Source organism: Arthrobacter sp. B055-34, assembly GCF_059090425.1.
On record NZ_JBNHFQ010000002.1, the window covers coordinates 504,618 to 562,076 of the forward strand.

General features: G+C 61.4%; 53 protein-coding genes (2 of these 53 running past the window's edge). 9 read left to right on the forward strand and 44 right to left on the reverse strand.

What is annotated here, in order from left to right:
• From AC5RWO_RS05525 to AC5RWO_RS05535, 3 genes are all read right to left on the reverse strand, one after another.
• Positions 1-86, reverse strand: the 5' portion of a protein-coding gene (locus AC5RWO_RS05525; protein WP_498729970.1) for a hypothetical protein. The gene continues 253 nt to the left of window position 1, outside the view; only the first 86 of its 339 coding nucleotides appear in the window; its start codon is at positions 84-86; its stop codon lies off the left edge, out of view.
• A 108-nt stretch (positions 87-194) separates the two neighbouring features.
• The gene (locus AC5RWO_RS05530) at positions 195-344 is read right to left on the reverse strand and encodes a hypothetical protein (protein WP_498729971.1); all 150 of its coding nucleotides are present in this window, start codon (positions 342-344) and stop codon (positions 195-197) included.
• 318 nt (positions 345-662) lie between these two features.
• Positions 663-884: a hypothetical protein gene (locus AC5RWO_RS05535; RefSeq protein ID WP_498729973.1), complete on the reverse strand. Its 222-nt coding sequence runs from the start codon at positions 882-884 to the stop codon at positions 663-665.
• 325 nt (positions 885-1,209) lie between these two features.
• On the opposite strand from AC5RWO_RS05535, the gene AC5RWO_RS05540 reads away from it, so the two are divergent.
• Positions 1,210-2,328 (forward strand): acyltransferase, encoded by a 1,119-nt coding sequence (locus tag AC5RWO_RS05540; RefSeq protein ID WP_498729975.1) that lies wholly within the window; start codon positions 1,210-1,212, stop codon positions 2,326-2,328.
• Position 2,329: 1 nt separating this feature from the next.
• Here the strand turns inward: AC5RWO_RS05540 and AC5RWO_RS05545 are convergent, their stop codons facing one another.
• The 9 genes from AC5RWO_RS05545 to AC5RWO_RS05585 all read right to left on the reverse strand — a co-directional run bounded on the left by AC5RWO_RS05545 (position 2,330) and on the right by AC5RWO_RS05585 (position 14,632).
• Positions 2,330-2,860 (reverse strand): GntR family transcriptional regulator, encoded by a 531-nt coding sequence (locus AC5RWO_RS05545; protein ID WP_498729977.1) that lies wholly within the window; start codon positions 2,858-2,860, stop codon positions 2,330-2,332.
• A gap of 654 nt (positions 2,861-3,514) precedes the next feature.
• A complete protein-coding gene (locus AC5RWO_RS05550; RefSeq protein WP_498730104.1) occupies positions 3,515-4,921 on the reverse strand; it encodes an NAD-dependent succinate-semialdehyde dehydrogenase in 1,407 nt (468 codons plus the stop codon).
• 260 nt (positions 4,922-5,181) lie between these two features.
• Positions 5,182-5,610, reverse strand: coding sequence for a hypothetical protein (locus AC5RWO_RS05555; RefSeq protein ID WP_498729978.1), 429 nt, complete (start codon positions 5,608-5,610; stop codon positions 5,182-5,184).
• Positions 5,607-7,268, reverse strand: a complete 1,662-nt coding sequence (locus tag AC5RWO_RS05560; protein WP_498729979.1) for a GMC family oxidoreductase — start codon at positions 7,266-7,268, stop codon at positions 5,607-5,609. Before AC5RWO_RS05560 ends, AC5RWO_RS05555 begins: the two co-directional genes overlap by 4 nt.
• 106 nt (positions 7,269-7,374) lie before the next feature.
• Complete coding sequence (locus AC5RWO_RS05565; RefSeq protein ID WP_498729980.1) at positions 7,375-8,949, reverse strand: purine-cytosine permease family protein; 1,575 nt, start codon at positions 8,947-8,949, stop codon at positions 7,375-7,377.
• Between the two features lie 688 nt (positions 8,950-9,637).
• Positions 9,638-10,327: a GntR family transcriptional regulator gene (locus AC5RWO_RS05570; RefSeq protein WP_498729981.1), complete on the reverse strand. Its 690-nt coding sequence runs from the start codon at positions 10,325-10,327 to the stop codon at positions 9,638-9,640.
• Positions 10,328-10,404: 77 nt separating this feature from the next.
• On the reverse strand, positions 10,405-12,141 hold the full coding sequence (locus AC5RWO_RS05575; RefSeq protein ID WP_498729982.1) for an acetyl/propionyl/methylcrotonyl-CoA carboxylase subunit alpha: 1,737 nt from the start codon (positions 12,139-12,141) through the stop codon (positions 10,405-10,407).
• Positions 12,138-13,877: a 5-oxoprolinase subunit B/C family protein gene (locus tag AC5RWO_RS05580; RefSeq protein WP_498729983.1), complete on the reverse strand. Its 1,740-nt coding sequence runs from the start codon at positions 13,875-13,877 to the stop codon at positions 12,138-12,140. The genes AC5RWO_RS05575 and AC5RWO_RS05580 overlap by 4 nt, the downstream gene beginning before the upstream one ends.
• On the reverse strand, positions 13,874-14,632 hold the full coding sequence (locus tag AC5RWO_RS05585) for a LamB/YcsF family protein (RefSeq protein ID WP_498729985.1): 759 nt from the start codon (positions 14,630-14,632) through the stop codon (positions 13,874-13,876). Before AC5RWO_RS05585 ends, AC5RWO_RS05580 begins: the two co-directional genes overlap by 4 nt.
• Before the next feature lie 292 nt (positions 14,633-14,924).
• Here AC5RWO_RS05585 and AC5RWO_RS05590 point away from each other — a divergent pair, with 292 nt between their 5' ends.
• Positions 14,925-15,749 (forward strand): putative hydro-lyase, encoded by an 825-nt coding sequence (locus AC5RWO_RS05590; protein WP_498729987.1) that lies wholly within the window; start codon positions 14,925-14,927, stop codon positions 15,747-15,749.
• On the opposite strand, the gene AC5RWO_RS05595 is transcribed toward AC5RWO_RS05590, so the two are convergent.
• Positions 15,746-16,438 (reverse strand): MerR family transcriptional regulator, encoded by a 693-nt coding sequence (locus AC5RWO_RS05595; RefSeq protein WP_498729988.1) that lies wholly within the window; start codon positions 16,436-16,438, stop codon positions 15,746-15,748. The two genes, AC5RWO_RS05590 and AC5RWO_RS05595, sit on opposite strands and share 4 nt — an antisense overlap.
• A 78-nt stretch (positions 16,439-16,516) precedes the next feature.
• Here AC5RWO_RS05595 and AC5RWO_RS05600 point away from each other — a divergent pair, with 78 nt between their 5' ends.
• Positions 16,517-17,002, forward strand: coding sequence for a DUF2306 domain-containing protein (locus tag AC5RWO_RS05600; protein ID WP_498729990.1), 486 nt, complete (start codon positions 16,517-16,519; stop codon positions 17,000-17,002).
• 106 nt (positions 17,003-17,108) lie between these two features.
• Here AC5RWO_RS05600 and AC5RWO_RS05605 read toward each other — a convergent pair whose 3' ends face one another.
• From AC5RWO_RS05605 to AC5RWO_RS05615, 3 genes are all read right to left on the reverse strand, one after another.
• Complete coding sequence (locus AC5RWO_RS05605; protein WP_498729992.1) at positions 17,109-17,675, reverse strand: hypothetical protein; 567 nt, start codon at positions 17,673-17,675, stop codon at positions 17,109-17,111.
• A 91-nt stretch (positions 17,676-17,766) separates the two neighbouring features.
• The gene (locus AC5RWO_RS05610) at positions 17,767-19,137 is read right to left on the reverse strand and encodes an aspartate aminotransferase family protein (RefSeq protein WP_498729993.1); all 1,371 of its coding nucleotides are present in this window, start codon (positions 19,135-19,137) and stop codon (positions 17,767-17,769) included.
• A 27-nt stretch (positions 19,138-19,164) separates the two neighbouring features.
• Complete coding sequence (locus tag AC5RWO_RS05615; protein ID WP_498729995.1) at positions 19,165-20,658, reverse strand: CoA-acylating methylmalonate-semialdehyde dehydrogenase; 1,494 nt, start codon at positions 20,656-20,658, stop codon at positions 19,165-19,167.
• A 129-nt stretch (positions 20,659-20,787) separates the two neighbouring features.
• On the opposite strand from AC5RWO_RS05615, the gene AC5RWO_RS05620 reads away from it, so the two are divergent.
• From AC5RWO_RS05620 to AC5RWO_RS05630, 3 genes are read left to right on the forward strand one after another with little or no spacing between them, the layout of a single operon-like run.
• Entirely contained in the window at positions 20,788-22,395 is a 1,608-nt protein-coding gene (locus AC5RWO_RS05620; protein WP_498729996.1) for a PucR family transcriptional regulator, read from the forward strand.
• A gap of 56 nt (positions 22,396-22,451) precedes the next feature.
• On the forward strand, positions 22,452-22,814 hold the full coding sequence (locus AC5RWO_RS05625; RefSeq protein ID WP_498729998.1) for a PadR family transcriptional regulator: 363 nt from the start codon (positions 22,452-22,454) through the stop codon (positions 22,812-22,814).
• Positions 22,811-24,163: a permease prefix domain 1-containing protein gene (locus tag AC5RWO_RS05630; RefSeq protein WP_498729999.1), complete on the forward strand. Its 1,353-nt coding sequence runs from the start codon at positions 22,811-22,813 to the stop codon at positions 24,161-24,163. The genes AC5RWO_RS05625 and AC5RWO_RS05630 overlap by 4 nt, the downstream gene beginning before the upstream one ends.
• Positions 24,164-24,185: 22 nt before the next feature.
• Here AC5RWO_RS05630 and AC5RWO_RS05635 read toward each other — a convergent pair whose 3' ends face one another.
• From AC5RWO_RS05635 to AC5RWO_RS05700, 14 genes are all read right to left on the reverse strand, one after another.
• Positions 24,186-25,874, reverse strand: a complete 1,689-nt coding sequence (locus AC5RWO_RS05635) for a formate--tetrahydrofolate ligase (protein WP_498730000.1) — start codon at positions 25,872-25,874, stop codon at positions 24,186-24,188.
• A gap of 725 nt (positions 25,875-26,599) precedes the next feature.
• Positions 26,600-27,085, reverse strand: coding sequence for a cupin domain-containing protein (locus AC5RWO_RS05640; RefSeq protein ID WP_498730003.1), 486 nt, complete (start codon positions 27,083-27,085; stop codon positions 26,600-26,602).
• 15 nt (positions 27,086-27,100) lie between these two features.
• Entirely contained in the window at positions 27,101-28,348 is a 1,248-nt protein-coding gene (locus tag AC5RWO_RS05645; RefSeq protein ID WP_498730005.1) for a pyridoxal phosphate-dependent aminotransferase, read from the reverse strand.
• 86 nt (positions 28,349-28,434) lie between these two features.
• Positions 28,435-29,559: an amidohydrolase family protein gene (locus AC5RWO_RS05650; protein ID WP_498730006.1), complete on the reverse strand. Its 1,125-nt coding sequence runs from the start codon at positions 29,557-29,559 to the stop codon at positions 28,435-28,437.
• A 71-nt stretch (positions 29,560-29,630) separates the two neighbouring features.
• A complete protein-coding gene (locus AC5RWO_RS05655; protein WP_498730008.1) occupies positions 29,631-30,353 on the reverse strand; it encodes a substrate-binding periplasmic protein in 723 nt (240 codons plus the stop codon).
• Positions 30,354-30,578: 225 nt separating this feature from the next.
• Positions 30,579-31,277, reverse strand: a complete 699-nt coding sequence (locus AC5RWO_RS05660; RefSeq protein WP_498730010.1) for an amino acid ABC transporter permease — start codon at positions 31,275-31,277, stop codon at positions 30,579-30,581.
• The gene (locus tag AC5RWO_RS05665) at positions 31,277-31,918 is read right to left on the reverse strand and encodes an amino acid ABC transporter permease (RefSeq protein WP_498730012.1); all 642 of its coding nucleotides are present in this window, start codon (positions 31,916-31,918) and stop codon (positions 31,277-31,279) included. The genes AC5RWO_RS05660 and AC5RWO_RS05665 overlap by 1 nt, the downstream gene beginning before the upstream one ends.
• Complete coding sequence (locus AC5RWO_RS05670; RefSeq protein WP_498730014.1) at positions 31,915-32,721, reverse strand: amino acid ABC transporter ATP-binding protein; 807 nt, start codon at positions 32,719-32,721, stop codon at positions 31,915-31,917. Before AC5RWO_RS05670 ends, AC5RWO_RS05665 begins: the two co-directional genes overlap by 4 nt.
• Positions 32,718-33,266 (reverse strand): SGNH/GDSL hydrolase family protein, encoded by a 549-nt coding sequence (locus AC5RWO_RS05675; RefSeq protein ID WP_498730015.1) that lies wholly within the window; start codon positions 33,264-33,266, stop codon positions 32,718-32,720. The genes AC5RWO_RS05670 and AC5RWO_RS05675 overlap by 4 nt, the downstream gene beginning before the upstream one ends.
• Before the next feature lie 178 nt (positions 33,267-33,444).
• Positions 33,445-34,401: an ABC transporter ATP-binding protein gene (locus tag AC5RWO_RS05680; RefSeq protein WP_498730016.1), complete on the reverse strand. Its 957-nt coding sequence runs from the start codon at positions 34,399-34,401 to the stop codon at positions 33,445-33,447.
• Positions 34,398-35,468, reverse strand: a complete 1,071-nt coding sequence (locus AC5RWO_RS05685) for an ABC transporter ATP-binding protein (RefSeq protein WP_498730017.1) — start codon at positions 35,466-35,468, stop codon at positions 34,398-34,400. Before AC5RWO_RS05685 ends, AC5RWO_RS05680 begins: the two co-directional genes overlap by 4 nt.
• A gap of 2 nt (positions 35,469-35,470) precedes the next feature.
• Positions 35,471-36,025 carry an ABC transporter permease gene (locus AC5RWO_RS05690; RefSeq protein ID WP_498730019.1) on the reverse strand — a complete coding sequence of 185 codons (555 nt, stop codon included), beginning with the start codon at positions 36,023-36,025 and terminating at the stop codon, positions 35,471-35,473.
• Positions 36,026-36,396: 371 nt separating this feature from the next.
• Positions 36,397-37,524 (reverse strand): ABC transporter permease, encoded by a 1,128-nt coding sequence (locus AC5RWO_RS05695; protein ID WP_498730020.1) that lies wholly within the window; start codon positions 37,522-37,524, stop codon positions 36,397-36,399.
• 3 nt (positions 37,525-37,527) lie between these two features.
• The gene (locus tag AC5RWO_RS05700) at positions 37,528-39,009 is read right to left on the reverse strand and encodes an ABC transporter substrate-binding protein (RefSeq protein WP_498730021.1); all 1,482 of its coding nucleotides are present in this window, start codon (positions 39,007-39,009) and stop codon (positions 37,528-37,530) included.
• 296 nt (positions 39,010-39,305) lie between these two features.
• Here AC5RWO_RS05700 and AC5RWO_RS05705 point away from each other — a divergent pair, with 296 nt between their 5' ends.
• On the forward strand, positions 39,306-39,842 hold the full coding sequence (locus tag AC5RWO_RS05705; RefSeq protein WP_498730022.1) for a helix-turn-helix domain-containing protein: 537 nt from the start codon (positions 39,306-39,308) through the stop codon (positions 39,840-39,842).
• 37 nt (positions 39,843-39,879) lie between these two features.
• Here the strand turns inward: AC5RWO_RS05705 and AC5RWO_RS05710 are convergent, their stop codons facing one another.
• The 5 genes from AC5RWO_RS05710 to AC5RWO_RS05730 all read right to left on the reverse strand — a co-directional run bounded on the left by AC5RWO_RS05710 (position 39,880) and on the right by AC5RWO_RS05730 (position 44,822).
• Positions 39,880-40,323: a nuclear transport factor 2 family protein gene (locus AC5RWO_RS05710; protein WP_498730023.1), complete on the reverse strand. Its 444-nt coding sequence runs from the start codon at positions 40,321-40,323 to the stop codon at positions 39,880-39,882.
• Positions 40,320-41,564 (reverse strand): amidohydrolase family protein, encoded by a 1,245-nt coding sequence (locus AC5RWO_RS05715; RefSeq protein ID WP_498730024.1) that lies wholly within the window; start codon positions 41,562-41,564, stop codon positions 40,320-40,322. Before AC5RWO_RS05715 ends, AC5RWO_RS05710 begins: the two co-directional genes overlap by 4 nt.
• A gap of 13 nt (positions 41,565-41,577) precedes the next feature.
• Positions 41,578-43,200 (reverse strand): amidohydrolase, encoded by a 1,623-nt coding sequence (locus AC5RWO_RS05720; RefSeq protein WP_498730026.1) that lies wholly within the window; start codon positions 43,198-43,200, stop codon positions 41,578-41,580.
• A gap of 256 nt (positions 43,201-43,456) precedes the next feature.
• On the reverse strand, positions 43,457-44,158 hold the full coding sequence (locus tag AC5RWO_RS05725; RefSeq protein ID WP_498730028.1) for an alpha/beta hydrolase family protein: 702 nt from the start codon (positions 44,156-44,158) through the stop codon (positions 43,457-43,459).
• A 175-nt stretch (positions 44,159-44,333) separates the two neighbouring features.
• The gene (locus tag AC5RWO_RS05730; protein ID WP_498730029.1) at positions 44,334-44,822 is read right to left on the reverse strand and encodes a cupin domain-containing protein; all 489 of its coding nucleotides are present in this window, start codon (positions 44,820-44,822) and stop codon (positions 44,334-44,336) included.
• 251 nt (positions 44,823-45,073) lie between these two features.
• On the opposite strand from AC5RWO_RS05730, the gene AC5RWO_RS05735 reads away from it, so the two are divergent.
• A complete protein-coding gene (locus AC5RWO_RS05735; protein WP_498730030.1) occupies positions 45,074-46,297 on the forward strand; it encodes a pyridoxal phosphate-dependent aminotransferase in 1,224 nt (407 codons plus the stop codon).
• 24 nt (positions 46,298-46,321) lie between these two features.
• Positions 46,322-46,732: a RidA family protein gene (locus AC5RWO_RS05740; RefSeq protein WP_498730031.1), complete on the forward strand. Its 411-nt coding sequence runs from the start codon at positions 46,322-46,324 to the stop codon at positions 46,730-46,732.
• Between the two features lie 9 nt (positions 46,733-46,741).
• On the opposite strand, the gene AC5RWO_RS05745 is transcribed toward AC5RWO_RS05740, so the two are convergent.
• The 9 genes from AC5RWO_RS05745 to AC5RWO_RS05785 all read right to left on the reverse strand — a co-directional run.
• Positions 46,742-47,047: a DUF4913 domain-containing protein gene (locus tag AC5RWO_RS05745; RefSeq protein ID WP_498730032.1), complete on the reverse strand. Its 306-nt coding sequence runs from the start codon at positions 47,045-47,047 to the stop codon at positions 46,742-46,744.
• 14 nt (positions 47,048-47,061) lie between these two features.
• Positions 47,062-47,403: a hypothetical protein gene (locus AC5RWO_RS05750; RefSeq protein ID WP_498730034.1), complete on the reverse strand. Its 342-nt coding sequence runs from the start codon at positions 47,401-47,403 to the stop codon at positions 47,062-47,064.
• A gap of 449 nt (positions 47,404-47,852) precedes the next feature.
• A complete protein-coding gene (locus tag AC5RWO_RS05755) occupies positions 47,853-48,173 on the reverse strand; it encodes a hypothetical protein (RefSeq protein ID WP_498730036.1) in 321 nt (106 codons plus the stop codon).
• 434 nt (positions 48,174-48,607) lie between these two features.
• A complete protein-coding gene (locus AC5RWO_RS05760) occupies positions 48,608-51,583 on the reverse strand; it encodes an FAD-binding and (Fe-S)-binding domain-containing protein (RefSeq protein WP_498730037.1) in 2,976 nt (991 codons plus the stop codon).
• A gap of 183 nt (positions 51,584-51,766) precedes the next feature.
• Positions 51,767-53,383, reverse strand: a complete 1,617-nt coding sequence (locus AC5RWO_RS05765; protein WP_498730038.1) for an AMP-binding protein — start codon at positions 53,381-53,383, stop codon at positions 51,767-51,769.
• A gap of 32 nt (positions 53,384-53,415) precedes the next feature.
• A complete protein-coding gene (locus AC5RWO_RS05770; protein ID WP_498730039.1) occupies positions 53,416-54,219 on the reverse strand; it encodes an enoyl-CoA hydratase/isomerase family protein in 804 nt (267 codons plus the stop codon).
• Positions 54,216-55,568 (reverse strand): MFS transporter, encoded by a 1,353-nt coding sequence (locus AC5RWO_RS05775; protein WP_498730041.1) that lies wholly within the window; start codon positions 55,566-55,568, stop codon positions 54,216-54,218. Before AC5RWO_RS05775 ends, AC5RWO_RS05770 begins: the two co-directional genes overlap by 4 nt.
• 7 nt (positions 55,569-55,575) lie before the next feature.
• Positions 55,576-56,661 (reverse strand): hypothetical protein, encoded by a 1,086-nt coding sequence (locus AC5RWO_RS05780; protein WP_498730042.1) that lies wholly within the window; start codon positions 56,659-56,661, stop codon positions 55,576-55,578.
• A 40-nt stretch (positions 56,662-56,701) separates the two neighbouring features.
• Positions 56,702-57,459, reverse strand: partial view of an acetate--CoA ligase gene (locus tag AC5RWO_RS05785; RefSeq protein WP_498730043.1) — the 3' end only. The gene runs 811 nt beyond the window's last position; only the last 758 of its 1,569 coding nucleotides appear in the window; its start codon lies off the right edge, out of view; it ends in the stop codon at positions 56,702-56,704.

Sequence of the window (57,459 nt, forward strand, 5' to 3'; positions counted from 1 at the left end):
GACTTGCCGGAGGAGATGGAGACGTTGGTGTAGCTGTAGTCGCCGATCAGGTCCGAGAGGGCGCGGAGGAAGCCTTCTTCGGCCACTCCCCCCGCCGTAGACCTTGAATATTCGCGGCGGACCAGATTTTCCGCATGTTCGCCTCGCCCCAGAGTTCGACGCCCGGGACCAGGACTGAAGGATGCCCATGACGATCAGGCCCTTGGAGCCGTAGTGGCTGAACTGGTCCGGCAGCCCGGCCCGGGGACCACGTAGGCCAGCTCATCCAGGGCGAACAGCGCAGGCTGGGGCAGGCGACCGCCGCTGCGCTCGCCCCGTTCCTCCATGGCCTCGGCGATAGCCACCGTCAACGCCGTGGTGAGCAGCGCGGCGGAGCCCGGCCCCTTCCTTGGACAGGATGTAGATCGCCTCCCGGGAGGCAGCGAATGCATGCCGGTTTGACCGGGGTCGGGTATCCGTGGTCACGGTTGCGCCGCCTGTCGGGGCGATCCAGTGCAGCTTGGTCCGACTTTTGAGGCACTGGATCATCCGAAGATGCCGTCGCGCTGCTTATCGGCCAGTTCTAGCACGGATTCCAGACCCTTGTACTGCCGCTCGTAATCATGCGTTCCGAGGTGTTGATGGGTTCGCGGTTAACCTGCTCCATCACCCACAGATAGACCTCAGGGATGGAGCAGCCCGGCCAGGGCGGCCGCGAGGAAGTGCGCGAAGAGAATGTCTTCGGCTATGGGGTCGAAGTAGGCATCCGGCTTGGACTCCGGGAGTCGTGAACCGGCCGAGAAATGCAGCGTGAGCCTGTAGGCCTTCACTTCCTCCGTGACGTAGGAGGGTGGGTTCCACCACCAGTCCGGGTCCACCTGGGCGATCTTCTGCGGGCCGAACATCCACACCGCGCCGTGGCCTCGCGGACGCCTAACAACGGGTACCGTCCACGACGTCGCGCTTGTTCGAGGTCGAACCACCGCCCCTGGTGCGCAGGATCGCGGGCATCACGCGGGATGTCGATTTACCTGTTCGTGGTCCCCAGCTATTGAAGCGGAATGGAGTGTCATGCAAGAAGACCGAACAGCATGCTGCTCATTCAAGCGCCTGTGAGAGTCTGAACCGGGGAGCGAACTGAATGTGAATGGCAACGATAATGCCCTGCGTTGGATTCCCCGTGCACATCTCACTGCCCAGCGCTCCAACCAGTCTTGGTAGATTGGGTCCATGGCCGCACCCGCCCAGCCTGTCGGCCAGCCGGAATCCACCAATCCGGCCCCGGCAGCGACGCCGCCGAGAGCGCGCAACTACGCACTGGATCTGCTGCGCATCGTCAGCATTGTCGGCGTAGTCGCCATCCACTCCTTCGGCGAGCTGGCAGGCGACGACAGCGCCCGCAACCAGCGCGACTGGATCCCGGCGGCGGTCATCGACATCGCTTTCATCTGGGTGGTCCCGGTCTTCGTGATCATCTCCGGCACACTCACCCTCGCCCCGCGCGCCCACACCACCGGCGCCGGCGACTTCTACCGCAAACGCGCCCTTCGGCTCGTGCCCGCGCTGATCTTCTGGCACCTGATCTACATCTTCGTGGGCAACTGGATAATCCTCGGACGCGAACCGGACCCGGCCGAAACCCTCGCCGACGTCTTCAACACCTCGGTCTACCCGCACCTGTATTTCCTCTGGCTGATCCTCGGCCTATACCTCGCGGCCCCTCTGCTGGCCCGCTACCTGCACAGCGTCAGCCTGCGGACCGCCAGAATAACGACGGCGATTGTGCTGGCTTTGATTCTGCTCCTCTTCATGGCCCAGGCCGTCAGCATCCAGGCCGGACTCGGGTGGCAGTACCCCTGGAACATGCTGACCCAGTGGTTCCCCTACCTGGGCTACTTCATGGCCGGCTGGGTCCTCGCCCAGATGAGCATCAGCAAACGCACCGCGGCGATGCTAGGAGGCGCCGCCGTCGTACTTTCGATCTTCAATATCTGGCACTGGATCAACCAGGATTCGACGCCGGTGTTGAACATCATCACGCCGTCCAGTTATATCGGGCTCGGCGTGACCCTGGCGGCGCTGTGCATCTTCACGTCCGTGTTCCACCTGCTCAGGGACTGGCGGCCTGCGCCGCGGCTGGTGCGGTTCATCCTGGCGTTGTCGAATGCGGCGTTCGGCGTCTTCCTGAGCCACTATCTGATCCTGACCTGGTTGACCTTCAAGGTTTTGGGCGAAGACGTGCAGCCGACACTGGCCACCATGACCTTCAAGTTCACGGTGGCCAGCGTCGGCGCCTTCATCCTCTCCTACACAGCCCTGAGAATCCCCTGGCTGCGTAGGGTGTTCTGAATCAGGCTTCGAGGTGCTCCAGCAGTTCTGCCTCCGCCTGATCGAGGTAGCCGCGCAGCGCCTCGGCGGCTTCCTCGCGGCGCCCCTCGGCCAGGAGATCCACCAGTCCGGCGTTCAGTTCCACGTAATGGCTGTAGAAGTCGGGCGCATGACGCATCGACTGGAAGACCAGGCGCATTCGGGCCAGCACCCGGGTCATCAAGTCCTGCAGGTCTGTGCTGCCGGTCGCGCGGACCAGTTCCGCGTGGAAGCGCTGGTTAGCATCGGCCATCTCTGGCACTGATCCCCGGGAAAGCGCCGCACGGGCATCCACAATGATCGCCTTCAGGGTGGCAACGTCGAGTTCAGGCCCCCAAAGCACGGCGGCAGGCTCCAGCATCCGGCGCACGCGGTAGATCTCGCGGACACCGTCGACTCCCGGCGAAGCGACCAGGACGCCGCGGATGGGGATGCGGGTGACGATCTGCTCGCCGGCCAGGACGGTGAAGGCTTCACGCAGCGTGTTCCGGGAAACAGAAAGCGGATTCCGCATGCGCGGTATGACCTGACGCTCTGAACAACTTCTGGAACGGATGCCTGGTGCGAACGACGCATTTGACAGGCGGGGCGTAGCAGCCGCGAGACTGTCCCAGATCCAAGTTTGCCGCGGATGCGTATTGCATATGGCGAGAACACAAAGGTTGCAGTTTAGTCGGTCTCTGGACTGCAGCAGTATGGACAGGGATGCTGCGGTGTCCCGGGGCAAGCGGTGTCGAACGGACCGATGCTTTGCAAAAACCGGTCATCTTCGGATGGCTTCATGCCCCGAGGCAGGACGCTAGAGTCCGACGTTTTCATCAGTGGCTCCTTCATTAGTAGCTGAGTGGGTCGCGGAAGTTTCTGCTATGGCAGAGCTGACGGTGGAGGTCAAGGGCTATCTCGGCCCCAGCCGGCAGCCCCATTCTCTAGCGGTGACGTCGTTCTATTTGTCTCGGAGCTTGTAAGCAATGCTCAGGTTCAGGGCCGGCAAAGCGCTACGAGGGTGAAGCCGTGGCCCAGATGGAATCACCAAACCCCACATCGGATGTATAGACCCCGAAGGGATAATCCGTTTCGGCCGGGGCAAAACCGACGGAGGTACTCCGACACGGCCATCGTCCGGTGGGCGGTGGTTAGGCTAACAACCGGTGAAAGTGTCCCTGGGGCGTCAGCGGCTGATGTAGAGCAAGCGTTTGTTGACGAATTCGTCCATCCCTTCAGGGCCGAGTTCCCGGCCGTATCCGGAACGCTTGATCCCGCCAAATGGGAGCTGAGCCCCGTAGGCGGCCGCAGTATTGACGTTAGTCATGCCCGTTTCCAACCGGCGGGCTACTTTGGTTGCCCTATCGACATCTGTGGAGAAGACGGACCCGCCCAGCCCATAAGGGCTGTCATTGGCCAGGCGTATTGCGTCGTCCTCGCTCGACACCTTGTAGACCACGGCCACCGGTCCGAACAGTTCTTCGTGATAGGCCCGCATCTCCTCAGTCACTCCCGTAAGCACGGTCGGGGCCATATAAGCCCCGTCCCCTTCAACAAGTGTTCCCCCGGCATGCAGGGTCGCACCCTTTTCGACGGCGTCCCGGACCTGTTCGGCGAGCTGTTCTGCCGCCGCCCGTGATGCCATGGGGTTGAAGGTGCCGCTCTCTTCAAGCATCGGGTCACCTGGCCGGAGGTCTTTGGCCAGACGGGTCAACTCGGAAACGAACTCGTCGAAGGTTTCGTCCATGACGATCATCCGCTTGTTGGAGTTGCACGACTGACCCATGTTAGACATTCGAGTTGTCCACGCGGCCCTTGCTGATTCACGCACATTGTCGGTGTCGAGGATTATGTATGGGTCGGACCCTCCGAGCTCCAGGACCGCCTTCTTCAGATTCCGGCCGGCAAGTTCACCGATTGCGGCTCCTGCGCGTTCGGAGCCGGTCAATGAGACTCCCTGGATGCGCGGATCAGCAACCATGTTTTCGACCTGCGAGTGGCTTGCGAAGATTGTGGTGTACGCTTCTCCGGGAAATCCGGCCTCATCCAGGATCTCTTGGATCACCAAGGCGGAACGGGGACACGACTCCGCCGGCTTGATGATAACCGTGTTGCCAATCACAAGGTTGGGTATTGCAAACCGTAGCAGCTGATAGCACGGAAAATTCCATGGCATGATGCCGAGCAGGGTACCGAGGGGTAGTTTCTCCACAACGGCCTCGCCACCCTGCGGCGCTTGTATTGCCTCGTCCGCTGCTAGGGAAGGCCCCATAGTGCCGTAGTAGTCGAAGATGCCTGCACAAAGGGCGATTTCTCCCTTGGCCTCGGACAGAGCCTTGCCCATTTCCTCGGTGACGATCGCGGCGAGTTCGTCCGCTTTCTCCCGGAATATCTCGCCCGCGCGCAAAACGGTGCGGGCCCGCGTCTCGATCGGCAGCTTCTGCCAGCTTTGGAAAGCCTGCTGCGCAGCTGCCAGCGTTTGCTCGATCTGATCGTCAGTCGAGTGCGGGAAAGTCTGCACCAACCTGCCAGTTGCCGGGTTCATAACCTGGAAGCTGGGACTGGATGTTCTGAATTCAACTGTGGTCACGATTTCCTCTATTTGTTCGAAGGACCGGATGCCGTCAGCAGCGGCCGTCTCTCGTCTTTCTTCAAGGTGCCGATGTCTATGGAGCCGTCAGCGATGTGCGCGTCGTTCCATGGTTCCGGGCTCCCGATGGGCCGCCGTTGTATCAGGAGCCCCTATCAGGCGGCTCGATGGCAGGTTCTTGCGGCGCATGGCCCGTATTCCGGCTGCGGGAGGGATGCGGGGCAAGGGCCATTTAGAAACCCTTCCCTAATACCCCGGCCGTCTCAGGCGGTAGTGCGCCAGATATTGCCTCTAGCGACGACCGGAGCCACGAGTTCCTGTAATTCCGCTGTGCGCGTGGATTCGGGGTCCAGGGGGATTGCAATGCGGTCCCGGTAGTTCAAGATTCGGGACACACGCTCGTCCAGGAAGTATGCGCCGGCGAGCATTTCTGAGACGGCTAGGAACAGCGATGGATAGCGGGATTCGATATCCTGCAACGACCACTGCTGAAATTGCTCCAGTTCCGCGATGAGTTCCTTCACGGGTGCCACCAGGTCGGGCCGGAGATTACAGACAGTGTCTGTACCCGACAGGTGTGCTTCAACGTCTGACGCTGCGGGCATGCCGGCTCCGGCTGGAATCAGCAGGTCGCTCAGCCGTTCCAGTACCTCCCGTTCGCGGTCAGTCCAGATTGTCATGTTCTCATTCATGCGGTGGCTCCTTCCAAGCCTTTGCTTGCGTCCGCTGCGTGCCCGGACGTGATGAGTTCGGCCGTGCGCAATGCCATGGCGACCACCGTTGCGGTTGGATTGACGCCTGCAGAAGTCGGCCACGTACTGCCGTCGACAATGTAGAGATTGGGGACTGTATGGGCTCGTCCAGTGTGGTCGACGACCGAGTCCTCAGGGCCGGTTCCCATTTTGGTGGTACCCAGCAGGTGCCAGCCGGTGTTGCGGATGTGCGGGGCTACGGTGATCTGTTTTGCCCCGGCCGCGATGAAGGACTCCTTCGCCCGTTCCACATGGAATGCAAGTAGTCGCCGGCTGTTTTCCGATGTCTCGTAGACGATCTTCGGAGCAGGAAGTCCGTGCTCGTCGACGAGAGTGGAACTGAGCTCCACTCGATTGTGTTCCTCCGGCAGGTCTTCGGCGATGATTCCCCACGTCGCGGAATGATTCAACCGCTCCCGGATGGTCTCATTGAATCCGGCACCCCAAAGATCACGGTTGTCGCCCCAGGGGAAGGAGCGGGTCATCTCCATTGGCCCCCCTGTTGGCATAAGCCCCCATTTGGCACCCCGGACGAATCCTCTGGATTCGTCCGTCTCGTAGAACTCCAGTGAGTAGAGGAGGTGGCCGTATGCACCTTGGGTAGTTCCGATTTCGTCATCAAAAGTCCCCACGACTGCGGAGTAGGGATGCATCATCAGTCGCTTGCCGACTAGCCCGCTGGAGTTTGCCAACCCATCCGGATGTTGGGAGCTGGTCGACATCAGCAGGAGTCTGGGGGTGCCCACACCGTTTGCCGCGAGGACCACCAGGTTCGCCTTTTGCCGTCGTTCCACTCCATCGGAGTCGAAGTAGACGACCCCAGTTGCTCGGCCGGTCTCATTCGTCTCGATTCTGGCAACCGTGGACCGTGTAAGAAGGTATGCATTGCGGTGGCGGCAGATGTCCGGCCAGTGCGTGACATCGACTGTGCTTTTCGCTTGGTCGCCGCACCCCAGGAAGCAGGCGCCGCGTTGAACGCTTGGCTTCAGGTGACCATATTCTCGCGTGGCAATCCCGTTTGCGCCCGGCCACCAATGCCACCCAAGTGAGTTATGGGCCTTGGCCATACGGCGTCCCGCCTCGCCAATCGGCGTCGGGGCCATCGGGTATTGGTCGGTTCCGGGAACTGCGGGATCGCCGTCGAGGCCCGCTATGGCGAAGTCCCGTTCGGCCTGGGCGTAGTAGGGCAATAGTTCTTCATAGGAGATTGGCCAGTCGTCGGCCACCCCGTCGTGACTGCGCACGCGGAAGTCCGAGGGCATGTTGCGCTGCCATTGGGCAGCGTAAAGCATTGCGCTCCCGCCCACCCCATTCCACATGAGGGCGCTGATGTCGGCGTCGTCTTCGTCGATCGGGTAGTCGCCGGGCCCTTTGCGCACGTTTGCAAGGGGGGACCACTCGTTGCCGCCAAGCAGTGCGCGTTCTGGACTTGCACTGCGGGAGGTCGAGTAGTCGGGCCATTCCCCCTGTTCCAAACAGACGACGGACATCCCGGCCTCGGCGAAGGCCTTCGTCATTACCGCGCCCGCCGGCCCGGCTCCGACAACTACGACGTCGGCAATTTCCGGAAGTCGGTGCTCTCCGATCTTCTCTGCCATTTCTATCTCCATTTCATGTGCGGCAGAAGGGAATTCAGTCCCTTCGTGGTCGTAAGTTCCTGAGGTTGCCGGATTGTCCGGCCCAGGGAGCGTCGTACAGCCCCCGTTACTGGGGCAGCGAGGCGTCCCCGAGGTTTGATCCTGTCTTGCTTTCTTGGCAGGCGAGGCAATGTACCCCGTGGCTGTGTTCCGGGACATCCATTTCCTGGGCCACGTAGGACCGTTCGCAAGAGTCACACTCGACCCTGACGTTCCAGAGGTCTTCTATGGTTTCTCTAACAGGATCGGCTTGGCGATCCTTTAGGGCGCTTCCCCCTATGAGGTGGACGGCAATGTAAAAGACCACGGCCAGGCCCAGTGAGATGAGGGGTGCCAAGGCGGAAAGCGCCGGGAGCTGTGCGGGAAGCTGGAGCAGGATGATGCCAACACCGGAAGAAACGATCCAAACCATGAAACCCGGGCCGGCGGCTTTCAACCTGTAAGTTCTGAACTCGGGAGCCTGGTTCGGGTTCAATGCACGATGCGTGACCATGATGCCTACGAGCGTCACTATCAGGACAGCCTGCCAGGCAAGTGCCACCGATATGTAGCTGAAGACATTCGTGAGCATGAGGACGAAGACAACCAGTGATATCAAGACCACCCATGCTTTTCGTGAGATGCCCCGTCTGGTGAAATGCCCGACGAACCGCTCCAGGTTCACACTTGCAAAGTAGAAGTTGGCCGAGTTGATCCTGATCTGGCTGACAACGATGACGATCAGCCCGACGAGACCAAGGGTGTCGATGATGCCTTGGACGACGCCGCTCTCAGAGACTTCCTCGCTTGACCCCGCGAATCCTACAATCGCGATTCCTGCCAGTCCGTTGAACAGGTATGCGACGCCGTAGAATGCCCAGCCAAACGTGACGTTCTGGTGAAATTTCAGGTCCCGCTCCTTGGCGAAACGCGCTGCGTCCTGCGTTTCTGGAAAGAGGACGAAAATGCCCATGTAGAGGACGAAGACGGTCAGCCAACCGGGAATCCCGGGGGTAGACGAGGACGTCACCGAGAATGCGCTCCAGTCTCCGATCCAGCCGACCTGCATGCCGGCAAACAGCACTGCGGCCGTTACCCCGAAGAAGTAGATGGGCAGGGAGACCCAGTTCAGCTTGCTCAACCAGGTCTGCATGCCGCCGAGCATGAGGGGAAGCATGCCTATGACGACGATGGCATACCAGACTCTGATATCCCAGACATTGAAGTATGACTGTAGAGCGACGGCGACAATGGTGCCCTCGAAAACGGCGTAGTAGACCAAAGAGAGGCCGACAAGGAGGGGGACAATGGCAGCTCCCTTGTGACCGAAAAGACGACGGGAGATCAAAGTGGAGTTCAAGCCCCACCGAACTGCGTCCCGAACGCTGAAACGACCCAGAAGCGAGTAGCAGATCACCACCAGTGCGAGTCCGATGATCGCCTGCTGGACGCCCACAAGCACCGCGGCGAGGGCGCCGTAGTAGACAAACGCCATGGCGCTGGTAATTCCAGACCAGCTCCCAAGCACTTCGCTTCGGCTCTTCCGAGCTGATTTCGGCACTACATGGTTGGTGTACTCCTCAGTAATCTGTTCTTCCACCACACGGGGATCATCTTTCAGGGATGTCCGGAGGCCAATCGGGTTAGAACGAATGTTCATCATTCTGGGTCCTTACTCTGAAGGCCGCCGGGTCGCTGTTCAGTTGCCGCTGGTTAGCCCTAGGTTCGGCAAGAAACACTTGTTCTGAAGCAGGCACGATCAACCTCATATGAATGGGTTTTGCACCTCGGATGGACCTTCCTCGGTGTGTGTCAGATCACCGTATAAGATTGTTCAACAACATGCAAGGCTTGCTCTAAAAATGAAGCCTCCGTCGCCGTGGAGGGAAGGGGACGACCGGGCTCTAAAGGCCGTTAATTTGAGTTTTGCTTGCCCGAAGACAGGCATGGCAAAGCGGTGCCCCTGTGACCCGGTTCCGTGGGTGGTGAGCGCCGCGTCGGGGATATTGCGAAATTTGTGCCGTAACTTCCGGACATCCTGGCCGTGGATCTACAACATATTTACAGTCGGTGGGCGATTGGCTGGCCGTGTTGCCGCTGGAACTTGAACAATGATCGACGTCCTGTCCCTGGGCAGGGAGTGGAGGCGGCTCCCTGACTAAGGTGCACCGCGCGTACGGCTGCTCTGGCGTTGGCCGGTACGACAAGTCTTCTGAGGTTGCCTGGGCGTGTGCCGTGCGCCGCCGCTGGTAACAGAGGCCTCAGCAGGGTACCCGCGATACGCTCCCGTCCGTGGGGAAGACCATGTCTCGGGCCGGTCCGAGCGCTGTCCTTTGACAGCCGTTCTGCCTTCAGCCCTTGGCAGCAACAGCGTCGGTGTCAAGGTGTTCCAGGAGTTCGGCCTCGGCTTGGTCCAGATAGCCGCGGAGGGCTTCGGCGGCTTCCTCTCGTTGTCCCTTGGCCAGCAGAGCCACGAGTGCCGCGTTCTGCTCGACGTAGTGGCTGTGGAAGTCGGGGGCGTGGCTCATCGCGTGGAAAACCAGGCGCATCTGGGCCAGGACCCGGGTCATGAGTTCCTGCAGCAGGATGCTGCCTGTGCCGCGGATGAGGGTTTCGTGGAAGCGCTGGTTGGCACTGGCCATCTCGGCCACGGCCCCGCGGTCCCGGGCCGCCCGCGCCTCTGCGACGATCGCCTCCAGCGCGTCGACATCGATGCCGACGGCCCAGCGGACAGCGGCGGGTTCGAGGATCCGCCGGACGTTGTAGATCTCCCGCACGCCGTCAATGCCGGGGGAGGTGACCAGGACGCCCCGGTTAGGGATGCGGGTGACGATGTGCTCGCCAGCCAGCACGGTGAAAGCTTCGCGTAGGGTGTTGCGGGAGACGCCGAAGGCCTGGGCCAGCGTCTGTTCGGAGAGCTTGGAACCGGGTAACAGCAGGCCTTCCGCGATCTTGCTGCGGAGCGTCTCCGCAATCCACGCTGCCGTGTGTGCATGCGTGGACTCGCTCCTTGCTGCGATTCCTGCCAGCGCTGCGTTCACTTTGCGGTCCTATCCCTCAGCTGATCAACCGGGGCCTGCCTAGTATCCGTGGGCTCTGGTTTGGGCTCTTTGCCTCGCTATCCGATGCTACCAAGTGCTTCGCCCTGTACGACGGCGGTTCCCGGCTCCTGCTGTCCGCGCACCAGCGTGCCCGGACGGTGAGCGGCGATGGTGGTTTCCATTTTCATGGCCTCAAGTACCGCGACCGGGTCTCCCGCGGAGAGCTTGGCGCCGTCGTCGGCGAGCCATTTGACGAGATTGCCGTTCATAGGCGCCTGAAGCACCTCGGGTTCGTGGGAAGTTTCGTCTGTGGCCGGTTCGGCCGGCGCGGAGCCGCCGCCGTGCATCAGGGATTCGAGCAGGCGGGCGGGCAGCCCGATCCGCATGGCCTTGCCGTCGACGTCGACGGTCAATTCGCTGCGTTCGTTGCCCGGCTGGGCAGCTGCGATTTCGGGTGAGGCCGCCAGCACCTCGGCGAACTCGGTTTCGATCCAGGTGGTGTAGACGCCGAACTTGTCATTGTTGGTGAAGTCGGCGTCGCGGACCACAGCACGGTGGAAGGGCAGCACCGTGGGGACGCCGGAAATCACCATCTCGTCCAGCGCCACCTTGGCCCGGCGGAGGGCTTGGGCACGGTCCGCGCCGCGCACAATCAGCTTGGCCATCAGCGAGTCGTAGTCGCCCGGAACGGTGGAGCCGGACCGCACGCCCGAGTCCACGCGCACGCCGGATCCGGTGGGCGGCTCGAACGCGGTGATCGTGCCGGGCCCGGGCAGGAAACCGCGGGCCGGGTCCTCGGCGTTGAGCCGGAATTCAAAGGCGTGGCCGTTGGGTTTTGGGTCTTCGGTCAGGCTCAGCGGCTCCCCCGCCGCGATGCGGAACTGCTCGCGCACCAGATCGACGCCGGTGGTCTCCTCGGTGACCGGATGCTCCACCTGCAGGCGGGTGTTGACCTCGAGGAAGGACACGATGCCGTCCTGGCCAACGAGATATTCAACCGTTCCGGCGCCGTGATAGGCGGCTTCGCGGCAGATCGCTTTGGCCGACTCGTGGATCTGCCGGCGCTGGTCATCGGTCAGGAACGGTGCGGGGGCTTCCTCCACCAGTTTCTGGTTGCGCCGTTGCAGTGAGCAGTCGCGCGTGCCCACGACGACGACGTTTCCGTGCGTGTCGGCGAGGACCTGCGCCTCGACGTGGCGGGGGCGGTCCAGGAACCGTTCCACGAAGCATTCGCCGCGCCCGAAGGCGACGGTGGCCTCGCGGACAGCGGACTCGAAGGCATCCTCGATGTCGTCCATCCGGCGGGCAATCTTCAGCCCGCGGCCGCCGCCGCCGAAGGCAGCCTTGATGGCAACCGGCAGGCCGTATTGCTCGGCGAAGTCCAGCACTTCCGCCCCGCTGCCGACGGGGCCGTCGCTGCCGGGCACTAGCGGCGCCCCGGCCCGGACAGCGATCTCGCGGGCGGTGACCTTGTTGCCCAGGACCCGGATGGCCTCCGGCGTGGGGCCGATCCACGTCAGGCCCGCTTCGCCGACGGCCTGCGCGAACTCGGCGTTCTCCGAGAGGAAACCGTAGCCGGGGTGCACCGCGTCGGCCCCGGAGCGGCGGGCCACGTCGATAAGCTTCGGGATGTTCAGGTAAGTCTCTGCCCCCGTGCGGCCGCCGAGCGAGTACGACTCGTCGGCCCGGCGCACATGCAGCGCGTCCGCATCCGGGTCCGAATACACCGCCACGGACTCCAGCCCGGCATCGGTGCAGGCGCGGGCAATGCGGACCGCGATCTCGCTGCGATTGGCGATCAAAATCTTCTTCATGAACGGCGCCCTTCCGGCTGGTTCTCGGTGCCGGCAGCGCCGGCGGGTTGCAGAGTGTCCGGATCGACCAGGACGAAACGGACCGTGGTGCCCGGGGGCAGTTGCGCCGCCACGGGCAGGTCTTCGGGAACGACGGCGGCAATCACCGGATAGCCGCCGGTCACCGGGTGATCGGCCAGGAACAGCACGGGCAGTCCGGACGGCGGAACCTGCAGGGCGCCGGTGACGGTACCTTCGCTCTGCAGTTCGCCCTCGCGGATCCGCTCCAGCGGCGCCGCCGTCCCTTGGGCGGTTCCGCCGGGTAGTTCCAAGCGGAGGCCGATCCGGTCCGAAGCGGAACTGGACTGCCAGTCCTGCCCGGTGAGGCGGTCCAGCCCGGCCGGACCAAACCAGTCATCGCGGGGGCCCGGGGTGATGCGCAGGACGGCCGCCTCACCGGGGGAGACGCGCAGAGTCGAGGGCTCGGCGACGCCGACGATACGGCCTCGCATAGTGTCACCGACCGGCAGCACTGAGCCGGCCTTCAATGCGGCCGGCCCCAGACCGGACATCGTGTCGGTGGAGCGGCTGCCGAGCTCCGCATTAATGCCGATCCAGCCACGCACGGCAACATAGGCGTGCAGCCCGGCGGTCGCCTGGCCGAGGGTCAAGGTCTCGCCGTCGAGCAGGGCGAAGGGAGCGTCCTGGGCCGGACACCGCCCGGACGGAGCGACGGACAAATCGACACGGGCACCGGTGACTGCGAGGACCTGGTCGCCGCGGGCGCGCAGTACCAGCCCGCCGAAGAGATTCTCGATCACGGCCTCACCTGAGCCATTGCCCACGAGACGGTTGGCCTGGCGCGCGGACGGTTGGTCCAAGGCCCCCGAAGTGCACACGCCGAGGTTCGCCAGGCCGGGCCGTCCCAGGTCCTGCAGTAGGGAGCGCAAACCCGCCGAGACGACTTCGAGTCCGGAAACCGGCGGGGCCGCTGGAACAGTCGTGGCCGCGGCTCCGGTTTTGGACTGCGGCAACTCGGGTACGCTCCCGGCCGGGGGAGCAGGAGCTTCGGCCTTGGGCGCCTGGATGGGCTGACCCGAGGACGACGGCGTGGCTTGAGCCGCAGCCGGGGCAATGGAGTCGCGGACGGCGGTGAAGCGGACGCGGTCCTGCGGGCGGATCAGTGCCGGCTTGAGCCTGCTGAGGTCCCAGAGGATGCTGTCGGTGTGCCCGATCAGCTGCCAGCCGCCTGGTGACTTGCGCGGATACACGGCCGAGTAGCCGCCGGCCAGCGCTACCGCACCGTCGGGCACGGCGGTGCGCGGGGTGTCCCGACGCGGCACATCGAGCAGATGGTTTTCGCCGGTTAGGTACGCGAAGCCGGGCGCGAAGCCGCCGAAGGCGGCGGTCCAGGTCTGCCCGGTGTGCGCGTTGACCACCGCCTCGGGGCTCAGGTGTGTGAGGCGCGCGACCTCGGCGAGGTCCTCGCCGTCGTAAATGACCGGAATTTCCACGGTGTCGCCGATCCCGGCACGCGCCGCGCTTAGTTCCAGCCGTTCAACAGCGGTGCGCGCCGCGAGTGCGTGGGCGCGGGTGTCGCACTGGATCAGGACGGTGGAGGCCGCCGGGAGTACGTCAAGCTGGCCGGGCAGCGGTTCGCTGAGCAGGAACGCGTGCAGGGCCAGCACCGAGTCCAAGTCCGTGAGGTCGACCAGCAGTGCGCGGGGACCAGTGAATCGGACGGCAGTTACGCTCATACGAAGCTCCGGACGCTCACGCCGGCGGCCTCGAGCCCTGCGCGCACGGCAGCTGCCATCGCCACCGAGCCGGGGGTGTCGCCGTGCACACAGATGCTCTCAGCGTCCACGGCTATGGTGGAGCCGTCAATCGCGGTGATCTTGCCGGTTTGCGCCAGCCGGGCCATATTGTCCACGACAATATGCGGGTCGTGGATCACGGCTCCCGCTTCCCGGCGGGAGACGAGGGTCCCGTCCGGGTTATAGGCCCGGTCCGCGAACGCCTCGGCGACGCCGCGCAGGCCGGCGGCGTCGGCCTTGGCCAAGGCCACCGCACCCGGCAACAGGAGCAGCGGCAGGTCCGGGCTAAAGGCACGCACCGCGTCCACGACGGCCTGGGCTTGAGCCTCGTGGTGGACGATCGCATTATACAGGGCGCCGTGCGGCTTGACGTACTGGATTCCTCCGCCGGCGGCATTAGCCAAGGCCTGCAGGGCCCCGAGCTGGTAGAGCACATCGTCGGCCAGCTCCGTTGGCGAGCAGTCCAGAAAACGGCGACCGAATCCGGCCAGGTCCCGATAGCCCACATGCGCCCCGATGGTCACACCCGCGGTGACCGCGTCGCGGCAGGTCCGGGCGATGGTGCTGGGGTCCCCGGCATGGAAGCCGCACGCCACGTTGGCGCTGGAGACCGAACGGAAGATGGCGGCGTCGTCGCCCATTTTCCAGTTGCCGAACGATTCCCCCACGTCGCTGTTCAGGTCGATAGTAGCCATGTTGTGATACCCGTCTCGTCGGTTTGTTCCATACAGCATGCACCAAGATTCCAAATTGTTCAACAATTTGTGGCCGATCTGGACTGAGTTGACGATTGTTTTGTTGAGCACCCCTTGTCTAGATTGTTCAACAAGTCATAAGGTGTCTCCATTGCCTGTTCGCCGCCCCGACCTGCTGCATGACTAGGTCCACCCCAGGTGCCGGATGGGCTTGGGCGCAGCGGCCTAGCCGCTGACCCTGCATCTCGGCTTGAACCCACTGGCCGGCCCCTCACAATCCTGGAGCTAGACGATGACGAAAGCGCAAGACAACGCCAGCATAGTTGACCTGCCCGCCGACCCAGGCGCCTTCACCCCGGCCGAGGCCCGCGCGATGTTCCGCTCGGGTCTGGCCGTTCCGACGGCCGGCTGGTCACGCGGGTACGCCCAGGCGAACCTGATGATCGTGCCGCGCGAGCTTGCCTTCGACGTGCTGCTCTTCGCCCAGCGGAATCCCAAGCCGTGTCCGATCCTGGGAGTGCTCAACGCCGGCGAGGTCACCGGGCCGCTGCTGGCGGGCGGAGACATCCGCACCGATGTGCCGCGCTACACGGTCTACGTCGACGGACAGAAGGTGGCCGAGCCAACCGATATCAGCGAGTACTGGCGCGATGACCTTGTCACCTTCATCGTGGGTTGCTCGTTCACCTTCGAATCGGCATTGCGCGAGGGCGGGATCTCGGTGGCGCACATCGACCAGAACGTGAACGTGCCGATGTACAAGACCCACGTGCGCTGCGAACCGGCCGGATCGATATCAGGCCCGCTGGTGGTTTCAATGCGGCCCATCCCCGCCTCCAGGGTGGCCGATGCTGTGCGCATCACGTCCCGCTACCCCGCCGTCCACGGTGCTCCCGTCCACGTGGGAAATCCCGCCGAGCTGGGCATCGACGACCTGGACAAGCCCGACTTCGGCGATCCGGTGCAGATTCCGCGGGGCCACATTCCGGTGTTCTGGGCGTGCGGTGTCACCCCGCAGGCTGCGGTGATGGAGTCTCGCCCTGCCCTTGCGATCGGCCACGCGCCCGGGCACATGCTCATCACCGATGCACGCGACAGCGACTACCTGGTTCCCTAGGTCCCGGAGCGGCCAGCGCCCCTGCCGTCGTCGTTAGTTGTTCGATCGCCGGCATCCGCCACTGTGGGTCCGGCAGCTCGCCGTTCCGGAAACCGCTGCATTGCCCGTGACGTCTGGGCCAGGGCCAGCATCCGCAGCAGCAGTTTGCTGTAGAGAAAAGTTCCCATGGCAACCGTCCGGACCATCTGGTCCCGCGTGGACTGTTCCTCCACATGGCCGATGTCCAGGGCCGCTACCTGATCCACCGCGGCAGCGTAGGCGGAAAGCACAGTGGCATCCGGGGCCATGCCGAACTCCTCCATCTGGCCGAACAGTTCGTTCAGCGAACTCCGCGCCGGAGAGGGGGCATCCAGCCAACGTCCACCCGACATCAGTTCCGTTGTCCAGCGGTGGTCCGGAACGGCCTCGGCCGGCAGGCCCAGCACCGTCGCCTGCGTCAGGCCGAGCAGGTCGAGCACGTCCACTTCTGGATTATCGACGGCGGAGGTCAGCGTTTTGATCTTGTCCAGCCCGAGACCCACCAGCTGCCGGAGCAGCCGGATCAGCTCCAGCCGGTCGAGGTGCTCCTGCGTATACTCGGCGCGGTTGGCAGTGCCGGGGTTCCCAGGCTTGAGCAGGTCTTCGCGCAGGTAAAACTTGATGCTGGCCACCGACACCCCGCTGGCCTGGCTCAACGCTTTCAGCTGCACGGGAGGCTCCCTCCGGATAGCGAATCGGCCGGCAACTATCCTGTATACACCAGTGGATAGTAGTACTATCTTATAACCATGGAAGCCTGGAACTGGCTCATCGCCACCCACGCCATCGCGGCCGGCTACGTTCTGGTGCTCGGCCCGATGAACATCTTCCGCCGCGCCAAGGACAGGGTGCACAAGGCCATCGGCTTCACCTGGATCGGCGCCATGTACTACCTGTGCATCAGCAGCTTCTGGATCCAGAGCGACGGCGGATACACCTGGCTGCACGGCCTCTCGGCGTTCACGCTCCTGACCGTCACCCTCGGCCTGGTCAGCGCCATCCGCGGGAACATCCCCGCGCATCGAGGCAACATGATCGGCAGCTACCTCGGGACGGTGATCGCCTTCGTATTCGCTATCCTTGCACCGGGCCGGCGGATCCCGTTGCTGTTCTCCGAGCAGCCGGCTACCCTTGCCTTCGCCTCGCTGCTGGTCCTGGCGACTTCGGCAGCGCTGTTCTTCACCTTCAGGAGCCTGTTCCAGAAGGCGCCGGTGGAGGAAGCGGCAGTCGCCTAAGGGCCCGAGTGGGAGGCTGAAACCCGGAACGGACCCCAAAAACAGCGACGCCGGCACCCGCCGGCGAATTCAAGGGGTCGTTGCAACACTGTTGACGGTTAGTTAGTCAAGAGTAAGTCACGCAGGCGCTCGGCCGGGTGGTCGTAGTGGTCATTCCACTGTTGTAATCGACGACCCGGCCATCGGCGTAAATCCTGCCGTTCTGCGTCCTCCGGATCCCCAGATCCCATTCGGCAGCGGTCTTAACCTTGATGCCCACAGCCTTGGCCGCTTCCCGGCGGGAGGCCCCGGAACCACGCAGCCTTCGGAATTCCTCACGGGTGGATTCGTCCGGGCGTTTCCGCGCCATTCCCGCCTTCCGAGTCCAGCCGTAACATGTGTTGCGGTCGAGCCCGAGCTCAGCGGCGGCCTCGGTGGCACTTTCGAGCCGCCTGAACGCCGTGAAGAAGTCGGTCTTCTGCCGTTCGGTATATCTTCCGCCCTTCTGGAACCGCATTCCTGCCGCCCTGGACCATTGGTAACCCGTGTCCCTCTTCAGGCCGAGTTCGGCGGCAGCGGATGTGACGTTCCAGCTCTTTTCGAGCAAATCGAAGAAGCGGGCTTTCTCCTGCTGCGTGTATTTTCCGACAGAACGCGATGGCTCCGATACGGGTTTTCCCTTTGAGAACGACACGGTCGTTGCAACTCCCAAAATATCGGGTGTTGCAACGACCGCTAGAACTCAAGGCCCAGGTGCCGACGTCGCTGTTTTGTTTGAAGGTGCTTCAGCCCTGCACGTGGGCGTCCGCGAGGTCGAACACCTCGTCCAGGATGGCCATGCCTGCCTGAAGGTCCTCGGCGTTGATGTTCAACGGCGGGACCACGTGGATCCGGTTGAAGTTGGCGAACGGCAGCAGCCCGCGGGACTTGCACGCGCCGATCAGTTCATTCATTTCCGGACTGGACGCACCGTACGGGGCCAGCGGTTCGCGGGTGGCGCGGTTCTTGACCAGTTCGATGGCCCAGAACATTCCGGTGCCGCGGACTTCGCCGATGCTCGGGTGCCGTTCCGCCATTCGGGCCAGCGCCGGCGCCACCACTCTCTCGCCGAGCGAGGCCGCGTTCGCCACCATCGACTCATCGCGCATAGCGTTGATCGTGGCAACAGCCGCTGCCGCCGCCAGCGGGTGGCCGGAGTAGGTCAGCCCGCCCGGGTAGGGCCGTTGCGCGAAGGTGGAGTAGATCTCCTCGGAGATGGCCACGCCGCCCAGCGGGACGTACCCGGAGGTCACGCCCTTGGCGAAGGTGAGCAGGTCCGGCGCGACGTCGAAGTGGTCGATGGCGAACCACTTTCCGGCGCGGCCAAAGCCGGACATGACCTCGTCCGCGATGAAGATGATCCCGTACTTGGTGGCCAGCTCCCGCACGCCCCGCAGGTAGCCCGGCGGCGGCACCATAATGCCGGCAGTGCCCGGGATGGACTCCAGAATGATCGCGGCAATGTTCGCCGCGCCCTCCAGCTGGATGGTGGTCTCCAGGTGCTCCAGCGCGCGCTGGGATTCCTCCGCCTCGGTGGCCGCGTGGAACTGGCTGCGGTAGAGGAACGGCGCATGGAAGTGCACCGCGCCGGCGTTGCCGTAGTCATTGGGAATCCGCCGCGGGTCGCCGGTGACGTTCACCGCCAGCGCCGTGCCGCCGTGGTAGGAGCGGTACGCGGAGAGCACCTTGTACTTGCCGGTATGCAGCCGCGCCATGCGGATGGCGTGCTCCACCCCGTCGGCCCCGCCGTTGGTAAAGAAGATCCGGTTCAGGTCCCCCGGCGTGAGCTCGGCGATGAGCCGCGCCGCCTCGGAGCGCGCGTCATTGGCCTGCTGCGGCGCGACGGTGCACAGCTTGCCGGCCTGCTCCTGGATGGCCGCCACCACCTTGGGGTGCTGGTGGCCGATGTTGGTGTTGACCAGCTGCGAGGAAAAGTCCAGCAGCTTGTTGCCCTCGCCGTCCCACACGTAACTGCCGTCCGCCCGCGTGATGACCATGGGCTTGAGCTGCTCCTGGGCGGACCAGGAGTGGAACACGTGCTTGCGGTCCAGCTCATACGCCCGCTTGGCCGCGGCCAGCTCCGCCTCGGTGAGCGGGGAATCGGTGGTGATGCTCATGCTGCGCTCCTTAACAACGACGGCGGGTCAAGAGTTCTGCGGGAAGCCAAGGTTGATACCGCCGTGGCTGGGATCCAGCCAGCGGGACGTGACCACCTTGCCGCGGGTGAAGAAGTGCACGCCTTCGGCGCCGTGGGCGTGGCTGTCGCCGAAGAGGGAGTTCTTCCAGCCGCCGAAGGAGTAGTACGCCATGGGCACCGGGATGGGCACGTTGATGCCGACCATGCCGACCTCGATCTCGTTCTCGAAGCGGCGGGCGGCCCCGCCGTCGTTCGTGAAAATCGCGGTCCCGTTGCCGTACGGGTTCGCGTTGATGAGCTGCAGGCCCTCGTCATAGCTGGGCACGCGGACCACGGAGAGGACCGGGCCGAAAATCTCGTCGGTGTAGATGGACATGTCCGGCGTGACGTTATCGAACAGGGTGGGGGCGAGAAAGAATCCGTCGCCCTCGGCGTCCGGGGTCACGGTGCGGCCGTCGAGGACCATGGTGGCGCCGGCGGCCTCGCCGGCGTTGATGTAGCCGGCCACCTTCTCGCGGTGCGCGGCGGTGACCAGCGGGCCCATGTCCGTGCCGCGGGTGCCGTCGCCGATCCGCAGGGTGCGGGTGCGTTCGGCGATCTTGGCGACGAGTTCGTCCGCGATGGATTCGACGGCGACGATGGCGGAGATGGCCATGCAGCGCTCACCGGCGGCACCGTAGCCGGCGTTGACCGCGGCGTCGGCGGCCAGGTCCAGGTCGGCATCGGGCAGGACCAGCATGTGGTTCTTCGCCCCGCCCAGGGCCTGCACGCGCTTCCCCGTGGCGGTGCCCTGCTGGTAGACATACTGCGCGATCGGCGTGGAGCCGACGAAGGAAACGGACTTGATGTCCTGATGCTGCAGCAGGGTGTCCACGGCTTCCTTGTCACCGTGCACCACGTTGAACACGCCGTCGGGCAGGCCGGCTTCCTTCCACAGTTCGGCCATCCAGTTCGCCGCCGTGGGGTCCTTCTCGCTGGGCTTGAGGATCACGGTGTTGCCGGCGGCAATGGCCACCGGGAAGAACCACATCGGCACCATGGCCGGGAAGTTGAACGGGGAGATGATCGCCGCCGGACCCACGGGCTGGCGCACGGAGTGGACGTCCACCTTGGTGGAAGCGTTCTCGGTGTAGCCGCCCTTGAGCAGGTGCGGGATGCCGCAGGCGAACTCCACAACCTCCTGGCCGCGGGAGATCTCACCGAGCGCGTCGTCGAGGACCTTGCCGTGCTCGGCGGTGATGATCGCCGCCAGCTCGGGCTTGCGGGCGTTCAGCAGCTCGCGGAAGCGGAAGAGGATCTGCACACGCTTGGCCAGGGACGTATCGCGCCAGAGCGGGAACGCCGCCGTCGCCGCGGCAACCGCGTCATTCACGGTGCTGGCGCTGGCCAGAGCCACCTGCGAGGTCACCTTGCCGGTGGCAGGGTTGGTCACGTCGGCGAGGCGCGAGCCGGTGGCCGGCTCGGTCTCGGCGCCGTTAATCCAGTGCTGAATGGTCTTCATGGGACTCCTTGAGTGCGTGTGGGCTTGCCCGGGCAGGTGCCGGCTTCGTGGTTTCATCCTGCCCCGCCGGGCACCCCCGTGGAAGAAGCACTATGTAATCCGTTCTCCTTCGAGCTATACACTGTGTAAATGGTGCTTACCGTTGCCGATGTCCTGCAGTTGCCCGTGGTCAAGACCGGGGAACCGGAAATCCTTGCCGGCGCGGACAGGCTGGACGAAGCAGTCCGCTGGGTCCATGTCGCCGAGCTGAAGGAGCTCTCCGGCCTGCTCGAAGGCGGGGAGCTGGTGCTGACCACGGGCCTGGCGTTCGAAGACTCCGCCCACGAGGCCGCAGTTTTCCTCCGCGGGCTCGAGGCCGCGGGAGCCGCCGGCGTCGTCGTCGAAATCACCAGCGTACGGCAGAAAGCGGCGCAGGCCCTGCGCGAAGCCGCCCGCGACGTCGGCCTGCCTGTGGTCCTGCTCAGCCGGAAGGTGCGGTTTGTCGAGGTGACCGAGGTGGTGCACCGCAAGCTAGTTGCCACGCAGCTGGAGCAAGTGGAAAAGGCCCGACGCGTGCACGAGGTCTTCACCCAGCTCAGCCTCGAAAGCGCGGGCGCGGAGGAGATTGTCGCCCGCACCGCGGAGCTGCTCGGCGCGCCGGTGGTGCTCGAGGACGCGTCCCACCTGGTCCTGGCTTTCGACGCCGCCGGCTTGCCCACCATGGACGTGCTGCGCGATTGGGAAGCCCGCTCGCGGCTGGTGCACTACCGGGAGGAGACGGTCCGCTCCGGCAGCGAGCGCTGGCTGCAGACGCCGGCGGGGATCCGGGGGCACCGGTGGGGCCGTCTGGTGGTTCCCGTGCTGCAGGAAAATAACGACGACGATGCCGAATCCGCCATGGTGCTCGAGCGCGCCGGCCAGGCTCTGTCCATCAACCGGATGGCGGAGCGCGACCAGCTGGAACTCGCCCACCAGGCGCGCGCCGGACTGGTGCACGAACTCCGCCGGCCCGGCTCCCTGACCGAGTCAGAGGCACTCGCCCGCAGCGCAGCCATGGGCCTGCAACCGGCACCGCTCTACGTCCCGGCGGTCTTCCGGCTGGACCGGATTCCCGGCGAAGAACCCATCGGCACGCAGCGGCGCGAACGGGCCCTGCTGGACCTGCTGCACCGGGTGATGGCCACCTCGCGCACCACCGCCCTGGCCGCCAGCCTGCAGGCCGGATCCATCGCACTGCTGCTGCCGGTTCCCGCGAAGCAGCTGGCCGATCCGATGCTGGAGCGCATCTCCGGCGAGGCCGCCGAGTCCTCCGGCGAGCTGGGCTGGACCGTCGGCGTGGGCCGCGGCCGCGCCGAACTGCTCGCCGCTGCCGCCGCCGGGCTGGACGAAGCCGCGCAGGTCGCCGAGGCCGCCAGCACGCTCACCAAGGGCGCCAAACGCTTCTACCGCTCCGGCGACGTCCGCCTCCGCGGCCTGCTCTGGCTGCTGCACGAGGACCAGCGCGTGCAGACGTTCGTGGAGTCGGAACTCGGCGAACTTCTGGCGAACGACGACGGCGCCGGGCTGGACCTGCTGGAGCGGTATCTGGAAAGCGGCGGCAACAAGGCCCAGCTCGCGCGAACCGGCTACCTCAGCAGACCCACCCTGTACGCCCGCCTGGCCAAACTCGAAACCCAGCTCGGCGTCCGGCTGGACGACGCGGAATCGCGCACCTCCCTCCACGTCGCGGTGCTGCTGCATAGGCTTCTCAACCGCTGACTATACCTGGCAGTGCTATGTTTAATGCATTGCAGATCTAGGTATGGGAGGCGCACGTGCGCATCGATAAGGACCTGGTAGCCGCTTCGGCCACCCCGCTCGTGCTGGGGATCCTGACGGAGGGCGACCTGTACGGCTACGCGATCATCAAGCGCGTGAGCGAGCTGTCCGGCGGCGGCATGCAGTGGACCGACGGGATGCTCTACCCGCTGCTGCACCGGCTCGAGCGGCTCGGCTACGTGTCGTCATCCTGGGGCACCTCCGAAGCCGGACGACGGCGCAAGCACTACGCCATCACCCCGTCGGGCCGGGAAGCCCTCGCCGACCGGCAGGAGCAGTGGAGCGTGGTGGCGGACGCACTGCGGCAGGTGTGGCAGAACGCGCAACAACCGCCCGCCGCGATCGAGGGATGGGCATGATGGAACAGCACGCGGAACTCGAAGCCCAGATCGGCCGGTGGCGCGGGTACGTCCAGCGGCGCCAGGCCATCTCCCCCGCAGACATCGACGAACTTGAGGACCACCTGCGCGAGCAAATCGCGGACCGGCAGGCCACTGGGCTCGACGACGAAGAGGCGTTCCTCGTCGCGATCAAGCGCTTGGGCAACCTCGACGCCGTCTCCCGCGAGTTCGCCCGCGAGCACTCCGACCGGCTGTGGAAGCAGCTGGTCCTGGTGCCGGAAGATTCCGACGGCGCAGGCACTCCCCCGTGGCGCGAGCTCGCCGTCGTGCTTGCACTTGCCCTGGGAGCAGGCCTCGCGGTCAAGGCCGGGACCGTCTGGCTGGACGACGAGGCCGTGCTGGCGCGCAACCTCGGCCTGCTCGTCTTCCCGTTCCTCGGCGCCTACTTCGCGTGGAAGCGCCGGCTCACCGCCTCCGTGGCGGTGATGCTGCTGATCCCGTTCGCCGCGCTGGCTGTGGTGCTCAATGTCTACCCGTTCGTTCCGGGCGGTTCCACCGAGGTGCTCGCCATCCTGCACGCCCCGGTGGTCCTGTGGCTCCTGGCCGGCGTGGCCTACGTCGGAGGCAGATGGCGCTCCGACAACCGGCGCATGGACTTCGTCCGGTTCACCGGCGAACTCGCCATCTACTTTACGCTCCTGGCCCTCGGCGGCGCCGTCCTGGTTGGGCTCACCTTCGGCGCCCTCAGCGTTGTCGGCATCGACCTCGAACCGGTGATGGAGGACTGGATCATGCCCTTCGCCGTCCCCGGGGCGCTTGTCGTCGCCGCGTGGCTCGTCGAAGCCAAGCAGAACGTCGTCGAGAACATCGCGCCCGTCCTCACCCGCGTCTTCACGCCCCTGACCATCGTCATGCTGCTGACCCTGCTGGCCGTCTTCACTGCCGCTGGCGGCCTTGTCGACGTCGACCGCGAGCTGCTCATCCTGATGGACGCGATCCTCGTGCTGGTCCTGTGCCTGCTGCTCTACGCGATTTCCGCCCGCGACTCGCTCGCACAACCGGGCCTGTTCGACGCCCTGCAACTGGTCCTCCTGATCGCGGCCCTCGCGGTCGACGCGGTGATGCTGACCGCGATGCTGACCCGTATCGCCGAGTTCGGCTTCAGCCCCAACAAGATCGCAGCGCTCGGCCTGAACCTGCTGTTGCTGGTGCACCTGCTCCGGGCAGCCTGGCTCACCGTCGGGTTCCTGCGCGGGCGCCGGCCGTTCGGCGCGCTCGAGCGCTGGCAAACACGCTACCTCCCCATCTACGGCGCCTGGGCCGCCGTCGTTATTCTGGCCTTCCCGCCCCTCTTCGCCTTCGCCTAGCCGTCAGTCGTCCCGGAGTGGCCTAGAACAGTCCGGTGATTTCGCCGTCGTCGTTCACGTCCATCCGCATCGCGGCGGGCTGCGGGGGCAGGCCGGGCATGGTCATGACCGCGCCGGTCAGCGCGACGATGAAGCCGGCGCCGGTCTTGGGAATCAGGTCGCGGACGGTGATGGTGAAGCCGGACGGGGCCCCGAGCCGGGTCGGATCGTCGGTGAACGAGTACTGGGTCTTCGCCATGCAGACCGGCAGCCGGCCCCAACCGTTGGCCTCGATCTCCGCGAGCCGCCGCTTCGCCGGAATGGCGAATTCCACGTGGTCGGCGCCGTAGATCTGCTGGGCGATGGTTTCGATCTTTTTCTCCACGGCGAGGTCCAGGTCGTAGAGCGGCGAGAAATTCTGCGGCGCATCAACCGCGCGCGCAACCTTGGCCGCCAGTTCATCGCCCCCGGTCCCGCCGCCGCCTTCGCCCCACACGTCGGCAACGGCCGCCTCGACACCCTTCCGCCGGCACCACTGGAGAATCGCCTCCAGTTCAGCCTGCGAGTCGGTGGTGAACTTGTTGATCGCGACGACCGGCGTCACGCCGAACTTCGCCGCGTTGTCCACGTGGCGCTCCAGGTTCACCAGCCCCTCCTGCAGGGCCGCTGTATCCGGCGTTGACAGGTTCTCCTTGGCCACACCGCCATGCATTTTGAGCGCGCGGACCGTAGCAACGACGACGATGGCCGACGGCGCAAAGCCCGCGGCACGCGCCTTGATGTCCATGAACTTTTCGGCACCGAGGTCCGAGCCGAAACCCGCCTCGGTGACGACGATGTCGGCCAGCCGCCGGGCGGTCTGCGTGGCAATAATGGAGTTGCAGCCGTGGGCAATGTTGGCGAACGGCCCGCCGTGGACCAGCGCAGGCGTGCCGGCGATGGTCTGTACGAGGTTTGGTTTAACGGCATCCTTGAGCAGCATCGCCATGGCACCTTCGGCGCCCAGGTCCCCTGCGGTGACGGGCTTTTTATCGTAGGTGTAGCCGAAGGTGATGCGGGCCAGCCGCCGTTTCAGATCCTTCAGGTCAGTGGACAGGCAGAACACCGCCATGACTTCGGACGCCACCGTGATGTCGAAGCCGTCCTCCCGCGGCACACCCTGGCTCGGCCCGCCAAGCCCGACGACGATCTGCCGCAGCGTGCGGTCGTTCATGTCAACGACGCGTTTGAAGGGGATGCGCCGTGGATCGATGCCGAGGGCGTTGCCCTGGTAAATATGGTTGTCCACCAGGGCCATCAACGCGTTATTGGCTGACGTAATGGCGTGGAAGTCGCCGGTGAAATGGAGATTGATATCGTCCATCGGCAGCACCTGGGAGTAACCGCCGCCGGTAGCGCCGCCCTTCATCCCGAGGATCGGCCCCAAGGACGGTTCCCGCAACGCGATCATCGTCTTGTGCCCAGCCTTGGCCAGCGCATCGCCCAAGCCGACGGTCACCGTTGACTTGCCCTCCCCTGCCGGCGTGGGCGACATGGCACTGACCAGCACCACCCGCCCGCGCGGCTCCGCCTGCTCCTCGGCGAGCTTGGCCGGATCGATCTTGGCCTTGTAGTTGCCGTATAGTTCCACGGCCTCGCGCCGGATGCCGGCGGCCAGCGCGACGTCCATGATGGGTTTCAGCGTGGCCCGGCGGGCAATTTCCAGATCGGTCAAGGGGGAGGCTGCAGACATCGTTGTCCTCTTCCATCAGCTGGCGGCATCTATGGAGCCAACGTACCAGCCGAACTACGATTTGTGACCGGTAGCCTGCGGCAAAAAGGGCATCCGGGCTGCCCGGCGGGTGAGCGAGGTTGGTGGAGTGATTTGGCATGCTCAGTGCATGCAGCAGTTGGCGCCTTTATCGATGGCGGCGGAGCGTCTGTCGACCAGTAGAAATCGCACTCAATACGATTCGCCAGACTTTACTTAACATAATCTATGCTATCGGCGTTGCGAGATACGTAAAAAAGCGGGCTGCAGATGGTAACAACCGCGAACCCAACAGCCATGCCGGCGGTAAGCCTTCCTGGTTTGTCAGCGAGGAAAACGCCTTCTGACTAGGCGTTTTGTCTCGCCGATAACCTGCCTTATGTCAAGTAGAAGGCAGCATATTGGCATCAGATGATGCGAACTCGCCGGACGGTTTTCGTCCTAGTTCTCCGATCCAGCACCCTCTGAACACGGGGCAACTCTTCTCTCCGGCGCTTTGAGTGATCGCCACTACTGGCGGTCTGCAAGCTCTTACGGCCCGTGGTAACTCTGTTACTTCCGTACTCTGTCAGTAAAAGCGCCGATGATGATTGACGACGCCAATGCCGGGTTCTCTCCCCTACTAATAGCTTCGGCGGTCGGTCTAGTCGAAGGCCGCATAGGTTCGTTGAGTGGCTCATGTATTCGTTCCGTAGGAGGACCACCCTTCAAACGCCCGGTATGGCGCCCGCAGGAAGGAAAGTAACGCCGTGAAGAGCTGAAAGCCTAACGACTTCCTCATAGTCGTCAAGGTTGTCCAGTTCATCGAAGAGTTCCGCGATGCGGCCGGCAGGACTTACCCAAAAAAGCGCCTTGTTGGAAATGTCAGACCTGTTGAAGTAGGCATGGGTATGGTTCATAGGCATCCGGACGAAATCTCCCGGGCCGGCAGTGGTCCACTGGCCATCGAGATACAGAGTATAAGTGCCTTCAAGAACGTACATGTGTTTATCTTGGTTAACATGAACGTGAGGCGAAACACCCGTTCCTTGGGGATCATGGGATCGCCACACGAAGCTGCTCGCGCTTTTTGCCTTCAACAGGTATGTGTGGCCGAGAATATTCCAGGTTTTATCGCCCATCGCCTGTCTGGCGCGCGTGATATCTCCCTCGGGTGCAGGTTGGGTAGAAACTTCAGTATCGAAATTTTTCATAGCAGCTCCTTCAGTTCAAGAAAAGGCGTTGAGATTTTCAGGATTTGAGTGAGTGACTTGCTGCTGTCCGGAACTGTGAATTTTGGAATGACCGAGTTTCGTTAAGGAATCATAAATTCGTTGGATCCCTTCCTCGTACAACCGATCGTCAGGTACAGCGCCGTACATGATGCGGAGGAAGCCTTCTCCTCCGGTTCCGAACCAAGTTCCAGGCGAAACCCCGATATTCGCATCCCTAACGAGGAAATCCCGCACTTCGGTTGAGGTTCCTAATTTGTGCACATCTACCCAAAAGTAAAAGCCACCGTTAGGAAGTGGGCACGTGACGCCTTCAATGCTGTCTAGGACCTTCTGGCCGAACAGCCGGCGTCTTTCGTAGATTTCGAACCATTCATCGAGGTAGGACGGATCATTGTAGGCGGCCGCTACACCATATTGAGCGAACGTGTTTGTCGGCCCGTGCATGTTGAACGTTGCCGGTTTCAGGATGTCGATAACCTCCTTGCACGCGACCATGTATGCGACACGAAATCCCGTCAGTCCGAGGTCCTTTGACGTCCCGAAAACGGTGATTGTCCTGTCCCGCATGCCAGGTAACGTCGCGAAGGTAACGTAGTCAATGCCGTCATAGATCTGCCGCTCGAAGTCCTGATCGACAACGATCATTAGGTCGTGCCGTTCTAGGAAAGCTGCGAGCTGCAGAAGCCCTTCCCGCGTGTATACCGTTCCTGTGGGGTTGTTGGGATTAGTAAGAATTAGACAGCGTGTATTTTCCGTAACGCGTTTTTCCAGCTCGTCAATTCGGAGCTGAAAGCCATCTTCGGCGTAGACAGGAACAGACACACTGGTGGCGCCCATCTGGTAGACATCGTTGAAGTTTTCGGCGAACCCGGGATCGATGTTGAGGACTTCATCGCCCATATTCGGCCGGATACACAAACGAGTCGCCAGATAAAGACCGAAGGCTGAACTCGGCACGACGATCAGTTCAGTCTCGGGGTCCACATCAAGATGGTTGAAACTCGCCAATTTTCGTACCAGCGCCTCTTTAAGGACCGGTTCCGCAAAGCCGTTAGCCAACGAATAATGTGTTTTACCGTCATCGAGTGCCTTTTTAGTTGCCTCAATGACGTGCGAGGGTAGGCATGGTTCAGGGAAAAAAGGGTCAGCACCCAGCAGGGTTATTTTTGTCGTGGGGTCAAGTGCATCGTAGGCAGTAAAGTCCGGCCATCCGAGGCCCAACCAGGAATCATCGATTCTCAAGGGATGCTTTCTCTCTGTTGGTGAATATCAATATCTATTTGGTGGTGCGGTCGATTCGTGATGAGGTCATGCGAGTTTGAGACGCATCACCGAACTGCCCGCCCAGCAAGCCAGACCTGACGCACGTCGAGCAGCGCTCGTACGTCATTGAGCGGATTGCTTCCCAGAATGAGAAGGTCCGCGTCTTTCCCCGTTTCCAGGGAACCGCTACGAGAACCCGCATCCACCGTTTCTGCGACGTTCAGTGTCGCGGAGCGGAGCGCCTCTGCTTTGTCCAGCCCCAGCTCAACCATCAGTTCAATCTCGCGAACGATGCCCGGGATGCCGGCCGCCATCTCGATTCCGACCTCACCCGCGCTACCGCGAGGGAGGTTGTCAACTCCAGCAACCATCTTGACGCCGAGCTGCGCTGCGCGGGAAAACAGCTCATGATGCCCTGCGCGAGAGTCCTCGGCATTCTTGCCCATCCACTCCGGCAGCCCCTGCTCCTTCATATAGGCAGGGGTCCACACATCCGTCACGGTCAGTTGCGGGCTCCATGAGAGCCCTTCCCGGAGGAACTGTTCAGCGATTGCCGGAGTGCAGGCAAAGGCATGCTCGATGACGTCGGCACCCGCATCAATCGCCATGGAAACTGAGAGGTCACCCATGGCGTGCACCGCGACTTTCCGCCCCCACATGTGGGCCTCTTCAATGGCGGCCTCAAGTTCGTTCTTCCTCGTAGTCAGCGCATCGACCGGCCCGCGATACGGGATACCACCCGTCATCATGAGCTTCACTGTGTCGACTCCCGCAAATGCCGCATCACGGACGCGCATTCGGAACAGGTCCGGCCCTGCGGATCGGCGCGCCCATTTCGTGTCTCCGGCAGCGTAGATTCGGGGCCCTTGCACAGTCCCTGCCGCGATAAGATCCCGAAGGACGAGGTCTGTGTTGTCGGGCTCGCCGAGAGACCGCAGCGAGGTGACACCGTGAAAGAGGTTGTCCTGGGCCTTCGCGATGCATCTCGCCATTGCCACCCGTGAGTCTTCGCCACGGAGAAGATGCTCAAACGGCGGAACACGGCTGCCGAGGTGGATATGGCCATCCCACAGCCCGGGCATGACGAAGGCTCCGTCGAGGTCCCTGACGTCGTGGTTGTCGGAAGGCACGCCTTCGGATAAACCGACGATCTTCCCGTCGACAACTTCTAAGGAGGACCGCTCGATCAAGGGGGGGATTCCCGAGTCTGCCGCCGCGCAGGTGACGAGATTCGCGTTGGTGAAAGTTACCGACGCGCTTCTCATTTAGCGGCCGAATCCGCAGCTTCGGGACCTTCGATGTTTTCGGGCTGCAATCCATAACTTTCAAGTACTTCGGCCAGCTCCCCGGTCTCCTTCATGGTCGCGATGTACTCCTGGATTGCGGCGCCAAGGGCAGTGTTCGACTTCGTGAACGGGTAGTTCGACGGGTTCATCCCGGTCAGCACGGGTTGCGATTCGTCGGGGGGCAGGATCGAGATCGTGTACTCCTCGAGCATGTCGCGCTCCGAAGCCTGGTGAGTCATCTGGATGGCCTGAGAGAAAACGGCATCAATGCGACCGGCGTTAAGGTCGCCAATTTCCGCTTCCACGGAGGGATAGATGCGGACGTTTTCCTCTCCCATAAAGGCAACGACAGGTTCGTGATATTGCGAACCACCCTCCACACCCACAGTCATTCCCTGTAGGTCCTCCAACGAGTCAATTTCCTCTTTCGCGAGGATGGCACCCATGTTCCAGTAGACGCCCTCCTCGAACTGGCCGATGACCTCACCTCGCTCCGGGGTGATCGCCCAGCCACCTGAGCCGAGGTCCACGCGGCCCTCCGTCATCGCAGCAACTGCGGGGGCGCCCGCCAGTGGGGTCCACCGCATTTCGAGGCATGCTGCTTCCGCAAATCCGGGCAAGATTTCCGCATCAAATCCCTCGGCTTCGCCGGTATCAGCGTTGACGAGAATCGCCGGCGGATTGTTGACGGCTGCCACTGTGAGGTAGCCCTCAGTGACCGTGTCGAAGTCCCACTTGGGTTCGCAATCAGCCGCAACGGCCCCGGTACTTTCGTCGGTGCTACCGCATGCTGCGAGAGCGAGAGGGAGCGTAGCAACCGCTAGCCCAGCAACGATAAGACGAGCTTTTCTCATGATGAAGATCCGTTCTATTCGGATGGTGCGTGTAATCGGTGTTGATGTACACGACGTAAAGGGGAACGACTACGGCTGTGCTTGTGCAAGAGAAGGATCAGCGTTCTTCGGCACGGGCCGGGCTCTTTTGAGTCTTGAGGGGCTGAAGGACCCAGCTTTTATGAGCGCCATGATTCCCTCAAATGCGAGAACTATGACCAGGTAGTACAGCGCGGCACCATAGATATAGCGCGCCACCTCGAACGAAATAACGCCAGTTGTGTACGCGACTGACATTAGCTCCGTGATCCCGATGCTGTACGCCAGTGAGGTTCCCTGGAAGATTAGGATCGCGAAACTCGCCAGTGGTAGCACCGCGATTTTCACAGCCTGGGGAACGATTACCAGCCACAGGCTTTGCCACCGGGAAAGCCCAATGGCTTGTGCGCCCTCCATCTGTTGCTTAGAGATCGAGGCGATAGATGATCTAAAGATCTCAGCCGTGTAGCCCGCAGTTGTTATCACGAAGGCCAACACGATGGCCGGGAAGGCAGGAAGGGTCAGACCGGCACCCGGCAGGCCGAAGTAGACGAAGTAGAGGAGCACCAGAGCGGGCAACCCGCGTCCGATCTCCGACACCGCCCACGGCAACCAGCTGATCCACTTGGGCAGTGCGAACATTCCCATGCCGAGAATCATTCCCAGCAACAGGCCAGGCACGAGTACGGCGCCGGTAAGCCTCATGCTTTCGAGAAAGCCCGGCCACAACTCCAGAAGCGTCTCGACCATCAGACGCTCGCCGGTCCGACGGAAAGGTTGGTCTGCCGACGCGCGATGAGACCGAGTGCAAGGCTGATGGCGAGGTAAAGGACGCCAATAATCGAGAAATAGACCATCCCGTCTTCGCCAGCGGCCACCTTCGCGTTCGCCCAGAACGTCAATTCCTGGGCGCCGATCAGTGAAGCGATAGCGGTCTCCTTAACTATGTTGATTGCGATCGAACTAGAAGAGCCGATGATGACCTTCATAGCCAACGGCACAGTAACGAGCCACATTGCCTTCTGACGGCTGAGACCGAGAGCGGCCGCTGCTTCGCGGAGTCCAGGCGATACCGCCTCGATCCCCCCGCGATAGTTCTCGGCGAAGTAGGCAGAATTGACGATGATCAGGGTGATCAACGACGCGACCATCGCACCCGGCTTGAAGTCACCCACCGTCCAGGTGAAGAACACGATGAACAGCCAAGCCAGGGGCGGAACACCTCGAATCACCCCGATGAACGCGGCGGCAAGGAACTTCAACGCCCGGAATCGGCTCATTCGGGCAAATGCGACCGGAATCCCGAGGAGCGCGCTTCCGATGAGGGTCACCACAACCATCATCAAAGTGACGAGTAGCGCCGACCCAACCGCGCTGATGGTAACCATCATCCTTCGTCCTCAATGGCACTGAGGAACCGCCGAGTACGCTCCTGCTGCGGGTTGCGGATTACATCTTCGGGCTTGCCACTCTCGACGATGACACCATCAGAGAGAAACAGCACTCGGTCGGACAACCGCGCCGCATAGCGGATCTCGTGGGTGACCATGACCATCGTCATGCCACCTGCAGCGAGTTCGTCGATGACTGCCCGAACCTCGACACGCAATTCGGGGTCAATAGATGAGGTCGGCTCGTCGAGCAGGAGCACCTCTGGTTCCAGGGCGAGGGCCCGCGCAATAGCGACCCGCTGCTTCTGTCCGCCAGACAACTGGTCGGGTTTGAATTCCGCGCGCTCGGCAAGTCCGACGCGCTCCAAAAGGCGGAGCGACTCAGCGCGCGACTCGTCCTTGCCACGCCCGAGAACATGGCGTTGAGCGAGCGAGACATTGTCTACGACGCTCAGATTTGGGAAAACGTTGAAGGTCTGGAACACCATGCCCGCGCGGAGTCGAAGTTTGGCTAGCTGCCGCTCATTCAGCGTCACCGCTCCGGCCGCGCTAATGCGGTCACCAAGAACATCCACGGTTCCGGAAGTGGGAACCTCAAGCAGGTTGAGACAACGAATCAACGTGCTCTTCCCTGTGCCGCTAGGTCCAATGATCGAGAGCACCTCGCCCGGCTGGACTGCGAAGGACACCCCTTTGATTACCTCGACGGAGCCGAAGCGCTTCGTAAGATTTTCAACGGAGATCGCGGGTTCGGCGGGAGTGGCTCCTCCGTCCGTCCTTGTTTCAGTAATCGGTTTCGTCATATCGCTTCCATCGTGGGTTGTATCGGCCAGCTAAACGGAATCTCGCCAAGGTGGCGATGACCTGTCTGGCTCGGGTGGTTTCCGTCGTCCGTCCGCTCGGGGCGCATTTGCCCGGTGAACTCGGGGTCGTCGGGGGTTTGGTAGAAAGGCAGAACCTGCACGGACTCCTCGCGCCCGAGCTGGCGTATGCGGGCGTTCAGTTGACGATGGATACTTTCGGATCCGTCATGGCCCTTATTCCAGGGGAAGATCTCGGCTAGCTGTTTTTCTAGGCTGCCCATGACCATGCCCCGTAGGTTCGCAACTGTCTCATCCGGACTAGTTCGTCCGACGACGCCGTTGATTCTTCCCTGTTTCACGATCCAATCCGCGCCGACGGCGTCGTCGTTGAGGCGTCGCGCGATCTGCTTCGTGGTCTCAAGGTCTGCGCCGAAGTTGCGAAACTCCAGTTCCGGATGGGACTGCTGTGCCCGGACCGGGGCCTCTCTGGCGTCCGCAAGTGCACAAGTATTGACGGAGGAAATAGAAAAATTGGTGGAGGTCAAGTCAACACATCTCCTAGGGGATTATGTCCTAGATGAATCTGCTTCAGGTTCAGAGGGATTGCTGTAAGACGTATCTTGTGTGTCGGGGGCAAAGGTCCCTCCAGGCGAAAGACTTGCTGAGCCGCAAATCTCCCCAGGTCGGAGAGATCCGTTGACTCCTGCACTGTCCGTTAGGTGGTCAACCAGCACGGACGGGGATATTCGCCCCTTGGGTAAGCCAGCAAGCCGCCTTGCCTCTGTCGTGGGGCATCAGGGGCGGTGCCTCAACGCATTTTTCGAAGGCGTCTGGACATCGGGGTCGGAACGGGCACCCGGAGGGTACGTTTGCCGGATCGGGGATGTCTCCTTCAAGGGGCTTGGGGAGGGATGCGTTCTGCCGGACCCTGGGGATGGCGTCAATAAGAGCCGATGTGTATGGGTGTCTAGGATGACTCCAAAGGTCTTCAGTGGATGCAAATTCCACAATCTTCCCCAGATACATGACCGCCGTAATGTCAGCAATGTGATGTACGAGGGCAAGATCGTGGGAGATGAACAGCATGCCCACGTTGAGTTCCTTCACAAGATTGAGAAGGGTGTTGACGACCTGTACCTGGCCTGATGCGTCAAGAGCGGTAACGGGTTCGTCTGCGATGAGAACTGACGGATTCGTCACCAGCGCCCTGGCGATCGCAATCCGTTGCAGCTGCCCGCCCGAGAACTGGTGTGGGAACCGGGTCGCGGTATTGGAAGGCATACCGACCCTTTCCAGCTGTTCCAGCGCATGTTCGCGGCGTTCACGAGCAGGAGAGCCTTTGGGCAATCCGTCCATCAGCTGGTCGCCGATCCGCCGGCGAGGGTTCAGCGATGAATACGGGTTCTGAAAGACCATCTGAAGCCCCAGCTGCTCGTCGTCCCGGCGCCGCCATCCGAGTGGCCGTACAGGGTGGTCGTTCAAGCGCACCGTGCCGCCGGAAGGGCTGATGAGGCCCGAAGCAACGCGGGCAAGCGATGACTTACCGCATCCGGATTCACCGACCAATCCCACAATTTGTCCTGGTTCCACGGAGAGTGAAACGCCGTTGACAGCAGCCACCTTCTTTTTGGTAGCACCCCGGTACTCGACGACCACGTCGTTGATTTCTAACAGGCTCATACGAGATCCTTCGCTTTGCTAGGGGCCGGGGCAGATCTGACTTCCGGAGCCCTTGGATCATTGTCATCAGCGGGAACTTTTGGCGCATGGACTACACACGCAGCCAAATGAGGTTCGCCCCTGCGGCCGTGGTCCGGCACTTGCACGAGCGGAGGAACCTGCGGAGTGCAGGCCTCAACTTGGTCAGAACACCTTGTTGCAAACGGGCATCCGGCTGGGGCTGAGGACGCGGTAACAGGTTGTCCTTGTATAGGACGGAGCGCTGCACGCCCCGTACCGTCTTCCGCCATTTCGGGCCGTGCTTGAAGAAGTGCCTTGGCATACGGGTGGCGCGGGTGTCCTATCAGTTCATCGGTGCGCGCAGTTTCCATGATCCGTCCTGCGTACACGATGTACGTTCTGTGGGCCAGCGCGGCCAGGACTCCCAAGTCATGCGTGATGAAGATGACGCTGAGGTCCATCTCCCGGCTCAGCCGACGGAACAGATGGAGGATCCCGGCTTGGACGGTGACGTCCAAGGCCGTGGTTGGCTCGTCGGCGATCAGAAGTTTCGGGCCGGCGGCCAACGCGATGGCGATAGAGATGCGCTGGCGCATGCCTCCCGAGAACTGATGAGGATACGATTTCAGGGCGCGATCAGGATCAGCGATTCTCACCTGCGCCAGCAGCTCGCGGGCGCGTATCTGGGCGGCGGGCTTCTTAAGGCCCAGATGGGTTCGGAGATGGTCTGTCAATTGCTCGCCGACGGTCAGCATCGGGTGTAGCGAAGCTGTGGGGTCCTGGGAAACCATCGCGATTTTACCGCCTCGCAGTTCCCTCCATCCACGATCGTCAAGGTTCCGGAGATTCATTCCGTCAAAGTTAATTTCGCCGCGGACTTCCGCGCCCGTTGGCAGGAGGTTGAGAAGCGTCTTTCCGGTCATGCTCTTTCCGGAACCGCTCTCGCCTGCAACACCGACGACTTCTCCCGGATACACGTCGAGGGAAACGTCCGAAAGGACATCGAAGTGAGTGTCCATTGCAGGAAGGCTGACACCCACGTTTCTCATGCTCAATATAGGTTCCATGTCTACCGGCCTCCTAGCGCATGCGGATCAAGGCGGTCCCTGAGGGCATCGCCGATGATGTTACAGGCCAGCACTACCGTCAGAATGGCCAGTCCGGGGAAGACACTGACCCACCACATGCTGATGTCGTTCGTTCCGAGGGCGATCATTGCCCCCCATTCAGGTGCCGGGGGCCGAGGGCCGAGCCCCAGAAAGGACAGGGCCGCCAGCAGGAGGATGGCATTACCGAATTCCAAGGTAGCCAAAACGATCGCCGGACCGAAACTGTTAGGCACCACGTCCTTGCGCAGGGCCTTGAGCGGACCAACTCCAAGCATCCGTGACGCGTTCAGATAGTCTTCGCCCCGGATACTCAGCACTGCGCCCCTGATCACGCGGGCGTAGGCTGGCCAGGAGACGATGACCAAGGCTAGGACGGCATTCCCCGTACTGGGGCCGAGCGCAGCCGTAACGGCCATGGCCAGGATGATCTGCGGGAAAGCGAAGACCAGGTCGGTAAGCCGCATTATGGCTTCGTCGACATATTTGCCAATGTACCCGGCTATCATGCCCAACATGCCCCCAACAAGCAGCGCTGAAGCAACGATCGAAAGCGCTAGCGGGATTGAGAGCTGCGCTCCGTATATAACCCGGCTCAGTACGTCCCGTCCCAGTTCATCTGTGCCAAAGAGATGGCGGGCGCTGGGCTCAGCGTAGATGTCGGAGCTCTGGACCAGCGGACCGTAGGGGGCCAGGACAGGTGCGAGGATCGCAACGATCGCCCAACCCGAGGCAATGATAATTGCCCCTACGACGACCGGTTGTCGCCAAATCTTGCTGGATTCGGTTTTGGCTGGCCACTTGAATCTGAACAGTGGCTTCCTGGTAATTTCCCCGCCGGAAGCTGATGCGGAGGGACTTGTCGTCTCTCGGGAAGTGTCGGTCTGTGTCACGTCAGTCTTACTCTCGGATCCGCCAACCCGTACAGAAGGTCGACTATCAAATTGATTAGCAGGTACACCGCTGCGACAAATAGGGTGATGCCCAGAATGGCAGGCCTGTCGAGAGCGGAGGCGCTCTGGTAGGCGTACTGACCGATTCCCGGCCAGGAAAAGATGCTTTCAACCAGGACCGTTCCGGCCAGTAGGGACGCGAACGCGATGCCGATGACGGTGATGATTGGCACGAGTCCGGCCCGCATGAGGTACTTGACCATCACGGTCCTGGTGGGAAGACCTTTCGCATAGGCCGCGGTGATGTAGTCCTTGCGCAATACCTCCAGCAGCGCCGATCGGACAAAACGCGTCAGCATGGCAACGGTAGACAAGGTCAGCACGGCAATCGGAAGAACCATGTGCTGCACAGCATCGGCTGCCAGTTCCAAGTCACCGGCCAGCAGGGCATCCACGGAATACATGCCGGTGATGGTCTCCGGCGGTGAAAACTGGGGGCTTAGCCGGCCGCCGTTCGGGGCTACGCCGAGCACGAAGAAGAAGAAGTACAGGGCGAGGATGGAGATCCAGAACGGCGGGGTGGACAGGCCCAGTAGGGAAACAACCCTGACGACCTGATCATGCCAGCGGCCGTGGTTGACGGCTGCAATCAATCCCAAGAAGGCGCTGATGAGTATGGCCAAGATCATTGTGGGGATGGCTAGCTCAAGAGTTGCCGGAACATAGTCGAGCATGTCGGTAAGAACCGGCCGCCCGCTCTGTTGGGACGTCCCAAAATCACCCTGAAGGAGGTTGCCCAAGTAGGTGAAGTATTGAATGATCAAGGGCTGATCCAGGCCCCAGCGGCTGCGGAAGGCGGCGACTGCTGCCGGGTCTGCTAGAGCGGCGTCGGAGAGGTTGGCCGAGACCGGATCACCGGGAACGGCCTGCACGAGCACGAACGACGCTACCGTTGATCCAAGGAGCAGCCCAAGCGTTGTCAGGAGCCGGCGCCCGAGGTAACGCAGGAATGCCATGTCTCTTCGGGACCGGTCGATGATTCCTTTGCTTTGCATTTTTTCTTCATCGCCGCCGGAGTCGCTATACATTGCCGGATCCGGCGGCAACTGTGCTTTGGTTGCCATTTTCTATCCCGCAGCCTTGATGTCAGCCAAGTCAATGATCCAGCCGGCTGAAGTGTAGTTGGCGTCAGTGACCTGGGGGGTGGATACGATTGCCCCTGAATTCACTCCGAGCGGAATAAAGGGAGAATACGTGGCCATGACCTTCTGCCACTCGACGATTGCGGAAGTGCGTGCATCGTCAGAGGTTGCCGCGAAAACGTCCTGCGATGCCTCTATTGCCTGGGGGGCGGCGGCTTTTTCCGTCCACCCGACCCGCTTGGCGTTGGTGCCGCCCGGGCCCATAACTGTGACGAGGTTTTCAGCGCGGGGATAACTCAGGGCATGCGGCGTCATGCCCATTACAGATTTACCGCCGCGATACTCTTCCAGGAATGCGGTCAGCGGCAGCGGGCTCAGCTCGAGATTGATCCCTGCTTTTTTGACGTCGCCCTGGATTTTGGTGGCAATGGTTCCGAGATCGACGCCACGGTAGGTGATGGCCGGATAAATGAAGGGCACGGTTGGGTTGGTTAATCCGGCCACGGCGAGCCGCTCTTTGGCCCCTTCGATGTCCTGCTTGGGTCCGGACTCGGCCGGCAAAGAACCAGGGTATGCATCGGCAACGAAACCGCCGAGGGTGGAACCGCTGGGACCCATCAGCGCCGCGAGGCCCTCGTAGTCAATGGAGGATTTGAACGCGGCGACGAAATCCGGGTTGGAACTAATCGGCGAAACCGCGGCATCTACATTGGACCAGGCGAAGAAAATGTTGTCTTTTTTCTGGGAAACGGACAGGCTTTTCGGTAGGTCTTCGAGCAGGTTTCCGGTCAAGTCCAATGCGATCTCCGGCGATTCTGACCTGGATAGAGTGAGTTTCTGGTTCTGGATGTCCATGTTGCGAAGGACGACACGCTCGAAGGCGGGCTTTTCCCCCCAGTACTTCTCGTTGGCTACGAGTACCAGCTCCTGCCCCGGGTCGTTGCGTTCCAGAACATAGGGACCGCTGCCTGCCGACTCTGTGTCCAAGTAGGTCTGGGCGGTGTCCACACTCGCCGCGTCAGCTGCGTCCGTGGCTCCATTTTCCATGGCAATCTTGGAGTTGATGATGCTGCTCGCCGGCATGGCCAGGAGAACCGGAACGTTGGGTGAGGGCTCCTCTGCAGTGACCACCACTGTGCGTTCATCGGGAGCGTCGAAGGTTAGTCCGGCGAAGAACGTCGCCGAGCTACCCTTGAGGTTCTGAAGGCGGGTCAGTGAAAATACGACATCGGCGGAGGTGACCGGTGTTCCGTCAGAAAACGTGGCATCGTCCCGAAGTTTGAATGTGTGTACCTTGCCGGCGGCCGATGCTTCCACACTTTCGGCGAGATCCGGGACGGGTGTAGTAATGTCATCGCCTTGGAACGTCATGAGAGTGGAGTAGAGCGAATGGAGGGCGACGTAGCCCGTCTGCTCGTAGGCCCGGCCCGGATCCAATGTCTTGTAGACGAAGTTAGTGTTGGCCACCAAGGTCTTGCTCGATGAAGCATTGGAGGAACTGTCCGAAGCGCATCCGGAGCTAAGGGCCAATACAGCGACAAGGGCAGCCGAAATAAGAACTTTCGGCCATCTCTTTGTCTGCAGCCTTGATCTGATGGGCATGTGAAAAGCTCCTTAGAAATCCGTGGACGGTGACTTGCGTCATTCGAGCGTGCCAGACCACTCGATTCTTGTAAAGAGTCTTTATACAATGTTTACTGTGGCTATTCACCTCGGGGTCTGCGACACCGCCCCCGAGCCGATGCAGAGATAGAGGGTTCAACTTGATCAGTGAGCGAGTCCGGACATTGCGCAAGGAGCGCGGTATGTCCTTGAGGGAGCTGGCGTCCGCTACGGGGCTGTCAGCGGGCATGCTGAGCCAAATCGAACGGGGAACGACGGACCCCAGCTTAGCAACCATTAGGAAGCTCGCAGCCGTCTTCAGCGCCGATCTGGCTACACTGTTTGCCGAGCCTATACCAACGGCTGTTCACCATTCGAAGCCGGGAAAACGCCCAGGTCTTGCCGCAGCAAACGGGCACATCACCTATGAGCGGTTGACTCCCGGGCGCACTGATCTGGAAGTCCTACGGGGCACCCTGGCTCCGGGTGAAGCGACCTCGGAAGAAGGCTGGTCCCATCCGTCGACGGAGTGTGCAGTCGTGATCTCCGGGACCCTGACGGCCGAGGTGGCTGGAGTGAACTACGAACTCCTCACTGGGGACAGCATTACCTTCGATTCGCGGGCACTTCACCGATACGTGAATGCCGGCGATGTCCCGGCTGAATTCATCCTGTCCGTGACACCGCCAAATCCCTAGAGGGGATCCTAACCGTGCAACAATCCTGACTGCAGGCTTAGCTATCAAGGTTCGGCTGCTGGGCTTTTCCTTGCGCCAGCCGTTCAGAATGCCGGTGAACGATCCGCCAGGTGCGGCCGTCCCAGCGGAACACTTCGGTGACCCTGGAGCGCCTGATCTCAGTTGGATCCGCTGCGCTGGCGCCGGTGAGGATATATCGGACGAGGCTGGTTTCGCCCCACGTATCAATGATGTGATCACTCGCGCTAAGGTAACTGAGCTTTTGCGGCGTGGGGCGGGTGCGCCGGTAATCGTCAAGGCCGTCCCTGCCGCGGATCATTTCATCCAGATGTGTCTCCCACGCTGTCAGGGTGGGATCAACATGGGCGTCAAACCTCTCCCAGTCGGATTCCAAGAAGGCTGTATACATGTCCGTCAGCGAATCTATGATTCGGCGGGCGGCGGCAGAGGGGTCGGTGGAACCTTGCCCGGCGTCGATCATACGGAAACCTCACGTACGCTCAGGGAATAGTCGTCTCTGGTGATATCCCCGTTCTTCATCACCCAAGACAGACTGCGGTAAGTGCTTGTGTCAGTGCTCGGATCCCCGTCAGTAGCAATGAGGTCGGCGTATTTTCCGGCCTCAATTGAGCCGATCTGGTCGTCGGCGCCAAGCCACCGGGCCGGCGCGAGCGTTCCGGCCTCCATGGTCGCCCTTGGGCCGAGGCCGTTTTCCGACATATGTTCGAGCTCCCGGACTACGGCCGACGTTCCTTCAAACTTCCAGAATGGCGGCATGTCGCTGCCAAGCATGACTGTGACCCCGGAATTTAAAGCACTGCGGTAGCTCTGAAGGTGGCGTTCGCCGGCGCCCAGAGAGCGCTGCTGCATCCATTCGGGTACGCCGAGTTCATTGAAGAAGGATTTGCAACGTGTCACGACGAGCGTGGGCACTAATGCACAGCCTCTGGCCGCCATCAGGTCAGTAACCTCGCCCGTCAGCTCATACCCATGTTCCACACAGTCAAGGCCGAGATTAACGGCTTCGGCGATGATCCCGGAAGGGCCCGCATGGGCGGTGACCTTTTTGCCCCATTCATGCGCTGTCGTGATGGCGGCCTCCAGCTCGTCAGCGGTTACCTGGCGGGTGGTGATGTTTTCGTGCTGTCCGGAGATCCCGCCGGAGATCATCACCTTGATGAGGTCGGCTCCCGCCTTGATTTGCTGACGGACACCGCGGCGGAACTCCGTGGCCCCATCACATTCGAGGGCGCCGGAAGATGTGTGGCCGTGGCCGCCCGTGCATGAGAGGGGCTGCCCGGCAGTGAACATGCGGGGACCGGGGACGTAGCCTGATTTGATGGCTTCCCGGAGTGCGAAGTCGGCATGCCGCTTCTCTCCAACGCAACGGATGGAAGTGACACCGCTTTGGAGTGTTCGTGAGGCACCATCGGCCATGTAGAGCGCCAGCTGGAAGTCGTTCATGCCCTTAACTGCTGCACCTCTGGGCCCGGGAAGTGAGAGGGAAAGATGGGTGTGCATGTTGATCAGACCAGGCGAGACGTACCGTCCGCCCATATCAACCTCCCGCGGAGATTGGCTGCCGACGGCGTCCCGGACTTCGTCCTCGGCGCCGGCTGCGATGATCCTTTCACCCTCTACCAAAATGGCTGCAGTGGGCAGTGCCTGATCACGTGTCGCGTCAACGAGGTACAGGTTGTGGAGTAGAACTTGGTCGTTCATCAGGCTCGCTCTCTTAGGTTGTGGCGTTAACGAATTCAGGGGCTGTCCAAGCGATCTCTCCTGCTAAGGCCACGAGGTCCGGGGACAAATCCGGCCAGGTTGCAGGGTCTGTGTCAAGGGGGTTCTGCGGCCAGAGGACGAAGTCAGCGGCTGACCCCACGGAAAGGCTGCCCAGATCAGGGTTGTTAATGTAGTCCCCGGCATCTCGGGTGAACATGGTCAGGGCTTGGCGGGGACTGATAGCCTCGTGGTTCCCGAGGCTACTGCCATCCCAAGCCTTACGTTGGACCGCTATGGCGGCTCCGGCCAGCGGGGCGCACGGGTGCGTGTCGGAGCCTGCTGCAAACGAGATGCCAAAGCTTGCCAGCGTTGCCAGTGGGACGGCCCGTGCCGCCAGCGGCCCCCAGGCTGCCCGCATCTCGCCGCTGTACACATATGCCAGGGCGGGATTCAGCGATAGTTTAATGCCCAGCTTGGAACACGCCTGCATGTCGGGGACATCTATGAGGAAGGCATGGGCAATGTTCACTTGGCCCTGCGCTAGGTGTACCCCTTCGCTACGCAGATCCTGGACTGTTGCGGTGATGGCTTCGATGGCACCCCCGCCCATCGCATGAACGCAGACCGGCCAATTGCGTTCAGCGGCCAGAAGCAGCAAGTCGCGGAGTTCCTCACGGGTGTAGTGCGGTATGGTTTTGACCCCGGTGGTCTCACCATCACGCATCCAGGCGTTGGCGAACTCCCCGTCGAGCAGGAACTTAAGAGCCCAAGCCCTAAGCCCATCGTCTCCGTCCCCGGGCAGTGCGGAGCTGTTCAGGACGCGGGATTTCTCTGCTTCGTATGGCTTGCGCCAATCGAAGCGGTTCATCAACAGGATCCGCTGGGGCAGCTGCCCCCGTTTCGCAGACTCCTGGTACAGCGCCCATGATGAATCGAAGGCGCCGGCAAGTCCAGGTTCGACGATGGTGGTGATACCCATGGCCAGCAGTCGTTGGCATGCCTCGGCGAGTATGTCTTGCCGATAGGCGACGTCGGTCATACTGAGGGTGTAGATTGCATCGTTCAGGACACGAACCGAGGCGCCGGAAAGGTAACCGGTTTCGGGGTCATATCCTTCGGTCATTTCCTCTAGCTTGGAAGCCATGAGCGCAATGCCGGCGCTGTTAATCACCGACCGATCGGGCCGCCTGTACAGGTAGACCGGAATATCTGCTGCCACGCCATCCAGTTCCTCCCGGGTAGGTAGCCGCCCTTCGGACAGATTCCTCTCGTTCCAAGCAGCGTTGTCCGCGAAACACCGGATCCACACCCCCTGCTGGCCCAAATCTCTGGACTGCTCAGCCCGCTTACGGACAGCCTCTAGGACCTCAGCTACCGAGCGGGCGTTTTCGAGTTTCAACATTTTTAACTCGTGGGAGACCTTCTCCAGATGCATGTGTGTGTCGATGAACCCGGGCAGCACCGCGCGGCCTGCCAAATCAGTCCGGTAGGTTTGTGGCGCACACAGGGCTTCAATTTCCGTGCCCGAGCCAATAGCCAGAACTTTCCCATCGGCGATAGCCATCGCCTCTCCGGATGTGCCGGCGCGGTCGAAAGTATCTATATACCCATTGAAGAGCGCCCAGTCTGCAATCATGGTCCTATTCTTACCCCAAACATGTCTAGTGATTCTATAATTTTGTCTACTTACATTAAACATTTCAGTAGGGGGCAGTTTGGCCTGCCTCAGTTGGAGCCCTAATGCCGGATCACTTGACGGCGCCTTGGTGCGGCTCTAGTCCGGTCATGGCACGGATCGACGACCGTAATACCTGAACGGGGCCAATGCCTCGCAGCGGTTCACCGCCCCGATCCTACGAGGCTGCGCTGTTGCTGGGTCCTCCCGCTCCGCATCATTTGGAGGACGATTCTTGGTTATCGAGGCTCTTCCTTTCACGCGCCTCAAGGCAGTCGCGATTGAGGAATGAGATGCCTTCCATCCACTGCAATACGTCGAGCCAATGGCTTGCGCGCGGATTTATCGCATCAAGATGCGACAGCCCGGCAGTAATGCGCAGCGTTACATCATCCCCATGCTCAATAGCTGCCGCATAAAAATCCAAGGAATGTTGTACAGGCACTCGGACATCAACATCGCCGTGAACTAGCAGGATGGGCCGCCCCAACGGGAGCTGTCGGATGGGCGACGCCTGCGCGTATTCGCCTGGTGCCTGACACGAGGATCCACCCATAAACTCAAGAGCCGCACTTTCCCCAAGCCCTTCGCGCTCCGTTCGAGCGATATCCGAGACCGGAGCGAGCGCCACGACTGCATCCATGAATTCGGCCCCCAACAGGGCCAACTGACCACCGACTGAATGCCCTAGGCCGATGATTGGCCCCTGCTTGAAGTGTTCGTTCGTGTAGCTGCGAATGATTCCAAGCGCCGCTCTGACGTCGTTGGCTGTTGCAGGCCATCCGCCACCGTTGCCGCAACGGCGATACTCGACATTGCTGACCGCCCACCCCCGGAGAACAAGATCCGCGGCAAGTGCCGCCATTAATGTCCGGTCGAACTTCGCCCGCCAATAGCCGCCGTGGATTAGGACGGCCATTCCCTTGGCCCCACTTGGAACTATGGGGGACACAACCTCCACTGTCTGTTGGTCGGAAGTTCCGTAGTGTAGAACCAGAACCTGCGCTCCGTCAGGAGCGTAAGAGGTGGATTCGGCTTCAATCGACGGGGCGGCGGCATGAGGTCCGACCGCCCCGCCTGCTTCCGGTGTCATGCTAGGCGCCCGAAACAGATCCCGGCGGCAGGAAATTGACGTCGTGAAGAGCGGATCGACGGACAACTTCCTCAGGATCACTGAGATCGTGCAGCTGATCAAAGAGCTGGGCTAAGCGCCCTGCAGGACTGACCCAGAAAAGCGCCTTACCGGATTCCTCAGAACGGTTGAAGTAAGCGTGGGGCAGGTTCATGGGCATTCGAACGGTGTCCCCTGGGCCTGCCGTTGTCCATTCACCGTCGAGGTAGAGGGTGTATTTTCCTTCGAGTACATATATGTGTTCGTCCTGCGTCGGGTGCACGTGGGGTGGAACACCCGTCGTGGGGGGGTCAAAAGAGAGCCACGCAAAGCTGCTCGCGCTTTCCACCTTCGAATAGTAGGTGTGACCAAGGACGTTCCAGACCTTGTTACCCATTGCTTCGCTAGCCAACGTAATGCCCTTAGGCAAGCGGCCGACGGTTATTTCGTCTTGATTCAGAGGAGATTCCATTTCGTTCCTTCTCGCTGTCGGTGGATGAATTAGTGGAGCTCGCCTGAGCCGGTATGCGGCTCACGTACATTACGGCGGTAACGAGTACTCCCTACTCTGGTTCACTTCGAGAGTGCGCAGGCTCACTAAATCTAGTCTAACTAAAAAAGTTGTACTGTCAGCATACAAACTGGTTATAGTTGCAGGAATCGTTTTCCTCGACGTCGACCTCCAACACTTTGTTGCTGTCCCAGAAGTGAGGTAAGCCCTTCATGAAGAACCTGATGACCCCCCGATTTTTGCCCTTGCAAGGGGGGCTCTTTTCAACTGTCACCAAAGCCGATGTCGGTGATGGCGTTGGAACCCTGATCGCTGCAGGGGTTGATGTTATGGCTTGGGCAGATCCGTTCTTCCCGGACCCTTCCATTCCCGAAAGCGTGATGGCGGCCATGGCCGAAGCGCTCTCCTCAGGATTGCCTTCCCATTACACGATGCCGATCGGAAGCATTGATCTGCGTCAGACGATTGCTGGGAAGCTCGCTGAGCGGAACGGCATCATCGCCGATCCTTCCCGAAATATCCTTGTGACGCCTGGTTCCGATTCCGGCCTGCTCTATGCCATGATGCCGTTCCTGGAACACGGGGACGAAGTGCTGGTCCCGGATCCAAGCTATCCGTCCAATTTCGTGAACTGCCGCATGCTGGGAGCGATTCCGGTCGGCGTTCCGCTCCACGCTAAGGACGGCTATCAGCTCGACGTAGCTGAACTTCAGGCAGCCCTGACACCCAAGACTAAGATGATTGTCATTTCCCACCCGAACAACCCGACGAGCACAGTCTTCCGCCGAGAGACGCTGGAAGCCCTTGCCCGGTTTGTCGTCGAGAACGACTTGATCCTCATTTGCGACCAGGCATTCGAGGATCACGTGTTCGATGGCGTTGAAATGGTCAGCCCTGCAACCCTACCCGGTATGTGGGAGCGCACCGTGACGACATTTTCGGTGTCCAAGGGGCTGGGACTGAGCGGCTTACGGGTTGGCTACTTAGTCGCGCACGACCGAATCATGGATGCCCTCTACGGTGGAGCGGTGAACATGTTGGGCGCGACGAACACGCTCGCACAGATTGGGGCCATTGCAGCACTCAAGGACGAGACGATCCTGCCTCGCTACTTCAAGATTCTTGACCGTCGGCGGCAACTTGCGTTCGAACACTTTTCGTCCATTCCCGGCGTCAAGATGCAGATGCCGGAGAGCGGCATCTTGTCCTGGCTAGATGTCCAAGAACTGGGATCGGCTTCGGAGGTCTCCAAATACCTTCTCGAAAACGCCCGCGTCATGGTGAACGAAGGTGATCCATACGGCTCCCAAGGAGCAGGGCATCTTCGAATCGTCCATGCATGCTTCATGGACGAACTAAGGGCCATCGAAGTTTACTCTCGGATTGAATATGCCCTGAAAGTGATGTCCAACGAGCGTAGTTCGCTCGCTGTCTAGCCCCTCTCCCCTGATTGGATCGCCATGAACCCCTCGCCCACACACGTCCGGCCGGTAACAACGGCGAATGCTCCAGCAGCCATAGGCCCGTACTCTCAGGCCGTATGCGCAGGAGGCCTGATGTTCATCTCCGGGCAGCTACCTATCGATCCCACGACAGGCACGTTTGTGGAAGGAGGTGCAGCCGAACAAACGAAGCGAGCCATCGCAAACATTTCCGCCATCCTCGAATCCGAGGGGTTGCAACTTAGCCAAGTCGTGAAGACTACGGTCTTCTTGTCCGACTTAACGGATTTCGAAGAAGTGAATGCCGTCTATGCGGAACATTTCCGGGGAGATTTTCTTCCAGCTCGAGCCACGCTCGAGGTAGCTGGCTTGCCCAAGAATGCGCGTGTCGAGATTGAGGCCGTTGCAGCCGGGGCCCGACTCCCGTAGCTCCCCTGGCTATATGCGGAAAGAAGGGCCTGGGCTGGAGGCCTGAAGGCAGCCCCACTGACCGGCACAGAGATCCTTCAAACGCCAAATGGCCGCGACGCATGAGACTGCTTCGGGGTGGAAGTACCACTCGATGCACCACCCTGCCGTTTTCCCGGTGACGCTCCGGACGTAGGTGGGCAGCAGCTGCTCGTGCAGGAATTCTTCGGCCGAGCCGTAGACGAGCTCCGGTGCCTCCCTGGTCTTTTCGTCCCCACCCCTGCCTGGGCCGGGTGCGGGAGTGCCGGTATCGAACAATCCGAAACCATCTTCCATGAGTGAGCGCTTCCTTACTTCATGACCCAGGGATTCGCGGCCGGCGCGGCCGGGACCGGGACTGATTCTTTTTCTGGCTGCGGGCTGTACTTCTTGATGGACGCTTGAATGGCTTCCTTGTGCGGGCTGGTGTACCAGGGCAGTGTGCGCACCAGCGTCGCCGGTGCACCGGAGGCCAGGACTACGGCGCGGCCGCGGTCGAGTTCGGCGAGATTGGAAACATCGAAGATGCGTTCCTTGCCTTCCAGGCGTGAGCGGCTGGACCCGGACCTGCCGGAGGACATTGAGACGTTGATGTAGCTGTAGTCCCCGATCAGGTCCGAGAGTGCGCGGAGGAAGCCTCCTCCTTCGGCCACTCCCCCGCCGCAGAGCCTGCAGGCCATGGCAAGATCAGCTTCGCCATCCCAGGCTGCGCGAGCACCTCAACGAGGCAACTGGTTGAGGTGGAAACGACGAGGACTAACTAGCTCATCAACTGTGCAGAGACTATCTGCACAGTTGATTGACGCAATTGCTACTGCCCGTGGAACCTCAGCTCCCGCTGACGGTTAGACGCCGAGCTCTCAGGTGGCGAGCAATATGTGCCACAGCCTGTGGCACATATGGCTGATAGCAGTTAGGCAATGTAGTGGCTGGCCCAAGATAGGCCCGCGGCTGTAAACCCCACCCTGCCTTGAGGGATCGATTGACCCCCGATTGATGCTCGAATTACATATCGTCCGTTATCGGCGAAAGAAAATGCCTAGTCAGAAGGGGTTCCAACCGTGTATCTCCCGTCTGGCGCCCGCCGATACACATGGCCCATTCACATGGCCGACTGACTCTCACGGACTTTGTTTTCCAAGGCCCGATTAAACCAAGGGGGTGGAAGGTTCGCCGTACGGCTGTTCAACCCTGTGGTTGAGCACAGTCCCATCGGCCAGTGTGATGGTGACAGGCGAAGGCGTCTTCCACGATCATGGGCGCGCGGGGTCAGGCCGAACTTCTTCACGGCCGCCTCGGAGATCACGACGATCGTGGAAGAAACGTCATTGAGGGAACTGGAGTTGCCCGGCGGCTGGGGGCCCCGGGACAGGTCGCGCAGCGCCTGCCTTCCGGTGTCCGTGGGGGAAAGTTCTGTTTCCATGCGCGCTCCCATGGTCGATGTCTTGGTGTACGGTCCTAGTCGGTTTCGGGTCCCCAGCAGTAGGGGCAGTCGGGTTCGGGCGGGCCGAGTTGGCATTCGATGCCGGGGTCTTGCACCGGGCGCGGCCCGTGCCGTGGTCCTGGTCTCCGGCGGGTGGATCGATAATGAGGCGGGTGGACACGTCGTGTTCCTTTCGGACCGGGCTGGCCCGGGGCGGGTCCGTCGGATGAGGTTGCCGGCGAGGTGTTCCGGGCACCGGAGTCCAAGGCACCGGGACGTCTCCCAACGCGACCTCAAAGGGAACGCGTCGTGGACACCCTGCTCGAGCCCGGCCGGGATGCGCCTTCTTGAGGCAAGGTTAGAGACGCGTTCTCGGAACGATAGCTCCGGGGCCGCGGATTAGCCATTGCGAATTCGGCAGTTCACTTCGCTGTTCATCCATCCGTGCCCATTTCCAGGGCATCGGCGATGACTTGGACCAGGTGGCGGGAGTCGAGGCCGGCGAGGTCGGCGACCTGGGTGCGGCAGCTGAAGCCGTCGGCCATGATCGTCCGGTCCGGGTTGGCGGTGGCCTTGCGCAGGATGCCGTCCTCGGCGATCTTCGTCGAGATCTCGTAGTGACCCTTCTCCATACCGAAGTTCCCGGCGAGGCCGCAGCAGCCGCTGGAGACTTCGACGTCGCAACCCATGTCGCCGAGCAGGGCCAGGTCCTGCTCGTAGCCCATGACCGAGTGCTGGTGGCAGTGCGGCTGGACCAGCAGCTTCTCCGCGGCGACCGGGGGTGTCCAGTCGATGGAGTTCAGGAACTCCGCCACGGTCTTTGTCGCCCGGGACACCTCTGAGGATCGCGGGTCATCCGGCAGCAGCTCGAGCAGGTCCGAGCGCAGCACGGCCGTGCAGGAGGGTTCCAGCCCAACGACGGTCCGGCCCGCAGCTACTTGCGGGTGAAGGACGTCCAGTGTTTTGGTCAGCTTTGCTTTCGCGGCGGTGAGTTGGCCCGTGGTGATCAGAGTGAGCCCGCAACACGCGCCCGGTCCGGCGAGTTGGACGTCGCAGCCCGCCGCGCGAAGCACTTTGACCGCCGCGAGGGCCACCTCGGGGCCCATCACGTCGGAGAAGGAGTCCACCCACAGCAGCACAGGGTGTCCTGTCCGACGTTCCGCGGCATCGAGAGAGGACTCCCCTGCCGCGGTCCGTGGCTGCCCCGCGACACCGTCGGCTCTTGCCGCAGCCGCAGCCGGAGCCGCGACCGGTGCCGCGCCCAGTGACCGGAACGGTTTGGCCGGGAACACGGGAAGGCCCCGGCGCGGGTCGGCGCCGGCGAGCCGCATCATCAGCCGGCGTAGCGGTGCGACCTTGGTAACCGTGTTGACCAGCGGCCCGAGTGGTCCGACCAGCCGCAGCCACTGCGGCAGGCGCCCGAAGGTGTAGTGCGCCAACGGCCGGAGCTTGCCCTTGTAGGTCTGATGCAGGGCTTCGGACTTAAACATGGCCATGTCGATGCCGGTGGGGCAGTCGTTAGCGCAGGCCTTGCAACTCAGGCACAGGTCCAGTGCGTCGTGGACTTCCGGTGAGGACCAGCCGAGGGTGACGATGCCGCCGTTGAGCATCTCCTGCAGCACGCGTGCCCGGCCGCGGGTGGAATGTTCCTCGTCCCGGGTGGCTTGGAAGGAGGGGCACATGAAGCCGCCCTGCTCGTGGAGGTCTGCCCGGCACTTGCCTACGCCTACGCAGCGGTGCACGGAATCGGTGATGTTGCCGGCGTCGTGCGCGAATGCGAAGCCGTCGCTGGCCAACAGCTGGACCGCCTGCGGCCGGCGCAGCGAGCTGTCCATTGGTTCCGGGTCCACGACGACGCCGGGGTTGAGCAGGTTGTGCGGGTCGAAGAGCGCCTTGAAACCGGCGAACGCGGCGATGGCCTGCGGCGAGTACATGGTGGGCAGCAGTTCGCCGCGGGCCCGCCCGTCGCCGTGCTCGCCGGAGAGGGAGCCGCCGTAGCGGGCGACGAGTTCCGCGGCGGCCTCGAGGAAACTGCGCATCGCGGCCCCGTCGTGCCCCAACGGGAAGTCGATGCGCAGGTGCACGCACCCGTCGCCGAAGTGCCCGTAGGCCAGGCCGGAGAGTCCGCGTTCGTCCATGAGGGCGGTGAGGTCGCGCAGGTAGTCGCCGAGGTGCTCGGGCGGGACGGCGGAGTCCTCCCAGCCCGGCCACGCCTGGGCGCCGGTGGCGGTGCGCCCGGCCAGCCCGGCGCCGTCGGCGCGGATCTGCCACAGCCGGGTGGCCTCCGGACCGGAGGGCAGCACGACGGCGTCGAGTGCGCCCGCGTCCGCCACCATTGCTTGGGCGGCGGCGACGGCCTCGGCGTCGGTGGCGCCGGCGATCTCAACCATGAGCCATCCTTCTCCGGCGGGCAGCGCGGGCATGGATCCGCCGGCCGGGGAGCGGCGCACCGCTTCGACGAGTGCGGAGTCCAGACCCTCGAGTGCCAGCGGATTGTGGGGCAGCAGGGCGGGCACGGCGTCGGCGGCGGTGGCCATGTCCGGGTAGCCGAGCACGGCGAGGGCTGGGGCGGCAGAACGCGGGACCAGATCCAGCTCGGCCTCGAGGATGATGCCGCAGGTGCCCTCGGTCCCGGCGAGGGCGGCGGCGAGGTTGCGCCCGTTCTCCGGCAGCAGGTGCTCCAGGCTGTACCCGGAGATTTGCCGCCCGAACCGGCCGAATTCAGTACGGATGGTCTCCAGGTTTGCCAGCACGAATTCATCCAGCCCCGGGACGGCGTCGACTGCCTCGGCCCCGGCGCCGAGTTCCAGCATCTGACCGGTCCCGGTGAGCCAGCGCAGCCGGCGCACGTTGTCCGCCGTCCTGCCGTAGGCCAGCCCGTGGGGTCCGCACGCGTTGTTGCCGATCATGCCGCCGAGCGTGCAACGGGTAGCGGTGGACGGGTCCGGCCCGAAGCGCAGCCCGTGTGCGGCCGCGGCTGCCTGCAGGTCAGACAGGACGACGCCGGGCTGAACGACGGCGGTGCGCGCCTCGGGGTCGATCGAGATGATCCGGTTCAGGTGCCTGCTGACGTCCAGCACCAGGCCGGGCCCGACGGCGTTGCCGGCGCAGGACGTGCCTCCTCCACGCACCGTGAGCGGCAGCCCGTGCCGCGCGGCGATCCGCACCGCGGCGACCACGTCAGCCTCCGTGCGCGGCATGGCCACGACCCGGGGCGGTACGCGGTAGTTCGAGGCATCCGTGGTGTACTGGGCTAGCCGCACCGGACTGGCATCGACCTCGCCCTCCAGCCCTTCGGCCAATTCGCGCACGACGGCGTCGATATCCATCCGCACGGCGGGCAAAGCAGTGTTGCCGTTCACATCCGGATGGTCGCCGCTCATGGGCTTGACCTCCACGTGGCTTATCACTGTCTCGGCTCCTTCCGGCAGGGTTTTGCGGTCGCGCGCAGCTTATTGAACCCAGTGCGTCGCGTTCTGGCTGCCTCCGGAGTCAACACTGTCCCATTTGGCATCCTTGAGCGGGCGCTTGTGCTTGGCCTGACGTGTACATTCAAGTGGGGAACGGTTAGCAGATGGTTCGCTTGACCCGGCTCAGGGGTCTGAAATTGACATTCGGTCAAAGCCGCCAGTGGAGCCTGTCGGCAGGTCCGCCTTAATAATGCGTTGACTGGGAGTCTTTGCAAAGAACTCGACCACCTGCACGTACCTGGGTACTTGAAATGCTGCTGACCGTATCTGGCACCATCTAATGATTTCTTCCGGATTGATTTGATGTCCTTCCGCCGCCGTGACAAAGACCTTAATGTCTTGATCGCCGGATTCGGACGGCACTCCGATCATCGCGCTTTCGGCGACACTGGGATGCTCATTAACAATCGACTCAACCTCCCAGGCAGAAACGTTCTCACCTCGGTGCCTGACGCTGTCGCTGGCACGACCGAGAAAATGAAGGTTTCCCCCATAATCCAACCGTCCTAAATCTCCTGTTCGCCACCACTCTCCTTGTCTGTGTTTTCTGGTCTCCTGGTCGTCACGAAAGTATCCTGGCGTGATTAAACCCGGGAGCCTGTCTCGGATGAAAATTTCACCTGATTCTCCGCACAGAACTGATTCGCCATTAGGAGCGCAGATTTTAACCTCGAAATAAGGAAGCGGCTGCCCTACTCCGTATGCGGGCGACACATTGTTAATCGATAGGAAGCTGGATGCTTCCGTCATTCCGTAAGCCTCGCTTACGGAGATGCCGAATCGCTTCTCTGCTGCCCCCCATACCTCGGCGGTTACGCCACCGCCCCATGCCACGCGTAACTTGTGCTGTCTTTCGCCATCAGAAGGTGGTTGGCTTAGAAGCATTTGCAACACTCCACCGAGCTGGTGGACTTGAGTGGCGTCGGACTCTCGGACTTGCGCCCAAAATCTAGAGATACTCAGCCGTTCAGCAAATGCTAGTGAAACTCGCTTCAGTAACGGCATGACCAGTACTTGCGCACCTCCGACATGACACAGCGGTTCCCAAAGGAAAAGAACGTCGTCGTCTTCAGCGTTTGTCGCCACGACGCATCCCAGAGCCGCTGCCCGCAGCATACGGTCAGTGACCTGAACGCCCTTAGCTGGACCTGTGGTGCCCGACGTGTAGATCAGGCCGACGACATCATCAGCATCGAGATCTATGGGGCCTATGTACTCGTCATCATCGAATATGGCACGGAAATCAAGCTCGTGTGGTTGCAGAGTCTTTGCCGACCTTACAACTGCTTGATGCGGCCGCGTTTGGCCTATGGCCGCATCAAGCAGTTCCCGGTAACAATCATCAAAAATCAGGACTGACGAATCGCTGTTGGCAATTATGTGAGATAAGGCGGGGCCTCTCAGCCGGGTGTTTACTCCGACCCATGTGGCCCGAATGGAAATTAACGCGAAGATAACGATCGCATGATCAGGGTGTTGGGGCAGCATTACGGCGACACGGTCCCCGGGTTGAACACCCATCTTCACCAGTCCAGATGCTAGAGACCGGACCCGGCTAGAGAAGTCGGTTAGGGTCAGCACTTCGCCGTTCATGGTGGCGTATGTCTGGTCCCCTCGCGACTCGGCGGCTTCGCGGAGCAATTCCGGTAGGACAGGCCCTTCGAGCACCTGGCGATAAGGTTCTAGATCGCTACCGTAACTGTAGCTAGGCGTCCCGTCCATTAACCCTTCAATGACCATCGAATTCGCTTTCCCTAGGCTTTCTACCGGATCTACTTCTTGAAAAAATCTCGCATTACCTGTTGAGGCTGGCCAGACGCCCAGGCGCGTTTATCTATTTCTCTTGCAGCTTCAAAAGCCTCCCAAAGCCCGGGTGTAAGCATTTGCCGGTAGCGTTCTTTAGTCAGAGACACAGCAACAGAAGGCTGGGCACCGACCTGGCGAGCAATGGAAATTGCTTCACTCAACACCTGCTCACGGGGAACGATATGGTGAATTATCCCGATGTCTTTAAGCTCGGCGGCGTCGAGGAGACGCCCGGAAAGCATCATTTCGAGAGTGCGAGAGCTGCCGACGGCATTCATCGTCAGGTACATCCCAGTGATGCTCGGGATGCCTGAACTGACCTCAGTTTGTCCCATTGTTACTGCTGGATGGGCTACCCGGATGTCACACAAAAGCGTCAGCTGATAGCCGGAACCGGCAGCGACGCCATTGATCGCTGCAACAACCGGCTTATTGATCTGAAGGATCGTCCGGTAGAGGCCCTTGAAGTTATCTAGCCATTCATCAACGTTCTCCGGTCCGAACTTTGACGTTTCGGCCAGATCCTGCCCTGCACAAAATGCTCGGTCGCCAGCTCCTGTTATGACGATGCCCAGGACATCGGGATCTTGGTCCAGGGCGACGAGGCGGCTTCGGAAGTCATCTTGCATTCCCATGTCCCAAGCGTTGAGCGAGCGGGGACGGTTCAGCGTGACGACGGCTATACCTTCGACTACGTCTAAGAGCACATCTGAGGACTCAGCGACATCAGGGATGTTCTCATCTGCTTCCACTTTTTTAGTTTCCGTCACGATGACTCCTTAGCGAGGATTTTGCGGATGGACGAGTTATCAGAACGAGACATCGATGCTTTCGACGTTTCGGGGAGATTAAGTATGGGAATCAGTGCTATCACCGCAATGCCAACGAGATACCAGGCAGGTGATATGGCATTTCCCGTTGTCTGGGCTAGATACTGCCCAATAAATGGCGCTGTTCCCCCGAAAATAGCGTAGGCAATATTGTATCCGAGAGCTGCACCTGTATAGCGTACAGGTCCGGGAAAGAGTTCAGCCTGAGCCACAGCGACTACGGAAGCCACCATGACAAGAGGAATAGTAATCATAAATTGGCCAAGTATGGCAGTTCCAAGACTACCCATTCCCGCAACCGCATAGCCTGGTATCGCTACGACAGCCAACAACAGAGCGCCAGTCAGGATTACTTTCTTTCGGCCGATTTTGTCGCCAATTGCGCCGGCGAAGGGAATAAGGCACGTGTAGGTAAGCAAAGCAATGCTGTTGGAAATTAGAGCCGTAGAAGCCGGCAGCTCGACGACCGAGGTCAGGTATGTGCTGAAGTAACTCGACATTGTGTAGAAAGCCACAGCGTTCAAGGCGGCTACGCCGATAAGGATGAGAAGCTCACGCTTATAACGAGTAATAATCACCCTGACTGGGGTGCGCTCGATAGTTCCTGATGATTCGAGCTCACGGAAAACAGGAGTGTCCTCAAGCCGTAGGCGAATGTAAAGTCCGACGATGGCCATGGGGCCTGCCATTAGAAATGGAATCCTCCATCCCCATGAAAGCAGGTCAGCTTCGGAAAGTGTGTTCTGCAAAAACAGGACCAATAATGCGGCAAAAACAAAGGGGAGTGTTTGGGTTGCATTTGAGATTCCAGTCCAGCGTCCCCTCTGGTGAGCAGGTGCGTATTCACTAAGGAAAGTTGCACCACCGGACGACTCCCCGCCACCCGAGAAACCTTGGCCTAAGCGTAAGACTGCTAGCAGAATTGGAGCCAAGACCCCGATTGAAGCATAAGTTGGCATAATGCCGATGAGGAACGTGCAAACGCCCATTACGAGCAGGATGACAGACAGTGCCTGGCGACGACCGTGCCGGTCGCCGTACCGGCCAAAAAAGACACCGCCTAATGGTCTTGAAAGAAAGGTGACCCCAAAAATGGCTAGCGTGCTAAGCAAGGCAGCAGCTGGCTCAAGGTCAGGAAAAAATAACCTTGAAATCAGGGGTGCAGAGTAGGCATATATCGCGAAGTCATACCATTCGACGAAGTTTCCCACCGACACACCGAGAAGCGCCCGGATTTTCATCTTTCGTTCTGACACGTTCTTAAGGCGGTCTTTAGTCAAATTAGTCATTATGCTCTCACCAAATCCATTTTCCGGTGTCGGAAAATAGCCACGCCTCGGTTCCGTCAGGTTCTTGTTTGCGCTCAGCCTTTACATGTCCGTTAAGCATTCGCGTTGACATGGAATGGAATTCGAAGAGGGCATCGTTAAGGTCGGACGGGTAAGTGTCGTCAAAGGGCTCAAAAGATTTGACCACAATCCGAACAGCATTTTCACTGATCGGCTCGATCTGTACGTCCCGTCGGCATGCCGCCAAGATACTTTTGTGGAATTCGATGATTCCTGCCAGGCCAGGGTTTTTGCTGACGCCGACCTTGGAAGCCAGCTCCGGTGTCAATTGAATGGCCAGCATGCGTAGGGCCGACTTTACAAGCTGATGTGAGGCAAGCTCTCCGTATTCCCAGTAAAGTGCGTCAACTGTGGACCGTACGTAGCCAGAAGAGAACTTTGGTCGGGCCTTGAGAATGCGTGCTTCGGGCCACAATTCCTTGTCTAACTGGGGCGCTTCATCAGGGTTAAACTCGGGGGTTTTAACGGCGACCTCGTATTGAAGGATTTCATTATCCCCAAGTTTTCGGTCGTGTTCGATGAAGTATCCCTCGTCATAGGGGTCGCCCTCCATCGAGAATTTTGTTCCCACGTAACCAAGTTCTTCGCATCCCATATATCGGCCGTTCATTGGGTGCCATGCGCTAAAGACTGTCCGCCGGACACTGGCCGGCATGGCGATCAGCGCGACGCCTGCGTACATCCACATCGGTGCCTTATACCGGATCCAAACCTTCTTGCTGGATTCCTCAACATATTCCATGTCAAGTCCACCGATAATGTTGGTGAAGTAATGGTACTTGGCTGCTGCTACAGCGGGCGGTTCGTCCTGGATACCGAGTTTCTTGAGGCCCTCTTCGTACCTTTCACCCTGGTGGCTGCTTAGGACGCGGTACCACAATTTGTTTGCTGCAGTCTCGCCCTTCTCGCGAAAAGTGATCGCGGTGAGAGCGGAAAAGATTTTGCTGTAGTACATGGTGGCAATGGCGGATTGTTCGCGCAGGGCCTCCAGATCATCCGGAATTCTTGTTAGAAGGGCATGTGATTGAGGCATACTGATTCCGTTTCGTGTTAGGTAGTGCGTGTGCTGGAAGTTATACGCGTGCTCGGTCGCGAAGCGCAGCGCGGTTTAGCTTCCCCGATTGGGATTCCGGAAGATTCTCGACGAACTCGATCTCTTTGGGGTAACCGAACGACGAATGCTCCGTGCGCACAAATTGTCGAATATCGTCTGCGAGTTCAGTACTCGGCAAGGTTTCAGGGTTTAGTACGATGAAGGCCTTTACTAAGTGGCCTCTTTCTCGGTCAGGAACACCAATGACGCCTGCGGCTTTGACTGCTGGATGTCTTGCACAAACGGTTTCTACTTCAAAAGGGCTTATCCTATATCCTGACGACTTGATGATGTCATCGTTGCGCCCTTGGTAGAAGAAGTAACCGTCTTCATCGCGGACGGCGATGTCATTCGTGTGGAACCACTCCCCGCCGAAAATTCGTGCAGAATCTCGTGGTTTGCCCCAGTAGCCCAGGGGGTATTGGGGGTTGCTGCGGGCCTTCAGACAAATTTCCCCAGGCACCCCCGACGGTACAACCCGTTCGTATTCATCTAGGATTCGAACGTCCCATCCAGGTACAGGAAGGCCCATTGAGCCTGCCTTTGTTGGAACACCCGGGAAGTTGCCGACCATGGGATAAGCTTCGGTCATGCCGTAGTTTTCCAGAATTTCTATACCGAATTGATTTTTAAACCATTCACGTTCTTCTTTGCCAAGCGGTTCGTTAGCGGAGCAGCATATACGGAAGTGCTGGGGGAAGTCCTTTCCTGCATTAGGAACTTCCTTCATCATCAGCC

Excerpts from the sequence above, each read along its gene's own strand:
- AC5RWO_RS05535 (WP_498729973.1), bottom strand. The coding sequence starts at position 884 with ATGTTCGGCCCGCAGAAGATCGCCCAGGTGGACCCGGACTGGTGGTGG.
- AC5RWO_RS05540 (WP_498729975.1), top strand. The coding sequence starts at position 1,210 with ATGGCCGCACCCGCCCAGCCTGTCGGCCAGCCGGAATCCACCAATCCG.
- AC5RWO_RS05545 (WP_498729977.1), bottom strand. The coding sequence starts at position 2,860 with ATGCGGAATCCGCTTTCTGTTTCCCGGAACACGCTGCGTGAAGCCTTC.
- AC5RWO_RS05555 (WP_498729978.1), bottom strand. The coding sequence starts at position 5,610 with ATGAATGAGAACATGACAATCTGGACTGACCGCGAACGGGAGGTACTG.
- AC5RWO_RS05560 (WP_498729979.1), bottom strand. The coding sequence starts at position 7,268 with ATGGCAGAGAAGATCGGAGAGCACCGACTTCCGGAAATTGCCGACGTC.
- AC5RWO_RS05565 (WP_498729980.1), bottom strand. The coding sequence starts at position 8,949 with ATGATGAACATTCGTTCTAACCCGATTGGCCTCCGGACATCCCTGAAA.
- AC5RWO_RS05575 (WP_498729982.1), bottom strand. The coding sequence starts at position 12,141 with ATGAAGAAGATTTTGATCGCCAATCGCAGCGAGATCGCGGTCCGCATT.
- AC5RWO_RS05580 (WP_498729983.1), bottom strand. The coding sequence starts at position 13,877 with ATGAGCGTAACTGCCGTCCGATTCACTGGTCCCCGCGCACTGCTGGTC.
- AC5RWO_RS05585 (WP_498729985.1), bottom strand. The coding sequence starts at position 14,632 with ATGGCTACTATCGACCTGAACAGCGACGTGGGGGAATCGTTCGGCAAC.
- AC5RWO_RS05590 (WP_498729987.1), top strand. The coding sequence starts at position 14,925 with ATGACGAAAGCGCAAGACAACGCCAGCATAGTTGACCTGCCCGCCGAC.
- AC5RWO_RS05600 (WP_498729990.1), top strand. The coding sequence starts at position 16,517 with ATGGAAGCCTGGAACTGGCTCATCGCCACCCACGCCATCGCGGCCGGC.
- AC5RWO_RS05610 (WP_498729993.1), bottom strand. The coding sequence starts at position 19,137 with ATGAGCATCACCACCGATTCCCCGCTCACCGAGGCGGAGCTGGCCGCG.
- AC5RWO_RS05615 (WP_498729995.1), bottom strand. The coding sequence starts at position 20,658 with ATGAAGACCATTCAGCACTGGATTAACGGCGCCGAGACCGAGCCGGCC.
- AC5RWO_RS05620 (WP_498729996.1), top strand. The coding sequence starts at position 20,788 with ATGGTGCTTACCGTTGCCGATGTCCTGCAGTTGCCCGTGGTCAAGACC.
- AC5RWO_RS05630 (WP_498729999.1), top strand. The coding sequence starts at position 22,811 with ATGATGGAACAGCACGCGGAACTCGAAGCCCAGATCGGCCGGTGGCGC.
- AC5RWO_RS05635 (WP_498730000.1), bottom strand. The coding sequence starts at position 25,874 with ATGTCTGCAGCCTCCCCCTTGACCGATCTGGAAATTGCCCGCCGGGCC.
- AC5RWO_RS05640 (WP_498730003.1), bottom strand. The coding sequence starts at position 27,085 with ATGAAAAATTTCGATACTGAAGTTTCTACCCAACCTGCACCCGAGGGA.
- AC5RWO_RS05660 (WP_498730010.1), bottom strand. The coding sequence starts at position 31,277 with ATGGTCGAGACGCTTCTGGAGTTGTGGCCGGGCTTTCTCGAAAGCATG.
- AC5RWO_RS05665 (WP_498730012.1), bottom strand. The coding sequence starts at position 31,918 with ATGATGGTTACCATCAGCGCGGTTGGGTCGGCGCTACTCGTCACTTTG.
- AC5RWO_RS05670 (WP_498730014.1), bottom strand. The coding sequence starts at position 32,721 with ATGACGAAACCGATTACTGAAACAAGGACGGACGGAGGAGCCACTCCC.
- AC5RWO_RS05680 (WP_498730016.1), bottom strand. The coding sequence starts at position 34,401 with ATGAGCCTGTTAGAAATCAACGACGTGGTCGTCGAGTACCGGGGTGCT.
- AC5RWO_RS05685 (WP_498730017.1), bottom strand. The coding sequence starts at position 35,468 with ATGGAACCTATATTGAGCATGAGAAACGTGGGTGTCAGCCTTCCTGCA.
- AC5RWO_RS05690 (WP_498730019.1), bottom strand. The coding sequence starts at position 36,025 with ATGTTGGGCATGATAGCCGGGTACATTGGCAAATATGTCGACGAAGCC.
- AC5RWO_RS05695 (WP_498730020.1), bottom strand. The coding sequence starts at position 37,524 with ATGGCAACCAAAGCACAGTTGCCGCCGGATCCGGCAATGTATAGCGAC.
- AC5RWO_RS05710 (WP_498730023.1), bottom strand. The coding sequence starts at position 40,323 with ATGATCGACGCCGGGCAAGGTTCCACCGACCCCTCTGCCGCCGCCCGC.
- AC5RWO_RS05715 (WP_498730024.1), bottom strand. The coding sequence starts at position 41,564 with ATGAACGACCAAGTTCTACTCCACAACCTGTACCTCGTTGACGCGACA.
- AC5RWO_RS05720 (WP_498730026.1), bottom strand. The coding sequence starts at position 43,200 with ATGATTGCAGACTGGGCGCTCTTCAATGGGTATATAGATACTTTCGAC.
- AC5RWO_RS05725 (WP_498730028.1), bottom strand. The coding sequence starts at position 44,158 with ATGGCCGTCCTAATCCACGGCGGCTATTGGCGGGCGAAGTTCGACCGG.
- AC5RWO_RS05730 (WP_498730029.1), bottom strand. The coding sequence starts at position 44,822 with ATGGAATCTCCTCTGAATCAAGACGAAATAACCGTCGGCCGCTTGCCT.
- AC5RWO_RS05735 (WP_498730030.1), top strand. The coding sequence starts at position 45,074 with ATGAAGAACCTGATGACCCCCCGATTTTTGCCCTTGCAAGGGGGGCTC.
- AC5RWO_RS05740 (WP_498730031.1), top strand. The coding sequence starts at position 46,322 with ATGAACCCCTCGCCCACACACGTCCGGCCGGTAACAACGGCGAATGCT.
- AC5RWO_RS05745 (WP_498730032.1), bottom strand. The coding sequence starts at position 47,047 with ATGGAAGATGGTTTCGGATTGTTCGATACCGGCACTCCCGCACCCGGC.
- AC5RWO_RS05755 (WP_498730036.1), bottom strand. The coding sequence starts at position 48,173 with ATGGAAACAGAACTTTCCCCCACGGACACCGGAAGGCAGGCGCTGCGC.
- AC5RWO_RS05765 (WP_498730038.1), bottom strand. The coding sequence starts at position 53,383 with ATGGTCATTGAAGGGTTAATGGACGGGACGCCTAGCTACAGTTACGGT.
- AC5RWO_RS05775 (WP_498730041.1), bottom strand. The coding sequence starts at position 55,568 with ATGACTAATTTGACTAAAGACCGCCTTAAGAACGTGTCAGAACGAAAG.
- AC5RWO_RS05780 (WP_498730042.1), bottom strand. The coding sequence starts at position 56,661 with ATGCCTCAATCACATGCCCTTCTAACAAGAATTCCGGATGATCTGGAG.